Annotated in this window: 49 protein-coding genes (2 of these 49 running past the window's edge); 35 read left to right on the plus strand and 14 right to left on the minus strand. The window is 56.8% G+C overall.

What is annotated here, in order from left to right; genetic code table 11:
- The 4 genes from ftsY to rpoH all read left to right on the plus strand — a co-directional run.
- Positions 1–1,196, plus strand: the 3' portion of a protein-coding gene (gene ftsY / locus AC0IXH_RS19505) for a signal recognition particle-docking protein FtsY (RefSeq protein WP_471720877.1). 418 nt of this gene lie to the left of the window's left edge; the window shows 1,196 of its 1,614 coding nt (coding positions 419–1,614); its start codon lies off the left edge, out of view; its stop codon occupies positions 1,194–1,196.
- Between the two features lie 5 nt (positions 1,197–1,201).
- On the plus strand, positions 1,202–1,867 hold the full coding sequence (ftsE, locus tag AC0IXH_RS19510; RefSeq protein WP_013204253.1) for a cell division ATP-binding protein FtsE: 666 nt from the start codon (positions 1,202–1,204) through the stop codon (positions 1,865–1,867).
- Complete coding sequence (ftsX, locus tag AC0IXH_RS19515; protein WP_013204252.1) at positions 1,860–2,852, plus strand: permease-like cell division protein FtsX; 993 nt, start codon at positions 1,860–1,862, stop codon at positions 2,850–2,852. The genes ftsE and ftsX overlap by 8 nt, the downstream gene beginning before the upstream one ends.
- A 262-nt stretch (positions 2,853–3,114) precedes the next feature.
- Complete coding sequence (rpoH, locus tag AC0IXH_RS19520; RefSeq protein ID WP_013204251.1) at positions 3,115–3,969, plus strand: RNA polymerase sigma factor RpoH; 855 nt, start codon at positions 3,115–3,117, stop codon at positions 3,967–3,969.
- Positions 3,970–4,031: 62 nt separating this feature from the next.
- Here the strand turns inward: rpoH and panM are convergent, their stop codons facing one another.
- Positions 4,032–4,427, minus strand: coding sequence for an aspartate 1-decarboxylase autocleavage activator PanM (gene panM / locus AC0IXH_RS19525; RefSeq protein ID WP_471720878.1), 396 nt, complete (start codon positions 4,425–4,427; stop codon positions 4,032–4,034).
- A gap of 387 nt (positions 4,428–4,814) precedes the next feature.
- Between panM and AC0IXH_RS19530 the strand changes: the two genes are divergently transcribed.
- From AC0IXH_RS19530 to ugpQ, 10 genes are all read left to right on the plus strand, one after another.
- Entirely contained in the window at positions 4,815–5,930 is a 1,116-nt protein-coding gene (locus AC0IXH_RS19530; protein ID WP_105760373.1) for a branched-chain amino acid ABC transporter substrate-binding protein, read from the plus strand.
- A 159-nt stretch (positions 5,931–6,089) separates the two neighbouring features.
- Positions 6,090–7,016, plus strand: a complete 927-nt coding sequence (livH, locus tag AC0IXH_RS19535; protein WP_013204246.1) for a high-affinity branched-chain amino acid ABC transporter permease LivH — start codon at positions 6,090–6,092, stop codon at positions 7,014–7,016.
- Positions 7,013–8,287, plus strand: coding sequence for a high-affinity branched-chain amino acid ABC transporter permease LivM (locus tag AC0IXH_RS19540; RefSeq protein WP_013204245.1), 1,275 nt, complete (start codon positions 7,013–7,015; stop codon positions 8,285–8,287). The genes livH and AC0IXH_RS19540 overlap by 4 nt, the downstream gene beginning before the upstream one ends.
- Entirely contained in the window at positions 8,284–9,051 is a 768-nt protein-coding gene (livG, locus tag AC0IXH_RS19545) for a high-affinity branched-chain amino acid ABC transporter ATP-binding protein LivG (RefSeq protein ID WP_013204244.1), read from the plus strand. The genes AC0IXH_RS19540 and livG overlap by 4 nt, the downstream gene beginning before the upstream one ends.
- A 1-nt stretch (position 9,052) precedes the next feature.
- The gene (gene livF / locus AC0IXH_RS19550) at positions 9,053–9,763 is read left to right on the plus strand and encodes a high-affinity branched-chain amino acid ABC transporter ATP-binding protein LivF (protein WP_071290302.1); all 711 of its coding nucleotides are present in this window, start codon (positions 9,053–9,055) and stop codon (positions 9,761–9,763) included.
- Between the two features lie 262 nt (positions 9,764–10,025).
- Positions 10,026–11,345 carry a sn-glycerol-3-phosphate ABC transporter substrate-binding protein UgpB gene (gene ugpB / locus AC0IXH_RS19555; protein ID WP_013204242.1) on the plus strand — a complete coding sequence of 440 codons (1,320 nt, stop codon included), beginning with the start codon at positions 10,026–10,028 and terminating at the stop codon, positions 11,343–11,345.
- Between the two features lie 121 nt (positions 11,346–11,466).
- On the plus strand, positions 11,467–12,354 hold the full coding sequence (gene ugpA / locus AC0IXH_RS19560; protein WP_013204241.1) for a sn-glycerol-3-phosphate ABC transporter permease UgpA: 888 nt from the start codon (positions 11,467–11,469) through the stop codon (positions 12,352–12,354).
- Positions 12,351–13,196, plus strand: coding sequence for a sn-glycerol-3-phosphate ABC transporter permease UgpE (gene ugpE / locus AC0IXH_RS19565; protein WP_013204240.1), 846 nt, complete (start codon positions 12,351–12,353; stop codon positions 13,194–13,196). Before ugpA ends, ugpE begins: the two co-directional genes overlap by 4 nt.
- Before the next feature lie 3 nt (positions 13,197–13,199).
- On the plus strand, positions 13,200–14,270 hold the full coding sequence (locus AC0IXH_RS19570) for a sn-glycerol-3-phosphate import ATP-binding protein UgpC (protein ID WP_013204239.1): 1,071 nt from the start codon (positions 13,200–13,202) through the stop codon (positions 14,268–14,270).
- Positions 14,270–15,028: a glycerophosphodiester phosphodiesterase gene (gene ugpQ / locus AC0IXH_RS19575; protein ID WP_471721169.1), complete on the plus strand. Its 759-nt coding sequence runs from the start codon at positions 14,270–14,272 to the stop codon at positions 15,026–15,028. The genes AC0IXH_RS19570 and ugpQ overlap by 1 nt, the downstream gene beginning before the upstream one ends.
- Before the next feature lie 114 nt (positions 15,029–15,142).
- Here the strand turns inward: ugpQ and AC0IXH_RS19580 are convergent, their stop codons facing one another.
- Positions 15,143–15,436 (minus strand): DUF2756 domain-containing protein, encoded by a 294-nt coding sequence (locus AC0IXH_RS19580; RefSeq protein ID WP_265909275.1) that lies wholly within the window; start codon positions 15,434–15,436, stop codon positions 15,143–15,145.
- Positions 15,437–15,591: 155 nt separating this feature from the next.
- Between AC0IXH_RS19580 and ggt the strand changes: the two genes are divergently transcribed.
- Complete coding sequence (gene ggt, locus AC0IXH_RS19585) at positions 15,592–17,340, plus strand: gamma-glutamyltransferase (RefSeq protein WP_346596168.1); 1,749 nt, start codon at positions 15,592–15,594, stop codon at positions 17,338–17,340.
- A 55-nt stretch (positions 17,341–17,395) separates the two neighbouring features.
- Here ggt and AC0IXH_RS19590 read toward each other — a convergent pair whose 3' ends face one another.
- Positions 17,396–18,538: a phytanoyl-CoA dioxygenase family protein gene (locus AC0IXH_RS19590; RefSeq protein WP_471720879.1), complete on the minus strand. Its 1,143-nt coding sequence runs from the start codon at positions 18,536–18,538 to the stop codon at positions 17,396–17,398.
- 8 nt (positions 18,539–18,546) lie between these two features.
- Positions 18,547–19,377: an SDR family oxidoreductase gene (locus AC0IXH_RS19595; RefSeq protein ID WP_013204234.1), complete on the minus strand. Its 831-nt coding sequence runs from the start codon at positions 19,375–19,377 to the stop codon at positions 18,547–18,549.
- 115 nt (positions 19,378–19,492) lie between these two features.
- Here AC0IXH_RS19595 and AC0IXH_RS19600 point away from each other — a divergent pair, with 115 nt between their 5' ends.
- Positions 19,493–20,509 (plus strand): LacI family DNA-binding transcriptional regulator, encoded by a 1,017-nt coding sequence (locus AC0IXH_RS19600; RefSeq protein ID WP_041692148.1) that lies wholly within the window; start codon positions 19,493–19,495, stop codon positions 20,507–20,509.
- Here the strand turns inward: AC0IXH_RS19600 and AC0IXH_RS19605 are convergent.
- Positions 20,506–21,015, minus strand: a complete 510-nt coding sequence (locus tag AC0IXH_RS19605; protein ID WP_206404344.1) for a GNAT family N-acetyltransferase — start codon at positions 21,013–21,015, stop codon at positions 20,506–20,508. The two genes, AC0IXH_RS19600 and AC0IXH_RS19605, sit on opposite strands and share 4 nt — an antisense overlap.
- Before the next feature lie 365 nt (positions 21,016–21,380).
- Here AC0IXH_RS19605 and AC0IXH_RS19610 point away from each other — a divergent pair, with 365 nt between their 5' ends.
- The 4 genes from AC0IXH_RS19610 (at position 21,381) to gntU (ending at position 25,300) form a co-directional block, all read left to right on the plus strand.
- Positions 21,381–22,076: a pirin family protein gene (locus AC0IXH_RS19610; protein ID WP_013204231.1), complete on the plus strand. Its 696-nt coding sequence runs from the start codon at positions 21,381–21,383 to the stop codon at positions 22,074–22,076.
- A gap of 96 nt (positions 22,077–22,172) precedes the next feature.
- Positions 22,173–23,168 (plus strand): gluconate operon transcriptional repressor GntR, encoded by a 996-nt coding sequence (gene gntR, locus AC0IXH_RS19615; RefSeq protein ID WP_265909282.1) that lies wholly within the window; start codon positions 22,173–22,175, stop codon positions 23,166–23,168.
- 247 nt (positions 23,169–23,415) lie between these two features.
- A complete protein-coding gene (gene gntK / locus AC0IXH_RS19620; RefSeq protein WP_053141497.1) occupies positions 23,416–23,949 on the plus strand; it encodes a gluconokinase in 534 nt (177 codons plus the stop codon).
- Between the two features lie 10 nt (positions 23,950–23,959).
- Positions 23,960–25,300, plus strand: a complete 1,341-nt coding sequence (gntU, locus tag AC0IXH_RS19625; protein WP_013204228.1) for a gluconate transporter — start codon at positions 23,960–23,962, stop codon at positions 25,298–25,300.
- 46 nt (positions 25,301–25,346) lie between these two features.
- On the opposite strand, the gene AC0IXH_RS19630 is transcribed toward gntU, so the two are convergent.
- Positions 25,347–25,940 carry a YhgN family NAAT transporter gene (locus tag AC0IXH_RS19630; protein ID WP_013204227.1) on the minus strand — a complete coding sequence of 198 codons (594 nt, stop codon included), beginning with the start codon at positions 25,938–25,940 and terminating at the stop codon, positions 25,347–25,349.
- Between the two features lie 275 nt (positions 25,941–26,215).
- Between AC0IXH_RS19630 and asd the strand changes: the two genes are divergently transcribed.
- The 6 genes from asd to glgP all read left to right on the plus strand — a co-directional run bounded on the left by asd (position 26,216) and on the right by glgP (position 37,175).
- On the plus strand, positions 26,216–27,325 hold the full coding sequence (gene asd, locus AC0IXH_RS19635) for an aspartate-semialdehyde dehydrogenase (protein WP_013204226.1): 1,110 nt from the start codon (positions 26,216–26,218) through the stop codon (positions 27,323–27,325).
- Positions 27,326–27,730: 405 nt separating this feature from the next.
- The gene (gene glgB, locus AC0IXH_RS19640) at positions 27,731–29,914 is read left to right on the plus strand and encodes a 1,4-alpha-glucan branching enzyme (RefSeq protein WP_013204225.1); all 2,184 of its coding nucleotides are present in this window, start codon (positions 27,731–27,733) and stop codon (positions 29,912–29,914) included.
- Positions 29,914–31,899 (plus strand): glycogen debranching protein GlgX, encoded by a 1,986-nt coding sequence (gene glgX, locus AC0IXH_RS19645; RefSeq protein ID WP_346600148.1) that lies wholly within the window; start codon positions 29,914–29,916, stop codon positions 31,897–31,899. The genes glgB and glgX overlap by 1 nt, the downstream gene beginning before the upstream one ends.
- Positions 31,900–31,911: 12 nt before the next feature.
- Positions 31,912–33,201, plus strand: coding sequence for a glucose-1-phosphate adenylyltransferase (gene glgC / locus AC0IXH_RS19650; protein WP_013204223.1), 1,290 nt, complete (start codon positions 31,912–31,914; stop codon positions 33,199–33,201).
- A gap of 73 nt (positions 33,202–33,274) precedes the next feature.
- Complete coding sequence (glgA, locus tag AC0IXH_RS19655) at positions 33,275–34,708, plus strand: glycogen synthase GlgA (RefSeq protein ID WP_013204222.1); 1,434 nt, start codon at positions 33,275–33,277, stop codon at positions 34,706–34,708.
- Between the two features lie 19 nt (positions 34,709–34,727).
- Positions 34,728–37,175 (plus strand): glycogen phosphorylase, encoded by a 2,448-nt coding sequence (glgP, locus tag AC0IXH_RS19660; RefSeq protein WP_053141503.1) that lies wholly within the window; start codon positions 34,728–34,730, stop codon positions 37,173–37,175.
- Between the two features lie 77 nt (positions 37,176–37,252).
- Here the strand turns inward: glgP and glpD are convergent, their stop codons facing one another.
- Positions 37,253–38,761 (minus strand): glycerol-3-phosphate dehydrogenase, encoded by a 1,509-nt coding sequence (gene glpD / locus AC0IXH_RS19665; protein ID WP_013204220.1) that lies wholly within the window; start codon positions 38,759–38,761, stop codon positions 37,253–37,255.
- A 230-nt stretch (positions 38,762–38,991) separates the two neighbouring features.
- Between glpD and glpE the strand changes: the two genes are divergently transcribed.
- The 5 genes from glpE (at position 38,992) to malQ (ending at position 45,697) form a co-directional block, all read left to right on the plus strand.
- Positions 38,992–39,321, plus strand: a complete 330-nt coding sequence (gene glpE / locus AC0IXH_RS19670) for a thiosulfate sulfurtransferase GlpE (RefSeq protein WP_013204219.1) — start codon at positions 38,992–38,994, stop codon at positions 39,319–39,321.
- 69 nt (positions 39,322–39,390) lie between these two features.
- The gene (gene glpG / locus AC0IXH_RS19675; protein ID WP_041692446.1) at positions 39,391–40,212 is read left to right on the plus strand and encodes a rhomboid family intramembrane serine protease GlpG; all 822 of its coding nucleotides are present in this window, start codon (positions 39,391–39,393) and stop codon (positions 40,210–40,212) included.
- A 38-nt stretch (positions 40,213–40,250) separates the two neighbouring features.
- Positions 40,251–41,009 (plus strand): DeoR/GlpR family transcriptional regulator, encoded by a 759-nt coding sequence (locus AC0IXH_RS19680; RefSeq protein WP_013204217.1) that lies wholly within the window; start codon positions 40,251–40,253, stop codon positions 41,007–41,009.
- Positions 41,010–41,179: 170 nt separating this feature from the next.
- A complete protein-coding gene (gene malP, locus AC0IXH_RS19685; RefSeq protein WP_013204216.1) occupies positions 41,180–43,579 on the plus strand; it encodes a maltodextrin phosphorylase in 2,400 nt (799 codons plus the stop codon).
- A 9-nt stretch (positions 43,580–43,588) separates the two neighbouring features.
- The gene (malQ, locus tag AC0IXH_RS19690) at positions 43,589–45,697 is read left to right on the plus strand and encodes a 4-alpha-glucanotransferase (RefSeq protein WP_471720880.1); all 2,109 of its coding nucleotides are present in this window, start codon (positions 43,589–43,591) and stop codon (positions 45,695–45,697) included.
- 45 nt (positions 45,698–45,742) lie between these two features.
- Here malQ and nfuA read toward each other — a convergent pair whose 3' ends face one another.
- Positions 45,743–46,318, minus strand: coding sequence for a Fe-S biogenesis protein NfuA (gene nfuA / locus AC0IXH_RS19695; RefSeq protein ID WP_013204214.1), 576 nt, complete (start codon positions 46,316–46,318; stop codon positions 45,743–45,745).
- Positions 46,319–46,376: 58 nt separating this feature from the next.
- Positions 46,377–47,060: a DNA utilization protein GntX gene (gene gntX / locus AC0IXH_RS19700; RefSeq protein ID WP_041692147.1), complete on the minus strand. Its 684-nt coding sequence runs from the start codon at positions 47,058–47,060 to the stop codon at positions 46,377–46,379.
- Between the two features lie 34 nt (positions 47,061–47,094).
- Between gntX and bioH the strand changes: the two genes are divergently transcribed.
- Positions 47,095–47,871, plus strand: coding sequence for a pimeloyl-ACP methyl ester esterase BioH (bioH, locus tag AC0IXH_RS19705; protein WP_471720881.1), 777 nt, complete (start codon positions 47,095–47,097; stop codon positions 47,869–47,871).
- A gap of 167 nt (positions 47,872–48,038) precedes the next feature.
- Positions 48,039–48,308, plus strand: a complete 270-nt coding sequence (locus AC0IXH_RS19710) for a YdgH/BhsA/McbA family protein (RefSeq protein ID WP_013204211.1) — start codon at positions 48,039–48,041, stop codon at positions 48,306–48,308.
- Between the two features lie 98 nt (positions 48,309–48,406).
- Here AC0IXH_RS19710 and AC0IXH_RS19715 read toward each other — a convergent pair whose 3' ends face one another.
- From AC0IXH_RS19715 to greB, 5 genes are all read right to left on the minus strand, one after another.
- Entirely contained in the window at positions 48,407–50,095 is a 1,689-nt protein-coding gene (locus AC0IXH_RS19715; RefSeq protein ID WP_471721170.1) for a sugar phosphorylase, read from the minus strand.
- A 111-nt stretch (positions 50,096–50,206) separates the two neighbouring features.
- Entirely contained in the window at positions 50,207–52,510 is a 2,304-nt protein-coding gene (feoB, locus tag AC0IXH_RS19720) for a Fe(2+) transporter permease subunit FeoB (protein WP_041692445.1), read from the minus strand.
- Positions 52,511–52,523: 13 nt separating this feature from the next.
- The gene (gene feoA / locus AC0IXH_RS19725) at positions 52,524–52,748 is read right to left on the minus strand and encodes a ferrous iron transporter A (RefSeq protein ID WP_013204208.1); all 225 of its coding nucleotides are present in this window, start codon (positions 52,746–52,748) and stop codon (positions 52,524–52,526) included.
- A gap of 153 nt (positions 52,749–52,901) precedes the next feature.
- Positions 52,902–55,238, minus strand: coding sequence for a Tex family protein (locus tag AC0IXH_RS19730; RefSeq protein ID WP_013204207.1), 2,337 nt, complete (start codon positions 55,236–55,238; stop codon positions 52,902–52,904).
- A gap of 96 nt (positions 55,239–55,334) precedes the next feature.
- On the minus strand, positions 55,335–55,814 hold the full coding sequence (gene greB, locus AC0IXH_RS19735) for a transcription elongation factor GreB (protein ID WP_013204206.1): 480 nt from the start codon (positions 55,812–55,814) through the stop codon (positions 55,335–55,337).
- A 290-nt stretch (positions 55,815–56,104) separates the two neighbouring features.
- Between greB and ompR the strand changes: the two genes are divergently transcribed.
- Positions 56,105–56,824: an osmolarity response regulator transcription factor OmpR gene (gene ompR, locus AC0IXH_RS19740; RefSeq protein ID WP_001157751.1), complete on the plus strand. Its 720-nt coding sequence runs from the start codon at positions 56,105–56,107 to the stop codon at positions 56,822–56,824.
- Positions 56,821–57,671: the 5' portion of a two-component system sensor histidine kinase EnvZ gene (envZ, locus tag AC0IXH_RS19745; RefSeq protein ID WP_013204205.1), read on the plus strand. The gene runs 502 nt beyond the window's last position; 851 of the gene's 1,353 nt are visible here — the first part of the coding sequence; it begins with the start codon at positions 56,821–56,823; the stop codon falls past the right edge of the window. The genes ompR and envZ overlap by 4 nt, the downstream gene beginning before the upstream one ends.

The following is a 57,671-nucleotide window of genomic DNA, read 5'->3' on the forward strand; positions in this document are numbered from 1 at the left end:
AAGAGATAGCGATTGTTCATCCTGAGCGGGAAGAAGAGCGCCTGCCGGAAGAGGTAGCCGTTGTTCAGCCTGAGCCCGAAGAAGTGGCTATCATCGCGCCCGTGCCGGAAGAGATTGCTGAAATCGCACCGGACGATGAGATCCTGCCTGAAGAGCTGGAAGCGCTGGCGTTAGCGGCTGACGCAGAGCCGGAGGTGATTGAGGAAGAAGAATCCATCGCCGCCGCGTTAGCGAAAGTGGAGCAGTCAGAGCAGGCCGAGCAGCAGCGCCCGACGAAAGAAGGTTTCTTCGCCCGCCTGAAGCGCAGCCTGGTGAAAACTCGCCAGAATCTGGGCTCCGGCTTTATCGGCCTGTTCCGCGGCAAAAAGATTGATGACGATCTGTTTGAAGAGCTGGAAGAACAGCTGCTGATTGCCGACGTTGGCGTGGAAACCACCCGCCGCATTATCAAAAACCTGACGCAGCAGGCGAACCGTAAACAGCTGCGTGATGCCGAAGCGCTTTATGGCCTGTTGAAGCAGGAAATGTCAGAGATCCTGGCTAAAGTGGAAGAGCCACTGGACGTCACCGGCAAAACGCCGTTTGTGATCCTGATGGTGGGCGTCAATGGCGTCGGCAAAACCACCACCATCGGCAAACTGGCGCGCCAGTATCAGGCCGAAGGCAAATCTGTAATGCTGGCGGCGGGCGATACCTTCCGTGCCGCGGCGGTTGAGCAGCTGCAGGTGTGGGGCCAGCGTAACAATATTCCGGTGATCGCCCAGCAGACCGGGTCGGATTCAGCCTCGGTGATTTTCGATGCGATTCAGGCCGCTAAGGCGCGTAACGTTGACGTGCTGATTGCCGATACTGCCGGTCGCCTGCAGAACAAATCGCACCTGATGGAAGAGCTGAAGAAAATCACCCGCGTGATGAAAAAGCTCGACGATCAGGCGCCGCACGAAGTGATGCTGACCATCGATGCCAGCACCGGCCAGAATGCCATCAGCCAGACTAAGCTGTTCCATGAAGCGGTGGGTCTGACCGGGATTACCCTGACCAAGCTGGATGGCACCGCAAAAGGCGGCGTGATCTTCTCCGTAGCCGATCAGTTCTCCATCCCGATCCGCTATATCGGCGTGGGTGAAGGCATTGAAGATTTACGCGCGTTTAAAGCTGACGATTTTATAGAGGCACTTTTTGCCCGAGAGGACTAATTAGGATGATTCGCTTTGAAGAAGTCAGTAAGGCTTATCTCGGCGGTCGGCAAGCGCTTCAGGGGGTAGATTTCCATCTGCGTCCGGGAGAAATGGCGTTTCTGACCGGACATTCCGGGGCAGGGAAAAGTACCTTGCTGAAGCTTATTTGTGGCATCGAGCGGCCAAGCGCCGGTCAGATCTGGTTTGGCGGCCACGATATCAGCCGCCTGAAAAGCAGCGAAGTGCCGTTTTTACGCCGCCAGATTGGCATGATTTTCCAGGATCACCATCTGCTGATGGATCGATCTGTGTATGACAACGTGGCAATCCCGTTGATCATTGCCGGTGCCAGCGGCGAAGATATTCGCCGCCGCGTGTCGGCCGCGCTGGATAAAGTCGGCCTGCTGGATAAAGCCAAAAGCTATCCGATTCAGTTGTCGGGCGGTGAGCAGCAGCGTGTGGGCATCGCCCGTGCGGTGGTGAACAAACCTGCGGTGCTGCTGGCCGATGAACCGACCGGTAACCTCGACGACGCGCTGTCGGAAGACATCCTGCGTCTGTTTGAAGAATTTAACCGGGTTGGCGTCACCGTTCTGATGGCAACCCACGACCGGGCCTTGATCGCCCGCCGCAACTACCGCCTGATGAGCCTGAATCAGGGACGTTTGCACGGAGGCCAGGGTGGTTAATAAACGCAATTCCCGGGCGCCTGCGCCCAAAGCCGCGAAGCAGAAGCAGCCTTCCAAAAGCAAAGCGCTGAAGGGCGGCTGGCAGGAGCAATGGCGTTATGCGCTGCGCGGCACCTTATCTGATATGTGGCGTCAGCCGCTGGCGACGTTACTGACGGTGATGGTTATCGCCATCTCCCTGACTCTGCCAAGCGTCTGCTATATGGTGTGGAAAAACGTCAACCAGGCGGCGGCACAGTGGTATCCGGCACCGCAGCTAACGGTCTATCTCAGCAAAACGCTGGATGACGATGCCGCTGAAGGTGTTGTCAGCCAGCTGAAGAAAGAAGATGGCGTCGACAAGGTGAACTACCTGTCGCGCGAAGAAGCGATGGGCGAGTTCCGTAACTGGTCTGGCTTTGGCGGGGCAATGGATATGCTTGAGCAGAATCCGCTGCCTGCGGTGGCAATTATCACGCCGAAGCTCAACTTCCAGAATGACAACACCATGACCAACCTGCGCGACCGCGTGTCGAAAGTGCAGGGCGTGGATGAAGTGAAGATGGACGACAGTTGGTTTGCCCGTCTGGCGGCGCTGACCGGACTGGTGGGGCAGGTGGCGGCGATGATCGGCGTGCTGATGATTGTGGCGGTGTTCCTGGTGATCGGCAACAGCGTGCGGCTGAGCATCTTTGCCCGGCGCGATACCATCAACGTGCAGAAGCTGATCGGTGCAACGGATGGCTTTATCCTGCGTCCGTTCCTCTACGGCGGTGCGCTGTTAGGATTCGCCGGTGCGCTGCTGTCGCTGATCCTGTCCGAAGTGCTGGTGTTCCGTCTGGAGTCCGTTGTGACACAGGTGGCGGCGGTGTTTGGCACCACCTTCAACCTGACCGGACTGGCATGGGATGAGAGCCTGCTGTTGCTGCTGGTGTCGGCGATGATTGGCTGGATAGCCGCCTGGCTGGCGACCGTACAACATTTACGTCGTTTTACGCCGCAGTAACCCCTTTACACGTTTTTTGTTATAATCTTCCTCTGTTGCATGAGTAATGTGCTTCAGAGGAAGTCATCAGTTTGTCACTTCCTCCTGCTATACTCTTCCTGCCCAGACGGTGTGTAATTTATTCACCGACGATTGTGAACTTGTGGATAACTTTGACGTCGAAGTAGCACAGATTGCTTTTAATTCTGGCTGCCGTTCACGTACTCTTGTGGACTGTGCAGGGAATTGCGCGGCATTATTGTTAAATACAGAGAGGGTTTGAATGACCAAAGAAATGCAAACTTTAGCTATTGCTCCTTTAGGCAACCTGGATTCTTACATCCGGGCCGCCAATGTCTGGCCTATGCTGACGGCAGAAGAGGAAAAAGCGTTGGCTGAACGGCTGCATTACCAGGGCGATCTGGAAGCAGCTAAAACGCTGATCCTGTCTCACCTGCGCTTTGTTGTTCATGTCGCTCGTAACTATTCGGGCTACGGTCTGCCGCAGGCTGACCTGATTCAGGAAGGTAACATCGGCCTGATGAAAGCGGTTCGCCGCTTTAACCCGGAAGTCGGCGTGCGTCTGGTCTCCTTTGCGGTGCACTGGATTAAAGCTGAGATCCACGAATACGTCCTGCGTAACTGGCGTATCGTGAAGGTCGCCACCACTAAAGCACAGCGCAAGCTGTTCTTTAACCTGCGTAAAGCCAAGCAGCGTTTAGGCTGGTTCAACCAGGAAGAAGTGGAAATGGTTGCCCGTGAACTGGGCGTCACCAGCAAAGACGTGCTGGAGATGGAGTCGCGTATGGCGGCCCAGGACATGACCTTCGATCCGACACCGGATGATGAAGGTGAAGGCCGCTCAATGGCGCCTATGCTCTACCTGCAGGATAAGTCGTCTGACTTTGCCGATGGCATTGAGGAAGATAACTGGGAATCCCACGCGGCTGATAAACTCAGCGATGCGATGCAGGGTCTTGATGAGCGTAGCCAGAATATCATCCGTGCCCGCTGGCTGGACGATGACAACAAAACCACGCTGCAGGAGCTCGCCGATCAATACGGCGTTTCAGCAGAGCGTGTGCGTCAGCTGGAAAAGAACGCGATGAAAAAACTGCGTGTCGCTATCGAAGCGTAATCCATGCGGTAACAAAAAAAGGGCGACTTCGGTCGCCCTTTTTGTTTTTGTCAGTCCGCCCGTTATTGCGCCAGAAAGCCCCAGCCGCCGACCTGAGCAATAAAGCCGGCCTGGCGCATAAACGCAGCCATCACCTCACGATCCTCAACCTGACGGTCCGCAATCCACCACTGCACGATCCCCGGATTCTGCGCCAGCAAATCATTCAGTAAGTAACTGCCCACGCCGCGTCGGCGCGTCACCTCACGCACCATGAAATCCTTTAGCTCGCCCTGCGTGCCGGCGATGGAGGCGTGGACTGCCGCCAGCAGGCGGTCATTGAATTTGGCGGCCCAAACCTGCTGATGTTCATCCAGCGACGCTTCAAGGGCAACAAGGTCAGCCTCTGGCCAGATTTTCGCCAGATCCAGGCGATCCTGATCGGTGAAATTTTGCAATCTGATGATGGTCAGTTTCATGACGAATACCGAACGAGTACGAAAGGCATATTGTAGCGAATTTAGCCAAAGAAGGGCGCTTAACTTTTCCCCAGCGAAAACGGAGTATTCTGTTTGGTGCGACGCGTTAACCCAGCGTGAAAGCTTATCGCTGAACTATTAATCAGCATAAAAGACTGCCATTTTGCTGAAAAAGCCACCGTTGCCACCAGTGTTTTATCCTGCGGGACCTGGGTATTTCTGAATGTGTCAGTTGATTTACAGCAGAATATTCCTGTTTAATAACCTGAAAATTAAAGCCTTATTTATAAAAATCGCCGCGTATTTCGATAACTCTCTCTTTCTTCAGCGTTTTATCTGGGATCCAGCGGCAATAAAACAGCAATCACAACAGATGGGGTAGTACGGATGAAAATCAGTAAAGGTAGCGCGTTTCTGGCAGGTTGTGTGGCACTGGCGATGAGCCACGCGGCCATGGCAAAAGACATTAAAGTGGCCATTGTTGGCGCGATGTCCGGCCCGGTAGCGCAGTATGGTGATATGGAGTTCACCGGTGCCAAGCAGGCGATCGCTGACATCAATGCCAAAGGCGGCGTGAACGGTGACAAACTGGTTGGCGTGGAATATGACGATGCCTGCGATCCAAAACAGGCGGTGGCCGTTGCCAACAAAGTGATCAATGACGGTATCCGTTATGTTATTGGCCACCTCTGCTCGTCTTCTACTCAGCCTGCTTCCGACATCTATGAAGATGAAGGTGTGCTGATGATCACCCCGGCGGCAACCAACGCCGATCTGACCACCCGTGGTTACAAGATGATCATGCGTACCACCGGTCTGGATTCCGACCAGGGCCCAACTGCCGCCACCTATATCCTGAAAGAGATCAAGCCTCAGCGCATCGCGGTCATCCATGACAAGCAGCAGTACGGTGAAGGCCTGGCGCGTTCCGTGCAGGCCAGCCTGAAAAAATCAGGCGGCAACGTGGTGATGTTTGAAGGTATCACCGCGGGCGACAAAGATTTCTCCACGCTGGTGGCACGCCTGAAGAAAGAGAACGTCGACTTCGTCTACTTTGGCGGTTACTACCCGGAGATGGGCCAGATGCTGCGTCAGGCACGTGCTGCCGGCCTGAAGACCCAGTTTATGGGACCAGAAGGCGTGGGCAACTCCTCGCTGTCTAACATCGCAGGTGCTGCGTCTGAAGGCATGCTGGTGACCTTGCCGAAGCGTTACGACCAGGTGCCAGCTAACAAACCGATTGTTGATGCGCTGAAAGCGAAGAAGCTGGATTCAACCGGCCCATTCGTCTGGACCACCTACGCAGCACTGCAGGCGCTGACCACCGGGATGGAGCGCAGCAAAAGTGCTGAGCCAGCCGATATCGCTAAAAATCTGAAGGAAGGCGCAGCGGTGCCAACGGTGATGGGCGACCTGAACTGGGATGAGAAGGGCGATCTGAAAGGCTTTGAATTCGGCATCTTCAAATGGCACGCGGACGGTTCTTCTACCGCAGTGAAATAAATCAGCCATACTTTCCCGGCGGCAGGGGCTGTCCGGGGAAGGCTGACAGCGGTGAAGACGACCGAACAGGTCGTCGGTAACAGTAAACGTCTGGTGAGGGTTCCCGGGCGTTTTTTTCCATTCTCTCCGCCCGTGCGGAAAGAAGTAAGGTAGCAAGGTATGTCCGAGCAGTTTCTCTATTTCCTGCAGCAAATGTTCAACGGCGTAACGTTGGGCAGCACCTACGCGCTGATAGCCATTGGTTACACCATGGTCTACGGCATTATCGGCATGATCAACTTCGCCCATGGCGAGGTCTATATGATCGGCAGCTACGTCTCCTTTATTGTGATTGCGGCCCTGATGATGATGGGCATCGATGTCAGCTGGATGCTGATCGGTGCCGGCTTTATCGTCGCGATTGTGATTGCCAGCGCCTACGGCTGGAGCATTGAGCGCGTGGCCTATAAGCCGGTGCGATCCTCCAAGCGCCTGATCGCGCTGATCTCGGCCATCGGGATGTCGATCTTCTTACAAAACTACGTCAGCCTGACGCAAGGCTCCCGCGATCTTGCGTTGCCAAGCCTGATCACCGGGCAGTGGACGCTGGGCGAGAGCAACGGCTTCTCCGCCACTATCTCCACCATGCAGGTGGTGATCTGGGTGGTGACCTTCCTGTCGATGCTGGCGCTGACGCTGTTTATCCGCTATTCCCGCATGGGACGCGCCTGTCGCGCCTGTGCTGAAGACCTGAAAATGGCCAGCCTGCTGGGCATTAACACCGACCGTGTTATCTCGCTGACCTTTGTTATCGGCGCGGCCATGGCGGCGGTTGCCGGCGTGTTGCTCGGCCAGTTCTACGGCGTGATTAATCCGTACATTGGCTTTATGGCGGGGATGAAGGCGTTTACCGCTGCTGTCCTTGGCGGCATCGGCAGTATTCCTGGCGCGATGCTGGGCGGCCTGATCCTCGGCATCGCCGAAGCGCTGACCTCTGCTTATCTCAGCACCGAATACAAAGATGTGGTCTCTTTTGCGCTGCTGATTGTGGTGCTGCTGGTAATGCCTACCGGTATTCTCGGTCGTCCGGAGGTTGAGAAAGTATGAAACATCTCAACCTGGTTAACGCCGTTGCCTCCGCGCTGATGCTGGTGCTGCTGGCGGCCTTCTTTATGGGCATGCGCCTCGACCTCGACGGCACGCATCTGGTGGTGAATAACGCCGGTCGCGTCCGCTGGAACTGGATTGCACTGGGCGCGGCGGTGGTGTTCCTGTTCCAGCTGCTGCGTCCTTTGCTGCAAAAAAGCCTGAAAAAAATCTCCGGCCCGGCGATGGTTCTGCCGGGTATTGACGGCTCCACGCCGAAGCAAAAGCTGGTGCTGCTGGTAATGATCATTGCCGCCGTGGCCTGGCCATTTATCGTCTCACGCGGCACGGTGGATATCGCCACGCTGACGCTGATCTACGTGATGCTCGGGCTTGGCCTGAACGTGGTGGTCGGCCTTTCCGGTCTGCTGGTGCTGGGCTACGGCGGATTCTATGCCGTGGGCGCCTATACCTTTGCCTTGCTGAATCACTACTACGGTCTGAGCTTCTGGGAGTGCCTGCCGCTGGCCGGTTTGGTGGCGGCGATGTTTGGCCTGCTGCTCGGCTTCCCGGTGTTGCGGCTGCGCGGTGACTATCTGGCGATTGTGACGCTCGGTTTCGGCGAAATCGTGCGTATTCTGCTGCTGAACAACACCGAAATTACCGGTGGCCCGAACGGCATCAGCCAGATCCCAAAACCGTCGCTGTTTGGTCTGGAGTTTAACCGCAGCGTGCGCGACGGCGGATGGGACACCTTCCATAACTTCTTTGGCCTGAAGTACGATCCCAGCGACCGCATTATCTTCCTGTATATGGTGGCGTTGCTGCTGGTGATCATCACGCTGTTTGTGATTAACCGCCTGCTGCGGATGCCGCTGGGACGGGCCTGGGAAGCGCTGCGTGAAGACGAAATTGCCTGCCGCTCGCTGGGCCTGAGCCCAACGCGCATCAAGCTGACCGCCTTCACCATCAGTGCGGCCTTTGCCGGCTTTGCCGGTAGCCTGTTTGCCGCACGCCAGGGCTTTGTCAGCCCGGAATCGTTCACCTTTGCCGAGTCGGCGTTCGTGCTGGCAATTGTGGTACTGGGTGGCATGGGATCGCAGTTTGCGGTGATCCTCGCCGCGGTGCTGCTGGTGGTTTCCCGCGAGCTGATGCGTGATTTGAATGAGTACAGCATGCTGGTGCTCGGCGGTCTGATGGTGCTGATGATGATCTGGCGGCCACAGGGTCTGCTGCCGATGAAGCGTCCGCATCTGAAGTTGAAGACGGTAGAAAAAGGAGAGCAGCCATGACACAGCCTTTGTTGGCCGTAAAAGGCCTGATGATGCGCTTTGGCGGCCTGCTCGCCGTAAATAACGTTGAGCTGGAGCTGCGCCCGCAGGAGATCGTGTCATTAATCGGCCCGAACGGCGCCGGGAAAACCACCGTCTTTAACTGTCTGACCGGTTTCTACCGGCCGACGGGCGGCAGCATCATGCTGCGCGACAAGGATATCGCGGGCCAGCCGGGGCAAAAAATTGCCCGGATGGGCATTGTCCGTACTTTCCAGCACGTGCGTTTGTTCCGCGAAATGACGGTGATCGAGAACCTGTTGGTGGCGCAGCATCAGCATCTGAAAAGCGGCGTTTTTGCCGGTTTGCTGAAAACGCCGGCCTTCCGTAAAGCCGAAAGCGACGCGCTGGATCGTGCCGCCACCTGGCTGGATCGCGTGGGGCTGCTGGAAATGGCCAACCGTCAGGCGGGCAACCTGGCCTACGGTCAGCAGCGTCGTCTGGAAATCGCCCGCTGTATGGTCACCCGGCCGGAAATCCTGATGCTGGATGAGCCAGCCGCCGGCCTGAACCCGAAAGAAACCCACGAGCTTGATGAGCTGATTGCCGAACTGCGCAGCCAGCACAACGTCTCGGTACTGTTGATTGAACATGATATGAAACTGGTTATGGGCATTTCTGACCGCATTTATGTAGTGAACCAGGGCACGCCGCTGGCAAACGGCACGCCGGAACAGATCCGCAACAATCCGGACGTGATCCGTGCCTATCTGGGAGAAGCCTGATATGAATCCGATGCTCTCTCTCGATAACGTCAGCGCCCATTACGGCAAAATTCAGGCGTTGCATAACGTCAGTCTGCATATCAATCAGGGCGAGATTGTCACCCTGATTGGGGCTAACGGCGCGGGCAAAACCACCATCCTCGGCACCTTGTGTGGTGAGCCGCGCGCGACGCAGGGATCGATTACCTTCGACGGTAAAGCGATCACCGAATGGCAAACCGCGCGCATCATGCGTGAAGCCATTGCGATTGTGCCGGAAGGGCGCCGCGTGTTTTCACGGATGACGGTGGAAGAGAACCTGGCGATGGGCGGCTTTTTCGCCGAGCGTCAGCAGTATCAGACCCGCATCAAGCGCGTATATGAGCTGTTCCCACGCCTGTACGAGCGCCGCGTTCAGCGTGCCGGCACCATGTCCGGCGGTGAGCAACAGATGCTGGCGATTGGCCGGGCGTTGATGAGCCAGCCGCGCCTGCTGCTGCTGGATGAGCCCTCGTTAGGCCTGGCGCCGATCATTATCCAGCAGATATTCGACACCATCGAGCAGCTGCGTCAGGAAGGGATGACCATCTTCCTGGTGGAGCAGAACGCTAACCAGGCGCTGAAGCTGGCCGATCGCGGTTATGTGTTAGAAAACGGCCATGTGGTGCTGGAGGATACCGGCGACGCCTTGCTGGCGAACGAAGCGGTGCGCAGCGCCTATCTCGGCGGCTAATGTGTTGTAAACCCGGCGGTTGCAAGGCCGTCAGGCCCACAGCCTGCGGGCGAAGTCGGGGTGACAGGGCGGGATTTTTCCCGCCCTTTTTTGTGCCCGTCAGCGCAAAAAAGGCGGTAATTCACTCGCCTCGTGCGTCACCTGCCTGTCACCTTTCCGTCATAAACCCGTTATCTTTCCGTCATTTTCCCGTGTCATGTTACTTCCCGAACAATAAGAATGCGCGATATCGCGCGATTGACTCCGGGCACAGGATACCGATATGACATCGTTCTCATTTCGTAAAACCGCACTTTGCATGGTACTGGGACTGACCTTCAGCGGTCACGCACTGGCTGCCACCGAGATCCCTTTCTGGCACTCGATGGAAGGCGAACTGGGTGTGGAAGTAAATTCTCTGGCACAACGCTTTAATGAATCTCACCCAGATTACAAAATCGTGCCGACCTACAAAGGCAACTACGAACAGAGCCTGGCGGCCGGGATTGCCGCCGTGCGTTCAGGCAAAGCGCCGGCTATTTTGCAGGTTTACGAAGTGGGTACCGCCACCATGATGGCCTCTAAAGCGATCGTGCCGGTCTACGATGTGTTCAAAAACGCCGGCGTGGCCTTCGATGAGAAGCAGTTCGTGCCGACCGTGGCGGGCTACTACAGCGACGCCAGCGGCCACCTGATTTCTCAGCCGTTTAACAGCTCGACGCCGGTGCTGTATTACAACAAAGACGCCTTCAAAAAAGCCGGTCTGAACCCGGATCAGCCGCCGAAAACCTGGCAGGATCTGGAAAAGGACGCCGCTGCGCTGCGTAAAGCGGGCATGACCTGTGGCTACGCCAGTGGCTGGCAGGGATGGATACAGATTGAGAACTTCAGCGCCTGGCATGCACTGCCGGTCGCCACCCAAAACAACGGTTTTGACGGCACCGATACCGTGCTGGAATTCAACAAGCCGACGCAGGTTCGTCATATCCAGATGCTGGAAGATATGAACAAGAAGGGCGATTTCACCTACTTCGGCCGTAAAGATGAATCCACCGCCAAGTTCTACAACGGCGATTGTGGCATCACCACCGCGTCTTCAGGCTCGCTGGCGGATATCCGTCATTACGCCAAATTTAACTACGGCGTCGGCATGATGCCGTACGACGCCACCGTCCCTGACGCCCCGCAGAACGCCATCATCGGCGGCGCGAGCCTGTGGGTGATGAAAGGCAAAGACGCCAGCACCTACAAAGGCGTGGCCGAGTTTATGGCCTTCCTGGCACAGCCGGATATCGCCGCTGAATGGCACCAGAAAACAGGCTACCTGCCGATCACCACCGCTGCCTATGAGCTGACCCGCAAACAAGGGTTCTACGATAAAAACCCCGGCGCGGACATCGCCACGCGTCAGATGTTGAACAAGCCACCGTTAGCGTTCACCAAAGGGATGCGTCTGGGCAACATGCCGCAGATCCGTACCGTTGTCGACGAAGAGCTGGAAGGCGTCTGGACCGGTAAGAAAACGCCGCAGGCGGCGCTGGATAACGCGGTGACCCGTGGCAATCTGCTGCTGCGTCGCTTTGAGCAGACGGCTAAGCAGTAACGCTTCGCCCACAGGGGCCGCATTCAGTCCAATTCCCGGCTGGATGCGCTCCTGAACCCGTTTTCAGGGCCGCGTTGAGGGTAGTGAACGCGGCCCCTTACTCCTCATATTGGACGACGCTATGTCTTCTTCCCGTCCCGTTTTTCGCTCGCGCTGGCTGCCCTATTTACTGGTGCTGCCTCAGCTGCTGATCACCGTGATCTTCTTCCTCTGGCCCGCCGGTGAAGCCCTGTGGTATTCGGTGCAAAGCGTCGATCCGTTCGGCCTTTCCAGCACCTTTGTCGGCATGGAAAACTTCAGGCGCCTGATCGGCGACGAGTATTACCTCGACTCTTTTCTGACCACGCTGATTTTCAGCGGGCTGGTGACGGTCATCGGACTGGTGGTCTCGCTGTTTTTTGCCGCGCTGGTCGACCATGTCCTGCGCCTGAAGCGCTTCTACCAGACGCTGTTTTTACTGCCTTACGCCGTGGCGCCCGCCGTCGCCGCGGTGTTGTGGATGTTCCTGTTCAGTCCGGGTCTGGGGCTGATTACCCATTTCCTGCGTTACCTCGGCTATGACTGGAACCATGCGCAAAACAGCGGCCAGGCGATGTTCCTGGTGGTGCTGGCCTCGATCTGGCAGCAGATGAGCTACAACTTCCTGTTCTTCTTTGCCGCGCTGCAGTCCATTCCAAAATCGCTGACGGAAGCCGCCGCCATTGATGGCGCGGGTCCGGTCCGGCGCTTTTTCCAGTTATCTCTGCCGCTGATCACCCCGGTCGGCTTCTTTTTAGTGGTGGTGAATGTGGTGTATGCCTTCTTCGACACCTTCCCGGTGATTGACGCCGCCACCGGCGGTGGCCCGGTGCAGTCGACCACCACGCTGATTTATAAAATTTACCGCGAAGGTTTTGCCGGACTCGACCTCTCTTCCTCTTCCGCCCAGTCGGTGGTGCTGATGGTGCTGGTGATTATTCTGACGGTGATCCAGTTCCGCTACGTCGAGAAAAGGGTGCGCTACCAATGATAGAGAACCGACCAGGGCTGACGATGTTCAGCCATATCATGTTGGGACTGGGGATCCTCACCGTGCTGTTCCCGCTGTATGTGGCCTTTGTTGCCGCCACCCTGAGCAACAGTGAAGTGTTCCAGGTGCCGATGACGCTGATCCCCGGCCGGCATTTGCTGGATAACATTGCCAACATCTGGCAGCACGGCGTGGCGCAGAACAGCGCGCCCTTTGGCGTGATGCTGATGAACAGCGCGATCATGGCGCTGAGCATTACGCTGGGGAAAATCACCGTGTCGATCCTCTCCGCCTTTGCGCTGGTGTGGTTCCGCTTCCCGCTGCGCGGGCTGTTCTTCTGGATGATTTTTATCACCCTGATGCTGCCGGTTGAGGTGAGGATCTTCCCGACCGTCGAGGTGATTTCCAACCTGAATATGCTCGACAGCTACAGCGGGCTGACGCTGCCGCTGATGGCTTCCGCCACCGCCACCTTCCTGTTCCGCCAGTTCTTTATGACCCTGCCGGACGAGCTGATTGAAGCGGCGCGAATTGATGGTGCCAGCCCGATGCGCTTCTTCTGGGACATCGTGCTGCCGCTGTCGAAAACTAACCTGGCGGCGCTGTTTGTGATCACCTTTATCTACGGCTGGAACCAGTATATGTGGCCGCTGCTGATCATCAGCGAAGCGGACCTTGGCACCGCCGTCGCCGGTATCCGCAGCATGATTGGCAACGGTGACGGCTCGACCCAATGGAATCTGGTGATGACCGCCATGCTGCTGACCATGGTGCCGCCGATTGTGATTGTTTTAGTGATGCAGCGCGCCTTTGTTCGCGGGCTGGTTGAGAGCGAGAAATAAGTTATGGCAGGCGTAAAACTTCAGGCTGTTACCAAATCCTATGACGGCAAAAATCAGATCATTCAGCCGCTCGACGTTGAAATCCGCGACGGTGAATTTATGGTGATGGTGGGTCCCTCCGGCTGCGGAAAATCCACGCTGCTGCGCATGGTCGCCGGGCTGGAAGAGGTCACCAGCGGCGATATCTATATCGATACCCAGCGCGTCACCGATCTTGAACCGAAAGATCGGGGCATCGCCATGGTGTTCCAGAACTACGCGCTCTATCCGCATATGAGCGTTGAGCAGAACATGGCGTATGGCCTGAAGATTCGCGGCATGGGCAAAGAGCATGTGCGGCAGAAAGTGCTGGAAGCCGCCAAAAGCCTGGAGCTGGAAGCCTTGCTGCATCGCCGCCCGCGTGAGCTCTCTGGCGGCCAGCGGCAGCGCGTGGCGATGGGCAGAGCGATTGTACGTGAGCCGGCGGTATTCCTGTTCGATGAACCCTTATCCAACCTCGATGCCCGCCTGCGCGTGCAGATGCGCCTTGAGCTGCAGCTGCTGCACCGCCGCCTGAACACCACCAGCTTGTATGTTACCCACGATCAGGTGGAAGCGATGACGCTGGCGCAGCGGGTAATGGTGATGAACAAAGGGGTGCTGGAGCAGTTGGGTACGCCGGTGGAGGTGTATGAACGTCCGGCGACGCGCTTTGTCGCCAGCTTTATTGGCGCGCCGTCGATGAACCTGATGGATGGCCAGTTAAATGATGATGGCAGCCGGCTGACGTTGTCCGATTGCTTTACGATCCCGTTGCCGCAAGCGAAAGCGCGTTGGGCGGGCCGCCCGTTGACGCTGGGTATTCGCCCGGAGCATATTAAACTCGCGTCGCCGCAGGACGGCTTGCCGCTGGTGGTTGAAACGCTGGAAATGCTGGGCGCGGATAATCTGGCGCACGGCAAGTGGGGCGGGCAGTCGCTGGTGGTACGCCTGCCGCATATCGAGCGTCCGGCGATTGGCAGCACATTGTGGCTGCATCTGCCGACAGACTCGCTACACTTCTTTGAACCCTCTACTGGACAACGGCTCGAATGATGAACAAAGCCTGGCCTTACCCCCCGATTGTGGCCCATCGCGGCGGCGGTAAACTCGCCCCGGAAAACACCCTCGCCAGCATTGATGTTGGCGCGAAACTGGGCCACAAGATGATCGAATTTGACGTGAAGCTGTCGCAGGATGGCGAAATCTTCCTGCTGCACGACGACACGCTGGACAGGACCAGCAATGGCTGGGGAATTGCCGGGCAGCTTCCCTGGGAAAAGCTGGTGCAGCTGGATGTCGGCGGCTGGTACGGCAAGGATTTCGCCGATCAGCGCCTGCCGTTGCTGTCGCAGGTGGCGAAGCGCTGTGCCGAGCACCAGATGATGGCCAATATCGAAATCAAACCCACCACCGGTCTGGAAGCCGAAACCGGACGGGTGGTGGCGCTGGCCGCGCGGGATCTCTGGCATATGCAACCCGCAGCACCGCTGCTCTCGTCGTTTTCAACGGTGGCACTGGCCGCGGCGAAAGAGGCGGCACCGGAGCTGCCACGGGGTTTGCTGCTGCATGAATGGCACGATAACTGGCAGGAAATGACCGATGCACTGCAGTGCGTGTCGATTCACTTCAATCACAAGGTGTTGAGCGAGAAGCGCGTGGCTGAGCTGAAAAAATCCGGCTTACGTATTCTGGTGTACACGGTGAACGATGCCGACAGGGCTGCACAGTTGTTGAAGTGGGGTGTCGATGCGATCTGTACCGATGCCATCGATACCCTTGGCCCCGACTTTGCCTCTCAACTGCATCGCTGAGGCGGCAACCGCGTGAGCTGACCAGATGAACCCCGGCCACTGACTGATGTCAGCGTCGGGGTTCTCAGTGCTTGCCGCTTTATTGTCGCGCCAGCACTGTGGGTAAGGTGGGGATTAATTGTTGTTTTGCTGCACCGGCGGCAGGGTGTTGGTTCCCGGCTGTGACTGGATCACGCGCTGGGAAGCACTGTTCCGCTGCTCCTGAACTTTCCGCTGTGTGTCCTGGCTTTGACGTTGCTGATCCTGCTGCAACTTCAGTTTCTGCTGGGACTGTTGCGTCTGCATCTGGCTCTGCATCCGTTGAGTGCTGGGATTATAGCCCGGCTGGTTTGGCTGATTGTTGTTCAACATGTTGGCCATGCCGCTCAACGGTGCCAGTGCGGCAACAAAAATAACTAACCATTTCATAAACTGCCTCCGTGTTAGATTACTCAAGTGTATGCCAGGGCCACCAAACTGCCTCCAGGAGTCAACTGAATTTCAGTCCCGCCTCGCCTTTTCTCTTATTTCGTACACACTTATCAGCAGTAAACAAACGTAAATAAGACTAACAAGAGGTGAAGATGACAGGACAGGGTAAGTTAACGCGGCTTGCGGGACCGCTAATGATCGGGCTGTTACTGTGGCAGGGTGCCAGTGCTGCGCCCACCGCACCGGCAGTTTCTTACGGGGTGGATGCCGATACCTTCCATCCGGTGAAAGAGCAACATGGGATGGTGTCGTCAGTGGATGCGACAGCAACTCAGGTTGGCGTGGATATCCTTAAGCAGGGTGGCAACGCGGTGGATGCGGCGATTGCCGTCGGTTATGCGCTGGCGGTGACCCATCCGCAGGCCGGCAACCTCGGCGGCGGCGGCTTTATGATGCTGCGCACCGCCTCAGGCCGTACCACCGCCATCGACTTCCGCGAAATGGCCCCAACCCGCGCCAGTCGCGATATGTTCCTCGATGCGCAGGGCAATGCCGACAGCAAAAAATCCCTCACCTCTCACCTGGCGTCCGGCGTACCTGGCACGGTAGCGGGCTTTGCGCTGGCGAATAAAGAGTACGGCACTATGCCGCTCAGCCGTCTGATCCAGCCGGCGATCAAACTGGCCAGCAAAGGCATCGTGGTCAATCAGGCGCTGGCTGACGATCTGAAGGTCTATGGCAAAGAAGTGCTGATTAACCATCCCAACAGCAAAGCGATTTTCTACAAGGCGGATGGTCAGCCTTATGCCCGCGGCGAGACGCTGGTGCAGCGCAATCTGGCCCACAGCCTGACGCTGATTGCCAGCCAGGGACCGGACGCCTTCTACAAGGGCGCTATCGCCACGCAGATTGACGAGGAAATGGCGGCGCACGGCGGCTTAATCAGCAAAGTGGACCTGGCGAAATACCAGGCGATTGAGCGTAAGCCAATCAGCGGTACCTATCGCGGCTATGAAGTCTTCTCTATGCCACCGCCCTCTTCCGGCGGGATCCATATCGTGCAGATCCTGAATATCCTGGAAAACTTCGATCTGGCGAAAATGGGCTTCGGCAGCGCCGATGCCATGCAGGTGATGGCGGAAGCGGAAAAATATGCCTATGCCGACCGCTCGGAATATCTCGGCGATCCGGACTTTGTGAAGGTGCCGTGGCAGGCGCTGACCAGCAAAGCCTATGCGAAATCGCTGGCGCAGCAGATTGATGTGAATAAGGCGCGGCCGTCTTCGGAGATCAAACCGGGCAAGCTGGCACCGTATGAAAGTAACCAGACCACCCATTTCTCGGTGGTGGATAAGCAGGGCAATGCGGTGGCGGTGACCTACACGCTGAACACCTATTTTGGCAGCGGTATCGTGGCGGGTAACAGTGGCATCCTGATGAACAATGAAATGGATGACTTCTCTGCCAAGCCGGGCACGCCGAACGTCTATGGCCTGGTGGGCGGCGAAGCCAATGCGGTGGGGCCGTATAAGCGACCGTTGTCATCAATGTCGCCGACTATCGTGGCGAAAGATGGCAAAACCTGGCTGGTGACCGGCAGCCCTGGCGGCAGCCGCATAATCACCACCGTGCTGCAAATGGTGGTCAACAGCATCGATTACGGGATGAATATCGCTGAAGCGACCAACGCACCACGCTTCCATCACCAGTGGTTGCCGGATCAGCTGCGGGTTGAAAAGGGCTTCAGCCCGGACAGCCTGAAACTGCTGGAAGCCAAAGGTCAGCATGTGAAGGTGATGCCGGCGATGGGCAGCACGCAGAGCATTATGATTGGGCCGGACGGCATGCTGTATGGCGCATCCGATCCGCGCACCATTGATGATTTAACGGCGGGTTACTGACCGGCTGAGAACCCCCGGCGGTCGGGGGTTCTGCACGTTCCTTCCTGAGAGGCGCTTACGCCTCTCTTTTTCGTTCATGTGCGGCGAGCAGCTGATTAAACGCCCCGCCTGAACAGCCCTGTTGCAACGCCTCCAGAATCAACTGCTGCTGAGTCTTCGGCACCAGCCCACCCAATGGCGGATCGGTATCCAGATTGGTGGGGAAGGAATAGCCTTCACCACTCGCGGCCACCACCGCGTGCAGCTGTGCGTCGCTCAGGGTTTTGCTCAGCAAGGCCGGATAGATCGCCTCCAGCACCTTGACGTGATTCACTTTTTCCATCGTTTTGCCAAAGGCCGACGAGACCTGCAGCAAATTGGCGGTGCGAATATGATCCGCAGTGACGTTGTTGCCGGCGGCATGGAACAGCGCCGGATTGAAGAACAGCCCATCGCCTTTTTTCAGCGGCAGCTGAATGGCGTACTGTTGGAAGAAGGCGATAAAGCGCGGATCGCGCCAGGCCAGATAGCCTTCGGCATACTGTTGTGACCACGGCAGAAGCTGCGTGGGGCCAGATTCCAACGGCATGTCGCTGTGGGCGACCGCACCCTGCAGCGTCAGATATTGCGACAGGATCTGCAACGGCAGCGGGAAGCGGGCGACAACCTCATTAACCTGAAAACCCAGATGGTAATCGCGGTGCGGCTGCTGCGCTTTGCCACCCGGACGCACCTGATTCACCTGCGCCGTCATTTCATAACCAGGCCCCACCCAGGCTTCGCAAATCAGCGCCAGTAAGGGGTTGCTGTAGTAATCGATAAACGCATCGGCATCGCGCTCCGCCACCTTTTGCAGGGCATTCCAGATACGGCCATTGCTGCCGGCTTTGGCAAAGTGATCGCCACCGCCGCCGCTGGCGGCTTCACTGGCGAGAATTTCCTCAAACAGCGTGCTGCTGCGATCCACGGCGGAAAGGTCTTCATACAAACCCTGCACCACAAACACGCCGGGCCCACTGGATAATGCGCGATGCAGCTCGGCCAGCAGCTTCTGGCGGTCGGTTTCTGCGGCTTTCAGCAGATCGTCACGGTGGTAAATCAGCACGTTTTTTTCGGCGGAGCGGGCCAGCGGGAAGTCGCCCTTCGGCAAGGTCTGCGCACAGAGGGTAGCGAAATCATCCAGCGAAATCTGGCTGTCATTAATATAAATCTGAGTCATTGGGCACCTCACAGCGTCAACGCATGGGATGGCTGGAAGCCACCGTTATCACCACAGCCAACCACCGACTGATCGAAGTCGATCACCGCGCCGGTCATCATTCCTGACTCTTCGGAGAGCAGGAAAGCCACGCCACGGGCAACTTCAGTCGGTTTCAGCAGGCGGCCAAAGGGCTGCTGCTGCTCCGCTTTTTCCAGCCAGCCGTCTTCTGCCTGATGGTATTGCCGCTGGATATCGTCCTCATGTGGCGTATCCATCCAGCCGATGTTGAGGCCATTGACCCGGATGCGGTTACGCATGGCGCTGAAGGCAACGTTTTTGGTCAGCGTCACCAGCGCGCCCTTTGACGCGGCATAGGCGCTAAGAAAGCTCTGGCCGCCGTGTGAAGTCATGGTGATGATATTGACGATGCTGCCCTCAACGCCTTTGGCGATCATCAGCTTGATCGCCGCCTGCATCAGGAAGAAGGGCGCCCGCACGTTGACCGCCATAATGGCGTCGAACAGTTGCGGCGAGGTGTCGAGGATGGTGCCGCGATCGGACATGCCCGCGCAGTTAACCAACCCGTGCAGCGTGCCAAAACAGGACTCTGCCGCGGCGACCACCTTTTCGCAGGCGGCCGGTGAGCTGATGTCGGCTTCGACGAAGATCGCTTCACAGCCGGAGTGGCTCAGGGTTTCGACCTGCTGGCGTCCGGCGTCGGTATTGCGTCCGCAGATCACGATGCCGCGCGCGCCACGCTTCGCCAGCAGCTGGGCCACCGCCGCGCCCAGTCCCTGGGTGCCACCGGTGACCACGAACACCTTATTGTTGAAGATAGTGCTTTCAGTCAGGCTCATTATTTGTCCTTTCTTTTTGTCGGGGGAGGTAAGGTCTGTTCACTTGCTGACCCTGACCTTAGCAATTACATTTGATTAACAATACGTCGGCATAACCTCAAAAAGACCTCAATTTATGGCTAACCCGTTTTCACTTAAGCAAATCGCGGCCCAGTCGGGCGTCAGTAAAGCCACGGTCGATCGGGCGCTGCACCAGCGGGGCAGCGTGCATCCGCGCACCGCACGGCGGATTGCGCAGGCCATCCGCGATCTGGAGTTGCAGCAGCGCGCCAGCCTGGCCAGCGGCCGTACCTTGCCGATCGATTTAGTGATGCATGCGCCTGAGCGCTTCAGCTCGCTGACGCTGGCGGCGCTGCTCAGCCAGATAAAAAGCTTTGCGCCGTTCCGGCTGACTCTGCGCTGCCATATTGTTGAGGAAACCACGCCAGAAGAGCTGGTGCGTGAACTGCGCCGCTGTGGCAATGACAGCTACGGCGTGCTGCTAAAGGCCAGTGACCATCCGTTGCTGGAAAGCGCGGTTGCCGAACTGGCCGCGCTGCGCGTCCCGGTGGTAACCCTGGTCACCGACCTGCCGCACAGCGAGCGCATTCGTTATGTCGGCATGGACAATGAAGGGGCAGGGCGAACGGCGGCCTGGCTGATGTCGCGCTGGCTGCCGGCTGAGGCACAAACGGTGGCTGTGGCGCTAAGCAGCGCGGGATTTCGCGGCGAAGAGCAGCGTATGGAAGGGTTTATGGCGACGCTACAACAACGCGCGCCCTGGCTGAATACCGTCGCGGTCAGCGAAGGCTATGGCATCGATCAGCTGACCTTTACCCAGATGTGCGCAGCGCTGGAACAGGACAGCACCATCCAGTCCGTTTACAGCGTTGGCGGCGGCAACAGCGCCATCCTGCGGGCCTTTGCGGCGATGGATCGTGAGGTGAAAGTCTTTATTGGCCACGATCTGGATGAGGAGAACCGCCAGTTACTGACGGCGGAGAAGCTGGACGCGGTAATTGACCACGATCTGCGGGAGGATGCGCGCACGGCGTTCAGTGCCATCCTGCGTTTTCATGGTTTCCTGCCGGCGGAAGAAGCGCAGCAAACGGCGTTTTCACGGGTGATCGTGGCCACGCCGTTCAATGTTTAGACCGGCGATGGCGCATTTTTAAGACGCGCCATAAACAGCGCATCCACCTGCTGACCCTCGCGGACCGCAAAACGGCGGGCAACGCCTTCGGTAACAAAGCCGAAGCGCTGATAGAGGGCAATCGCCGTGGCATTATCAGCGAACACCGTCAGCTCAATGCGTTCGATGCTCAGCCAGTTATCGCAAAGGACGATCATCTCTTTCATCAGCGCTGAAGCCACGCCTTTGCCGCGATGATGAACATCGACGCAGATGCCAAACGATGCGGTGTGACGACGACGTAACCGGGTGTTCACTTCCAGCGTCAGATCGCCCACCACCTGGCCATCAATGCAGGCGACAAACCGCTGCTGACCCTCTTTCGGCGAGTCCAGCCGCTGCTGCCACATTTGCTGCGAGGGATGCGGAAGCTGGAGCGTATCGCGATAGGTTTCGGGCTGACTGAGGATGCGAAAAAGCGCCTCAGCATCAGTCGGTTCGGCATGACGTATAACGATCTCACTCATTTCCCTGCTCCTTGTTTTCCGCTAATCCTCTTTAAGATCATGGCCTTTAGCCGATAAATCAAGCAAAAAAATGCTTTACAAGTGCGAATGATAATGATTATTATTGTCATGCGTTCCCGGCATAGGCTTCACGGACCATCGGGAAAGCACGACATTGCTCACATTGCTTCCAAGTATTATTTAGCCAGCTCGGGTGCTGGCTTTTTTTTTGCCTGCCGTTTACCTCCGCCGCAATCCAGCGACAAATTGTCTGTTTAACTGCTCTCAATTCCATCGAATAATTTGAACAGAGGAGACAATTTTATCCGCTATCATCCCCTCCAGAACAGGTCCAGACTATGTGAAAACGTTGAGGAGGATTGAACATGATTTATCTACGCAAAGCACAAGATCGCGGTCACGCTAACCACGGTTGGCTGGACAGCTACCACACATTTTCTTTCGCAAGCTATCATGACGCCAACTTTATGGGCTTCTCGGCGCTGCGGGTGATTAACGAAGATGTGATCGACGGTGGACAGGGTTTTGGTACCCATCCGCATAAAGACATGGAAATCCTGACTTACGTGCTGTCCGGTACGGTTGAGCACGAAGACAGCATGGGCAACAAAGAGCAGATCCCGGCGGGTGAGTTCCAGATTATGAGCGCCGGTACCGGTGTGCGTCACTCTGAGTACAACGCCAGCAAAGAGGTGCCGCTGCACCTGTATCAGATCTGGATTATCCCGGAAAAAACCGGCATCGAGCCGCGCTATGCTCAGCGCCGCTTCGATGACGTGCAGGGCCGCCAGCTGGTGCTGTCTCCCGATGCTCGTGACGGTTCGCTGAAAGTGTTCCAGGATATGACGCTCTCGCGTTGGGCGTTGAAGCAGGGCGAACAGGGCGCTGTGGAAATTGAAGCCGGACGCCGTATCTGGATCCAGGTGGTGAAAGGGGATGTCACCGTCAACGGTGAAAAAGCCTCCACCAGCGATGCGTTTGCGGTCTGGGACGAAGCGGCTCTGGCGATTGAAGCCGGTAGCGATGCCGAAATCCTGCTGTTCGATCTGCCTGCTGTTTAAGTCCGTCACACTTTGGGTGCGGTTTACCGCACCCTTCACCGTTTCCCTTTCAATTTTGTTACACTCTCTTCATCTCTCCCCTGACCCTTTACAATAATGAAGAAGAAAAGACCGGTATTACAGGATGTTGCCGATCGTGTGGGCATCACCAAAATGACCGTCAGCCGCTATCTGCGTAATCCCGATCAGGTTTCTGTTGCCTTACAGAGCCGGATTGCCGAGGCGCTGGATGAGCTGGGTTACATCCCCAATAAAGCCCCCGATATTTTGTCTAATTCCACCAGTCGCGCCATTGGCGTGCTGCTTCCCTCGCTGACCAACCAGGTGTTCGCCGATGTGCTGCGCGGCATTGAAGCGGTAACCGATGCCGCGGGCTACCAGACCATGCTGGGCCACTTCGGCTACAGTGCGGAAAAAGAAGAGCTGCAAATCCGCTCGTTGCTGGCCTGGAACATTGATGGCCTGATCCTCACCGAACGCACCCACACCGCCGCCAGCCTGCGGATGCTGGAAACCGCCGGTATCCCGGTGCTGGAAATGATGGATTCGGTGTCGCCTTGCCTGGATATGGCGGTCGGCTTCGATAACGTCGAAGCCGCGCGGCAAATGACCCATGCCATTCTGCAGAAAGGCCATCGCCGTACGGTGTACCTTGGCGCCCGCCTGGATGAGCGTACCTTGCTTAAGCAGCAGGGCTACGAGAAGGCGATGCGGGAAGCCGGCCTGGAGCCGCGCAGCATCATGATGGAAGAGGCGTCCTCTTTCTCGATGGGCGCAACCCTGCTGAAGGAAGCCCAGCGCCGCTATCCCGACACCGACAGCCTGTTTTGTACCAACGATGACCTGGCGGTCGGCGCGATGTTCGAATGCCAGCGTCAGGGATTGCGGGTGCCCCAGGAAATGGCGATTGCCGGTTTTCACGGCCATGATATTACTCAGGTGGTAACACCTGAACTGGCAACGGTGGTGACACCGCGTGAAAAAATGGGTCGTGAATCTGCCGCACTGCTGCTGTCCAGCATCCGCGGTGAGTCGCGCGACGCCAAACAGGTGAATGTCGGCTTTACCATTTCGGAAGGTGGCAGTATCTGACGGCAGGGCGGATTTATCCACTGCGTGTGGGCAAGAGGGTTTGCTGCCCGCGCGCTGTGGATGAAAGTTGTCCCTTTGTGCCGCCATCACTCTGAAACTGTCATTTTTTTGAGCTACTTCACATTTACCAGCTTTTTCCTCCCCAGCTGTTGCCTTAGCGGACGGCCGTCCAGACAATGTTACCGATAACAAATTGGGCTGACCCAGAACGGCCATCTCCATAGACTTCTCTGCCGGAGCATAAATAATGAAAACATCCCCTTCGTCCAATCACGTGTTCGTGTTGATGGGCGTATCCGGAAGCGGCAAATCAGCTGTTGCCAACGCCGTTGCACACCAGTTGAAGGCGGCGTTCCTTGACGGGGATTTTCTTCATCCTCGCGCCAACATCGAGAAAATGTCTGAAGGCCATCCGCTCAATGATGATGACCGTAAACCCTGGCTGGAAGCGATCAACGATGCGGCGTTCGCCATGCAGCGCACCAACGACATCTCGCTGATTGTCTGCTCGGCGCTGAAAAAGAGTTACCGCGACATCCTGCGCAAAGGCAACGACAACCTGTCCTTCGTCTATCTGCAGGGCGATTTCGACACCATTGAATCCCGTCTGCGCGCGCGCAAAGGGCACTTCTTCAAGCCGCAAATGCTGGTCACCCAGTTTTCCACGCTGGAAGAGCCGGGCACTGATGAGCGCGATGTGCTGGTCGTGGACATTAATCAGACGCTGGATGAGGTTGTGGCTGCGACCATTACCACTATCGAAGGCGCGATAAAAAAATAAGTTGGATGTAATGGCTACTGCAACACTGGTTTTGACCGCAGCGGGTTCTGTTTTACTGCTGCTGTTCCTGGTGATGAAAGCGCGTATGCACGCCTTTGTCGCTCTGATGTTAGTTTCTGTCGGGGCCGGGATCTTCTCCGGTATGCCGCTCGATAAAATTGCGGACACCATGCAGAAAGGCATGGGTGGCACGCTGGGATTCCTCGCGATTGTGGTTGCGCTGGGGGCAATGTTCGGCAAAATTCTGCATGAAACGGGCGCGGTCGATCAGATCGCCATCAAGATGCTGAAGACCTTTGGCCAGAGCCGCGCGCACTATGCGATGGGCGTGGCCGGTTTAATCTGCGCGCTGCCGCTGTTCTTTGAAGTGGCGATCGTGCTGCTGATAAGCATTGCCTTTGCCGTGGCGCGTCGGACCAACGACAACCTGGTGAAGCTGGTTATTCCGCTGTTTGCCGGCGTGGCGGCGTCCGCGGCCTTCCTGATCCCCGGCCCTGCGCCGATGCTGCTGGCCTCGCAGATGCACGTCGACTTTGGCTGGATGATCCTGCTGGGCGTGTGCGCGGCGATCCCAAGCATGCTGATTGCCGGTCCGCTGTTCGGTAACTTTATCAGCCGTCACGTGACCTTCACGCTGCCCACCGAAACCACCCATCCGGATTTTGATGAGAGCAAGCTACCCTCGTTTGGCTTCAGCCTGTCGCTGATCCTGTTCCCGCTGGTGCTGGTGGGACTGAAAACCATTGGTGCCCGCTTTACCGATCCCGGCACGCGTCTGTACGAGTGGCTGGAGTTCATTGGCCACCCGTTTATCGCCATTCTGCTGGCGTGCCTGGTGGCGATTTATGGCCTGGCGTACCGTCAGGGGATGGATAAAGAGCGGGTGATGCAGATTTGCGGCAGCGCGCTGCAACCTGCCGGGATTATCCTGCTGGTGATTGGTGCCGGTGGCGTGTTCAAGCAGGTGCTGGTGGATTCGGGCGTTGGTCCGGCACTGGGTAACGCGCTGACCGGCGCGGGTCTGCCGGTGGCGCTGGCGTGCTTTATTCTGGCCGGTGCGGTGCGCATCATTCAGGGTTCAGCAACGGTTGCCTGCCTGACCACGGTTGGCCTGATTATGCCGGTGATTGAGCCGCTGCATTATTCAGGCGCGCAGATGGCAGCGCTGTCGATCTGTATCGCCGGGGGTTCGATTATCTTCAGCCACGTTAACGACGCCGGTTTCTGGTTGTTCGGCCGCTTTACCGGCGCAACGGAAGCCCAGACGCTGAAAACCTGGACGATGATGGAAACCATTCTGGGGACCGTCGGCGCTATCGTCGGCATGATTGCCTTCGAGCTGCTGTCCTGATGGGCAGCTGAATAGCAGAAGGGCGCTCAATGAGCGCCCTTTTTGTTTAAATCTTCAGATAGGCCCGGATACCATCGAGGAACATCTGGGTCGCCAGCATAATCAGAATCAAGCCCATCAGCCTTTCCAGCGCGTTAACGCCTTTCTCCCCCAGCAGCCGTAAAAATACGCCGGACATCAGCAGGATAAATACCGTTGCGCCCCAGGCAATCATCAGTGCGCCGACCAAATGCGTCATCTGATCGGGATACTGATGCGACAGCAGCATCAGGGTGGCCAGCAGCGACGGGCCTGCCACCAGCGGAATGGCCAGCGGCACCAGGAAGGGTTCTTCGCCGGCAGGCAATCCGCTGCTGCTACTTTCATGCGAAGGGAAGATCATTTTAATGGCGATCAGAAAAAGAATGATGCCGCCGGAAATCGACACGGTTTCCGTGCGCAGATTCAGGAAGGCGAGGATTTTCTCGCCGGCAAACAGAAACAGCAGCATGATCACCAGCGCGATCAGCATTTCGCGAATCAACACCACCCGTCGACGTTTAGGCTCCAGATGCTTCAAAACCGACATAAAAATCGGCAAATTGCCCAGCGGATCCATAATAAGCAACAATAATATCGTTGCTGAGATCATTTCAGTCATCGTATCCATCTCTGTTAAGCGCCGTTAGCGGCCAATACCCTGCATTTTCCAGCCGACAGGTCTGGCGCTATCCGCCTGCCCGTTTGCTGAATTATTACGGGTATATTAGCGATATTGCTAAAAATTTGCCGATAATCGATTTAATTCACTTGCCACTTTTGCAGCATTTTGTAAGGTGTTAACCATACTTCTTTCTTATAACTTTAACAGGTCAGGTCTACTCTCCCCCCGCCATTGACTGGCCGGGCAAGCCAGTGGTCTGCAGCAGGTGCATCATGAAATCAGTAGGACTTATCGGTTGGCGTGGCATGGTTGGATCCGTTCTTATGCAGCGCATGGTAGAAGAACGTGACTTCGACGTGATCCGCCCGGTCTTTTTCTCGACTTCTCAGCACGGCCAGCCGGCCCCTGAGTTTGGCGGGCAGTCTGCCGGAACCTTGCAGGATGCCTTCAATATCGAGGCGCTGAAAGCGCTGGATATTATTATTACCTGTCAGGGTGGCGACTATACCACTGAAATCTATCCAAAACTGCGTGCTGCCGGCTGGCAGGGTTACTGGATTGATGCCGCTTCAACCCTGCGTATGAACGACGATGCGCTGATTATCCTCGATCCGGTCAACCATAACGTTATCCATCAGGGCCTGGACAAAGGCATCAAAACCTTCGCCGGCGGTAACTGTACCGTCAGCCTGATGCTGATGTCGCTGGGTGGCCTGTTTGCTAACAACCTGGTGGAGTGGGCTTCAGTGGCCACCTATCAGGCGGCCTCCGGCGGCGGCGCACGTCACATGCGTGAACTGCTGACGCAGATGGGCATGCTGCATAACCACGTGGCGAAAGAGCTGCAGAACCCGGCCTCTGCGATCCTCGACATCGAGCGTAAAGTGACCGAGATGGGCCGCAGCGGCGTGCTGCCGACCGATAACTTCGGCGTGCCCCTGGCTGGCAGCCTGATCCCGTGGATCGACAAGCAGCTGGAAAATGGTCAGAGCCGCGAAGAGTGGAAGGGCCAGGCCGAAACCAACAAAATACTGCAGCCAGCCAGCGTGATCCCGGTCGATGGACTGTGCGTTCGCGTTGGGGCGCTGCGCTGCCACAGCCAGGCCTTCACGCTGAAGCTGAAAAAAGACGTGCCGCTGCAAGAAGTGGAGCAGCTGCTGGCTTCCCATAACGACTGGGTCCACGTGGTGCCAAACGACCGCGAGCTGACCATGCGTGAGCTGACGCCTGCTGCGGTGACCGGTACGCTGAAAACGCCGGTAGGGCGTCTGCGTAAGCTGAATATGGGGCCGGAATATCTGTCTGCCTTCACCGTCGGCGATCAGCTGCTATGGGGTGCCGCTGAGCCGCTGCGTCGCATGCTGCGTCTGCTGGTTGGCTAAACCTTAAACGCCGCGTTACCCACACCCCGTTCGCCTCTGGCAGCGGGGTGTTTTATTTGCCATCCGCCTCCTGCTGCGCTTTCCCTCCCGCGTTTTCCGACTTGTCCGTCACCAATCTCCGAAAGTTTGATCTGAAAGGCATATTTTTATGTTTTCGGTGCTGGCTTTAGCCGCGCCCTGGCTATGCTTAAAAATATCATTGAAACATAACGGGCCGGGACTGCTTGCGGGACACGGCCCGAAACGCTTTACCTTATCTGATGAAGTTGTCGCACGCTGCGGCGGTTTTCGCACTGGATGGCTACCTTTCCGGTCAGCGTGCTTTTGGTTCAATAAAGAGCAGAGCATTCGTTGCCTTTTTGGGGTAACAAGAGATTGCCTGCCAACCATCAAGGGAAGAAAGTCATGTCCGAGCTTACGGATCGTCGGCTTATTAATGAATTAATTTCCGGCCACTATGCAGACCCATTTTCGTTCCTTGGTATGCATCAGACCGAGAGCGGCCTCGAAGTACGGGCAATGCTGCCTGATGCAACCGAAGTCTGGGTGATTGAAACCAATACCGGGCGCAAATGCGCTCAGCTTGAATGCCTGGACTCCCGTGGTTTTTTCCACGGCGTGGTTCCACGACGTAAAAACCCCTTCCGCTACCAGCTGGCCGTCACCTGGCATGGTCAGCAAAACCTGATTGATGATGCCTACCGCTTTGGTCCACTGCTGGCGGAAATGGACAGCTGGCTGTTGGCTGAAGGCACGCACCTTCGCCCGTACGAAACTATGGGCGCCCATGCGGACGTGATTGATGGCGTTATCGGCACGCGCTTCTCCGTCTGGGCGCCGAATGCCCAGCGCGTCTCGGTTGTGGGTGATTTCAACTTCTGGGATGGCCGTCGCCATCCGATGCGTTTTCGCCAGGAGATTGGCGTCTGGGAGCTGTTTGTTCCCGGCGCGATCCACGGGCAGCTGTATAAATTCGAAATTATCGATCTGCACGGTCAGCTGCGGCTGAAGGCCGATCCCTATGCATTTGAAGCGCAGATGCGGCCGGACAGTGCCTCGATGATTTGTGGGATACCCCCGAAAACCGAGATGCCGGAGGCCCGTCGTCGCGCCAATGATTTTGACCAACCGATCTCGATTTATGAGGTGCATCTGGGGTCATGGCGTCGGCACACCGATAACAATTTCTGGCTGAGCTACAAAGAGCTGGCCGAACAGCTGGTGCCCTATGCCAAAGAGATGGGCTTCACCCACCTTGAGCTGATGCCGATTAACGAACATCCGTTCGATGGCAGTTGGGGCTATCAGCCGACCGGCATGTACGCGCCAACCCGGCGTTTTGGTACCCGTGATGACTTCCGTAACTTCGTTGCCGCGGCGCATGAAGCCGGGCTGAACGTGCTGCTCGACTGGGTGCCGGGCCATTTCCCTTCCGATGACTTTGCCCTGGCAAAGTTTGATGGCACCGAGCTGTACGAGCACGGCGATCCGCGCGAAGGCTACCATCAGGACTGGAACACGCTGATTTACAACTTCGGCCGCCGCGAGGTCAGCAATTATCTGGCGGGCAACGCCCTGTACTGGATTGAGCGCTTCGGCATTGACGGGCTGCGCGTCGATGCGGTGGCGTCAATGATCTACCGCGATTACAGCCGTGCCGAAGGGGAATGGGTGCCTAACCACCTGGGCGGCAGAGAGAATCTGGAAGCTATCGCCTTCCTGCGCTACACCAACCGCACGCTGGGCTCCGCCGCACCGGGCTCGGTAACGGTAGCCGAAGAGTCGACCGATTTCCCTGGCGTCTCACGTCCGCCGGAAATGGGCGGTCTGGGCTTCTGGTACAAGTGGAATCTCGGCTGGATGCACGACACGCTGGATTATATGAAGCTGGATCCGGTGCATCGCAAGCATCACCACAACAACCTGACCTTTGGCATGCTCTATAACTCCACCGAAAACTTTGTGCTGCCGCTGTCGCACGATGAGGTGGTTCACGGCAAGAAATCGATTCTGGACCGCATGCCGGGCGATGCCTGGCAAAAATTCGCCAACCTGCGTGCTTACTACGGCTGGATGTTCGGCTTCCCCGGCAAAAAGCTTCTGTTTATGGGCAACGAGTTTGCGCAGGGCAAAGAGTGGAACCATGACGTCAGCCTCGACTGGCATCTGCTGGAAGGGCACGACAACTGGCATAACGGCGTGCAGCGGCTGGTACGCGATTTAAACCACACCTACCGTGCCCATCCCGCGCTCTATCAGCTCGACTTCGACCCGATGGGCTTCGAATGGCTGGTGGTGGACGATTTCGAAAATTCGGTGTTTGTCTTTGTGCGCCGCGATCGCGAGGGCAACGAGCTGATGGTTGTCAGCAACTTTACGCCGGTCACCCGTGAGAACTACCGCTTTGGCGTCACCGGCGCGGGCAGCTGGCGGGAAGTGCTCAACACCGACTCCAGCCATTATCACGGCAGCAATGCCGGTAATCAGGGCGCAATCCACAGCGATCCGCAGCCCAGCCACAATCGTGAACACTCGGTGAGCATGACCTTGCCGCCGCTGTCCACCGTCTGGCTGGCGAGGGAGGCGTGATGAGCCCCGTGCTTCCTGGCAAAGCCACGCCTTCCGGCGCTGATTACGACGGCAAAGGCGTGAACTTTACGCTGTTCTCACAGCATGCAGAGCGCGTGGTGCTCTGTCTGTTTGACGAGCAGGGCCAGGAAACACGCGTGGATTTACCGGGGCATACCGGCGATATCTGGCATGGCTATCTGCCGGCGATAAAACCCGGCCAGCGCTATGGCTACCGGGTGTATGGCCCGTGGCAGCCCGATGCCGGACACCGCTTCAATCCCAATAAATTACTGGTCGATCCCTGCGCCCGCGAAGTGGAAGGCGAAGTCACCGACGATCCGCGTTTCCAGTGCGGTGAAACGGAGATGAATTGCGAAGACAGCGCGGCAGTGGCACCGAAAAGCGTGGTGCTGGCCAATGATTTTGACTGGGAAGATGACCAGCCACCGCGCGTGCCCTGGGGCTCGACCGTGATCTATGAAGCGCACGTTCGTGGGCTGACCAAGCGCCATCCGGGCATTCCTGCGGAGATCCAGGGTACCTATGCGGCGCTGGGCCATCCGGTGATGATCAGCTATTTCAAACGCCTCGGCATCACCAGTCTGGAGCTGTTACCGGTGGCGTATTTTGCTCACGAGCCGCGTTTGCTGCGCCTTGGGCTGACCAATTATTGGGGCTACAACCCGCTGGCGCCTTATGCACTGGATGCGCGTTATGCCTCCGGCGTTAACGGGGTGCATCCGCGCGATGAGTTCCAGCAGGCGGTGAAGGCGCTGCATGCGGCGGGCATCGAAGTGATCCTCGACGTGGTGTTTAACCACACCGCCGAGCTGGAAGAGACCGGCCCGACGCTGTCCAAACGCGGTGTCGACAATAAAAGCTATTACTGGCTCGACGATCAGGGTGGCTATCAGAACTGGACCGGCTGCGGCAACACGCTGAACATCAGCCATCCGAAAGTGATGACCTGGACGCTGGACTGCCTGCGTTACTGGGTGGAGGAGTGCCACGTCGATGGCTTCCGCTTCGATCTCGCCACCATCTTAGGCCGTACGCCGGAATACCAGCGCGATGCGGAGATGTTCCAGGCAATCCAGGCCGATCCCCTGTTATCGGCCTGCAAGCTGATTGCTGAGCCCTGGGATATCGGGCCAGGCGGTTACCAGGTGGGGAACTTCCCGCCGCCGTTTGCCGAATGGAATGACCATTTCCGCGACGTTGTGCGCCGGTACTGGCTGTATGGCGACATCTCCAATGGCGAGTTGGTGAAGCGTTTTGCTGCGTCCAGCGACGTGTTCCAACAGCCTGGGCGATTGCCGTCGGCCAGCATCAATCTGATCACCGCCCATGACGGTTTCACCCTGTGCGATGTGGTTTGCTACAACGACAAACATAACGAAGCCAACGGTGAAGATAACCGCGATGGCAACAACAGCAATTTCAGCCACAACCACGGTGTGGAAGGGCTGAACGCGCCGTTGCTGGTGGCTGAACATCGCCGCCGCAGCGTGCACGCCATGCTGACCACGCTGTTACTGGCGCAGGGCACACCGATGCTGTTAGCGGGTGACGAGCACAGCCACAGCCAGCACGGCAACAATAACGCCTACTGTCAGGATAACGAGTTGACCTGGCTTAACTGGGAAAACAATGACAGCGGGCTGTTTAACTTCACTGCCGCCTTAATCCATCTGCGCAGCAAGATCCCTGCGCTGCAGAGCGATAGCTGGTGGCAGGAAGGGGATGGAAACGTTGAGTGGCTGGGACCCACGGGTCAGCCGTTGAGCGTTGAGGAGTGGCGAAACGGGGCGCATCGTCTGCAAATTCGCCTGTCTCAGAACTGGTTAATTACGTTTAACGCCACCGAAGAAGTGTGCGATTTACAACTGCCTCAAGGGGAATGGCATGCCATTCCACCCTTCGCCGGGGATGATAACCCGATCCTTATAACTGTCTGGCATGGACCAGCCCACGGTGTGTGCGTGTTCCAAAAGCAATCATAACAGGAGTCAGACATGATCAAATTAGAGAAGAACGATCCCCTGATGCTGGCAAGACAATTGCCGACACAAACTGTAGCCCTCATCCTTGCCGGTGGACGTGGTACCCGGTTGAAAGATCTCACCGCGAAACGTGCAAAACCTGCTGTCCACTTCGGCGGCAAATTTCGCATTATCGACTTTGCGCTGTCGAACTGCCTGAACTCCGGGATCCGGCGGATCGCGGTGATCACCCAGTATCAATCCCACACGCTGGTGCAGCATATCCAGCGTGGCTGGTCTTTCCTCAACGAGGAGATGAACGAGTTTGTCGACCTGCTGCCTGCGCAGCAACGTCAGGCAACGGAACACTGGTATCGCGGGACGGCGGATGCGGTCACGCAGAATCTCGATATTATTCGTCGTTATCAGGCGAAGTACATCGTGATCCTCGCGGGTGACCATATCTACAAAATGGATTACTCGCGGATGTTGCTGGACCATGTGGAAAATGACGCCAAATGCACCATCGCCTGTCTGCCTGTGCCGATCGAAGAAGCCAGCGCGTTCGGCGTCATGGCGGTTAACGATGAAAGCCGCGTAGTGGAATTCCTCGAAAAACCGGCCGATCCGCCGCATATGCCGGGCGATAAAACGCAGGCGCTGGCCAGCATGGGGATCTATGCGTTTACCGCAGACTATCTCTATGAGTTGCTGGAAGAAGACCTTAAAAATCCCGAATCCAACCATGACTTTGGTAAAGACATTCTGCCGCAGATTGTCTCCACCGGTGAGGCGCTGGCGCACTCCTTCAGCATCTCCTGCGTGCAAAGTGATGAGACCGCGCCGCCTTACTGGCGCGATGTGGGAACTCTGGAAGCTTACTGGAAAGCCAACCTCGATCTGGCCTCGGTGACGCCAGAGTTAGATATGTATGACCGCGATTGGCCGATCCGCACCCATATGGAGCCGCTTCCCCCGGCGAAATTTGTGCAGGATCGCTCAGGCAGTCACGGTATGACCATGAATTCGCTGGTGTCGGGCGGGTGCATTATTTCCGGCTCGGTGGTGGTGAATTCGGTGCTGTTCTCCCGCGTTCGAATCAACTCTTTCTGCAATATCGAATCCTCAGTTCTCTCGCCGGATGTGGTCGTGGGGCGATCCTGTCGCCTGCGCCGCTGTGTGATTGACCGAGCCTGCGAGCTGCCGGAGGGTACGGTAATCGGTGAAAATCCCGATGACGATGCGCGGCGTTTTTACCGTTCCGAAGAGGGGATCGTACTGGTGACGCGATCCATGCTGGCCAAATTGGGCTGGCGCAGTTAACTAAGAAGCAGTTCAGTCTGGGCAAGGTTTTTGATGCGGAGGACCGCGTCAGCACACCGTAAAGGAGCCGATAATGCAGGTTTTACATGTCTGTTCAGAAATTTTCCCGCTGCTTAAAACCGGCGGGCTTGCTGATGTTGTTGGGGCATTACCGGCGGCGCAAATTGCAGAAGGCATTGATACCAGAGTCCTGCTTCCAGGCTTCCCTGATTTAAAGAAAGGGATCCCGGACACAGAGGTCGTGGCAAGGCTGCAAACGTTCGCGGGCTACGTGGAGCTGCTCTATGGGCAGTTTGATGGCGTAGGGATTTACCTGATAGATGCGCCGGGTTTGTATGACAGACCCGGCAGCCCTTATCACGACGAGTCACAGTTCGCGTATACGGATAACTATCTCCGCTTTGCGCTGCTGGGCTGGATTGGCTGTGAACTGGCCTGTGGGCTGGATCCTTACTGGCGACCTGAGGTGGTCCATGCGCATGACTGGCATGCCGGGCTAACCTGCGCCTATCTGGCGGCTCGTGGCCGTCCAGCAAAATCGGTATTTACTGTCCATAATCTGGCATATCAGGGATTGTTTGCCGCCAAGCATATGGATGACATCCAGTTACCCTGGTCATTCTTCAACATGTTCGGGCTGGAGTTCTTCGGGCAGATTTCTTACCTGAAGGCCGGCCTGTTTTATGCTGACCATATTACCGCCGTCAGTCCTACTTACGCCCGGGAGATCACCCTGCCGGAGTATGGTTACGGCATGGAAGATCTGCTGAAGCAGCGACAGCTTGAGGGCCGGCTGACCGGGATCCTCAACGGGGTCGATCCGGCCATCTGGGACCCGGCGCAAGACCTGCTGCTTAACGCGCGCTATAACCGCGATGTGCTGGATGCCAAGGTCGAGAACAAACGCCAGCTGCAGATCACCATGGGCCTGAAGATTGATGACAAGGTCCCGGTCTTTGCGGTGGTCAGCCGGCTGACCAAACAGAAAGGATTGGATCTGGTGCTGGAAGCCTTGCCTGGCCTGCTGGAGCAGGGCGGACAGCTGGTATTACTGGGCGCCGGAGATGCCGTACTGCAACAAGGATTTCTTGCGGCGGCGGCCGAATATCCGGGCCAGGTGGGTGTACAGATTGGCTATCATGAAGCATTCTCCCACCGCATTATGGGCGGTGCCGACGTGATTATGGTCCCGAGCCGTTTTGAACCCTGTGGACTGACCCAGCTGTACGGCCTGAAATACGGCACCTTACCGCTGGTCAGGCGCACCGGTGGACTGGCGGATACGGTCAATGACAGTTCGCTGGAAAACCTCGCCGATGGCATGGCCAGCGGATTTGTTTTTGAGGACAGCAATGCCTGGTCTTTACTGAGGGCTATCCGCCGTGCTTTTGTACTGTGGTCCCGTCCTTCACTTTGGCGCTACGTGCAGCGTCAGGCGATGGGGATGGATTTTAGCTGGCAGGTGGCCGCTGTGGCCTACCGCGATCTCTATCAACGACTGTTGTAATGGCTATGGGAATTTTGATATGAACGCACCTTTCACCTATACCGCTCCCACGCTCAGCGTCGATGCGCTGAAGCACTCGATTGCCTATAAATTGATGTTTACCATCGGTAAAGATCCCTCGATTGCCAACAAGCATGAATGGCTGAATGCCACGCTGCTGGCGGTCAGGGATCGGATGGTTGAGCGTTGGCTGCGTTCCAACCGCGCGCAGCTTTCCCAGGATGTGCGGCAGGTGTATTACCTGTCGATGGAGTTTCTGGTAGGCAGAACCCTTTCCAACGCGCTGCTGGCGATGGGCATGTACGATGATGCTCAGGCCGCGCTGGAGGAGATGGGCTTCAATCTGGAAGACCTGATTGAAGAAGAGAGCGATCCGGGTTTGGGGAACGGTGGTTTAGGCCGACTGGCTGCGTGCTTCCTGGATTCCCTTGCCACGTTAGGATTGCCTGGCCGCGGCTATGGCATTCGCTACGACTACGGCATGTTCAAACAAAATATCATTGATGGTCGCCAGGCCGAGTCCCCGGACTACTGGCTGGAATACGGTAATCCCTGGGAGTTTCAGCGCTTTAATACCCGCTACAAAGTGCGCTTCGGCGGACGTATCCAGCTGGAAGGCAGCCGATCGCGCTGGCTGGAAACTGAAGAAGTGCAGGCGATGGCCTACGACCAGATCATCCCGGGCTATGACACCGATGCCACTAACACCCTGCGCCTGTGGTCAGCGCAGGCCAGTAATGAAATCAATCTGGGGAAATTCAACCAGGGCGATTACTTTGCGGCGGTGGAAGATAAGAACCATTCGGAAAACGTGTCCCGCGTGCTCTATCCCGATGACTCGACCTATTCTGGCCGGGAACTGCGGCTGCGTCAGGAGTATTTCCTTGTCTCGGCCACGGTGCAGGATATCCTCAGCCGCCACTGGCGGATGCATCAAACCTTCGATAACCTCGCCGACAAGATTGCCATTCACCTGAATGACACTCACCCGGTGCTGGCGATCCCGGAACTGATGCGCCTGCTGATCGATGAGCATAAGTTCAGCTGGGATGATGCGTTTGAAGTCACCTGTCAGGTGTTCTCCTATACCAACCACACGCTGATGACCGAAGCGCTGGAAACCTGGCCGGTCGATATGATCGGCAAGATCCTGCCGCGCCATCTGCAAATCATCTTTGATATTAACGATTACTTCCTGAAAACCATTCAGGATTACTACCCGGACGACTGGGATCTGCAGTCACGCATTTCGATCATTGATGAGAACAACGGCCGAAAAATTCGTATGGCCTGGCTGGCGGTTGTGGTCAGCCACAAGGTGAACGGCGTTTCTGAGCTGCACTCCAATCTGATGGTGCAGTCGCTGTTTGCGGATTTTGCCGCGCTGTTCCCTGGCCGTTTCTGCAATAAAACCAACGGCGTGACCCCGCGTCGCTGGCTGGCGCTGGCGAATCCTGAACTCTCCGGGGTGCTGGATGAGGCGATTGGCCGCACCTGGCGTACCGAGCTGAGCCAGTTGGATGAGCTGAAGCAGCATATCGATTACCCCAGCTTCCTGGCGCAGATCAGCGATGCCAAGCTGCACAACAAAAAGCGGCTGGCCGACTATATTGCGCAGAAAATGGGGGTGGTTATCGATCCTCACGCGCTGTTTGACGTGCAGATCAAGCGCATCCACGAATATAAGCGTCAGCTGCTGAACGTGCTGCATGTGATCACCCGCTATAACCGCATCAAAGAGGATCCTGATGCTGACTGGGTGCCGCGCGTTAATATCTTTGCCGGTAAGGCCGCCTCGGCTTACTACACCGCGAAGCATATCATCCACCTGATCAACGATGTGGCGAAGGTCATTAACAACGATCCGCTGGTGAGAAACCGGCTGAAGGTGGTTTTTGTGCCTAACTACAGCGTCAGTCTGGCGCAGATCATCATTCCGGCGGCAGATCTCTCGGAACAGATTTCACTGGCGGGGACCGAAGCGTCCGGCACCAGTAATATGAAATTTGCGCTGAACGGCGCGCTGACCATCGGCACGCTGGATGGTGCCAATGTCGAGATGCTGGAGCACGTGGGCGAGGAGAATATGTTTATCTTCGGTAACACCACGCCGCAGGTCGAAGCGCTGCGCAAGAATGGCTATAGCGCGCACAAGATTTACGAGCAGGATGCGGAACTGCATCAGGCGCTGACGCAAATCGCCACCGGCACCTTCAGTCCTCAGGAACCGGGCCGCTACCGTAATCTGTTCGATTCGCTGGTCAATCTGGGCGACCATTACCAGCTGCTGGCCGACTATCGCAGCTATGTTGATACCCAGGATAAGGTGGATACGCTTTATCGTCACCCGGATGAGTGGACCCGCAAGGCGCTGCTGAACATCGCCAATATGGGCTACTTCTCCTCGGACCGGACGATTCAGGAATACGCTGATGAGATTTGGGGGATTAAACCGGTACGGTTGTAATCCCGCGCGTTAAAAGCAGAAATGCAAAAGGGGCAGAATAATCATTCTGCCCCTTTTCTTTACCTCGACGGGATGAATCAGGAAGCCAGTGACAGCGCCGGTTTCTTCGCGTGCTGAGCCAGCCATTCGCCAACGCGGGCGCGTTGCTCATCGTTCAGCCACATACCGATTTTGGTCCTGCGCCACAGGGCATCATCCTGCTCACGCACCCACTCGTTTTCCACCAGATAACGCAGTTCGGCTTCATAGAAGTGGTGACCAAACAGCTCGCCCAACTCTTCCAGGCTGGTCGCGCCGCTTAACAGCTTCTCGGTATTGCTACCGTAAGTCCGGGCGTAGTGACGGGCCATCCCTTCAGTAATGAACGGATAACGGCGACGCAGGCTGGCGGCGTAATCTTCACGCGTACCGGCAATATCTCCGCCTGGCAGCACGCAGGTTTTGGTCCAGGCCGGGCCCGCTTTCGGATAGTACTTCGACAATTTCTCCATCGCGTGCTCAGCCAGCTTACGGTAAGTGGTGAGCTTGCCGCCAAAGACGGAGAGCAACGGTGCCTGGCCGTTATCATCGCGCACGTCGAGCGTGTAATCGCGGGTGATCGCCTGCGGTGAATCAGATTCGTCATCGCACAGTGGACGCACGCCGGAGTAAGACCAGACGATATCCTCTTTGCTCAGCGACTTCTTAAAGTGGCCGTTGAACACTTTCAGCAGGTATTCGGTCTCGTTGTCGTCGATATGGACGTTTTTCGGATCGCCTTTGTATTCCACGTCGGTGGTGCCGATGATCGAGAATTCGTCCATCCACGGGATCACAAACACGATACGGTTATCTTCGTTCTGCAGAATGTAAGCCTGTTTCTGCGTATGCACGCGTGGCACCACGATGTGGCTGCCCTTAATCAGGCGAATACCGTATGGCGATTTCAGCTTCAGGCCATCATCAAACAGCTGCTTAACCCATGGGCCAGCGGCATTGACCAGACCTTTGGCACGCCAGGTGAAGGTTTTGCCGCTGTCGATATCTTCGGCTTCAACCATCCACAGGCCATTTTCACGCCATGCGCGGGTCACTTTGGTGCGGGTGCGGACTTCGCCACCGCGCTTCTCAACTTCCTGTGCATTCAGCACAACCAGGCGCGCATCGTCCACCCAGCAGTCGGAATATTCGAAACCGCGCACGATTTCAGGCTTCAGTACCGAATCTGAGCCAAAACGCAAACTTTTGCTGCCCGGCAGGCTGGTGCGTTTGCCCAGATGGTCATACATAAACAGACCGATGCGGATCATCCACGCCGGACGCAGATGCGGACGGTGCGGCAGACGGAAACGCATTGGGAAAGCGATGTGCGGTGCCATCTTCAACAGCACTTCACGTTCTGCCAGCGCTTCGCTGACCAGACGGAATTCGTAATGCTCCAGGTAGCGCAGGCCACCGTGGATAAGTTTGGAGCTGGCGGAAGAGGTCGCGCAGGCCAAATCTTGCGCTTCCAGCATCAGCACAGACAGGCCGCGTCCTGCAGCATCAGCCGCAATGCCAGCGCCGTTGATGCCGCCGCCGATTACGATCAAATCTTTGGTTTCCACGTCATCTTCCCCCGATGTTCGGAATAGTTCTTAAATGTTCGTTTTCGAGCATTATAATAATCGTATTCGCACATTGATGCCAGCGTTAACCGAATAAAAACATTTATGCGTGATGCAGGTAACATAATTGAGCAAAGAAAAGCCGCTTAACCCTGCAACATATCGGGTTATTCCAGGCAACCTTCGCGTTACAATAAGGCTGATTTGTCTGACTTTGACGAGAACCCACCATGGAACAATTTGAGTGCATCAGCGTGCAGCAGGCACAGGCACAGATGACCGACAACAACGCGCTGCTGGTTGATATCCGCGATCCGCAGAGTTATGCCGCCGCGCATGCCAGCGGGGCCTTTCATCTGACCAATGAGTCGCTGCCCGGTTTTATCGCGCAGTCGGATGTCGACACGCCGGTGCTGGTGATGTGCTATCACGGCATCAGCAGTAAAAGTGCCGCGCAGTATCTGTTGAACCAGGGATTTAATCAGGTGTTCAGCGTTGATGGGGGTTTTGAAGCCTGGCGTGTGGTGTTCCCGCAGCAGGTGGAAGCCGTTGCGCTTTAACTGACCCTCTTCAAACAGTGCGGTATACTGTTCTTTCGTTTTAATTAACAGGGACTTTCGACGGCGATGATGCGCATCACTGAATTCTCCAACCCCCGCATGGCGCAAGCCTTTGTGGACTATATGGCAACCCGTGGCATCCAGCTGCGTGTGGAGCACGATAACCATTATACGGTTTGGCTGGATGATGATTCGAAAGTCAATCTGGTCGAAAACGAACTTAGCCAGTTTATTCGCGACCCGAACCACCCGCGCTATCAGGCGGCGAGCTGGCATTCAGGCAGCACCTCGTCCGGCATTCATTATCAGGGCTCCTCACTGTTGGCCAATATCCGTGAGCGCGCCGGACCGCTAACGCTGTCCGTGATGGTGATGTGCATCGTGGTCTTTGTGCTGATGCAGATTTTTGGCGACCAGACGGTCATGAGCCTGCTGGCCTGGCCTGATGCAGACCAGCACTTTGAGTTGTGGCGCTGGTTCACCCATGCGCTGCTGCACTTCTCGATCCTGCACATCACCTTTAACCTGATGTGGTGGTGGTATCTGGGCGGCGCGGTGGAAAAAAGGCTGGGCAGCGGCAAGCTGTTTGTCATCCTGCTGATCTCGGCGCTGCTCAGTGGCTGGATGCAGTCCAAATACAGTGGGGTGATGTTTGGTGGCCTGTCTGGCGCCGTCTATGCCCTGATGGGCTACGCGTGGCTGAGAGGCGAGCGCGACCCGCAAAGTGGCATCTACCTTGAACGTGGGCTGATGGCCTTCGCGGTCGTCTGGCTGGTGGTGGGCTACATGGGCTGGTTTGGCTTGTCTATTGCCAACGCCGCGCACGTTACCGGCCTGTTGGTCGGTCTGGCCATGGCATTTGTTGATACCCGACACGTTAAAAGATCCTAAAGCATTCATCAGCAGGGACGCCTGGACAGGAGAGTTTTGTGAAGCAAACGCAACGTCATGACGCCATTATCGAATTAGTGCGTCGTCAGGGATATGTCAGTACGGAAGAGCTGGTGGATCATTTTGCCGTCAGCCCACAAACCATCCGTCGCGACCTGAACGACCTGGCAGAACAGAATAAAATTCAACGTCATCACGGCGGGGCTGCCCTGCCATCCAGTTCGGAAAATACCGCCTGGCAGGATCGTAAGATGATGTGGTCGGCCGAAAAAGCGCGTATTGCTCAGCGCGTTGCCAGCCAGATCCCTGACGGCGCGTCGCTGTTCATTGATATCGGCACCACGCCGGAAGCGGTGGCGCACGCGTTGCTGAATCACAGCAATCTGCGGGTGGTGACCAACAACCTGAATGTCGCGATGCTGCTGATGTCGAAACCCGATTTCAGTCTGATCGTTGCCGGTGGCGAAGTGCGTACCCGTGATGGCGGCATTATGGGTGAGGCGACGCTCGACTATATCTCTCAGTTCCGCCTGGACTTCGGCATTCTGGGGATCAGCGGCATCGATATGGACGGTTCTCTGCTGGACTTCGACTATCACGAAGTGCGCACCAAGCGGGCGATTATTGAAAACTCTCGCTGCGTCATGCTGGTCGCTGACCACTCCAAGTTTGGCCGCAACGCGATGGTCAATCTGGGAAATATGAGCCTGATCGACTACCTGTTTACCGATGAGACGCCGCCACCGAGCGTGATGCAGACCATCGAGCAGCACGAAGTGCATCTGGAGCTGTGCTAACGCCCGGGCTCTGCACACTGTGGCAAGGATGCCGCGCGCTTTTCTCCTTTCTTCTTTTGTATCAAGTTTATCTTTCCCTCAACGAGCAATTTATTCTGTTCCGGTCTTAACTGTAAGAGTCGTAAGCCGGTTTGCACTTTGCCATTTTTCCCTTTTAATAAGGAAGCGGTATGTCGCAGCAGAAATTCAATCAGGCGCGTTTTGACGCGGCCCTTACCCGTCAGTGGCAACATCTTGGTTTAGCTTCAGCCAGTGAAATGACGCAGCATCAATGGTGGCAGGCCCTTAGCGGCGCACTGGCCGAGATGCTGGCGGCCTTGCCGGTGGCCAGACCGACCAGGAAACAGCGCCACGTTAACTACATTTCAATGGAATTCTTAATCGGCAGGCTGACCGGCAATAACCTGCTGAATCTCGGTTGGTATGATGAGGTCAAAGCCAGCCTGGCTAAGCACCAGTGCGATTTGAGCGAGCTGCTGGAAGAAGAGGTCGATCCGGCATTAGGCAACGGGGGGCTGGGGCGACTGGCGGCCTGCTATCTCGATTCGATGGCGACGGTGGGACAACCGGCAATCGGCTACGGGCTGAACTATCAGTACGGCTTGTTCCGCCAGTCCTTTGTTGACGGCCAGCAGTTTGAAGCGCCGGACGACTGGCAGCGCAACAGCTATCCGTGGTTCCGCCATAACGCGGCGCTGGATGTGAACGTTGGACTGGGCGGTAAAGTGGTTAAACAGGGCGGTATCTCCCGCTGGGAACCGGCGTTTACGCTGCGGGGTGAGGCCTGGGATCTGCCCGTCACCGGCTATCGCAACGGCATCACTCAGCCACTGCGACTGTGGCAGGCCACGCATGCGCATCCCTTTGATCTGACGTTATTTAATGACGGCAAGTTCCTCAAGGCTGAACAGCAGGGGATTGACGCAGCGAAGCTGACCAAAGTGCTGTATCCGAATGATAACCATCAGGAAGGCAAGCAGCTGCGCCTGATGCAGCAGTATTTCCAGTGTGCCTGCTCGGTGGCCGACATTCTGCGCCGCCATCATCTGGCCGGGCGCCATATCGCCGAGCTGCCGGATTATGAAGTGATCCAGCTAAACGATACCCATCCCACCATCGCCATTCCTGAAATGCTGCGCGTCTTGCTCGATGATCATCAGATGAGCTGGGACGACGCCTGGGCCATCACCAGCAGAACCTTCGCTTACACCAACCATACCTTGATGCCGGAGGCGCTGGAGCGCTGGGATCAACGACTGTTCCGCACGCTGTTGCCACGCCATTTTATGATCGTCAACGAGATCAACAAACGCTTCAAAAAGGTCGTGGAGCAGCACTGGCCTGGCGAAGAGGCGGTGTGGGAGAAGCTGGCGGTGCTCTACGACCATCAGCTGCGGATGGCGAACCTCTGCGTGGTCGGTGGCTTTGCGGTTAACGGCGTGGCGGCACTGCATTCTGAGCTGGTGGTGAAAGATCTGTTCCCCGAGTATCACCAGCTGTGGCCGAACAAATTCCACAATGTCACCAACGGCATCACCCCGCGCCGCTGGCTAAAACAGTGTAACCCGGCGCTGGCCGGGCTGATCGACGAGACGTTGAAGGTCGAATGGGCCAATCAGCTGGATGTGCTGAAAGGGCTAGAACCCTTTGCCGATAATAAAGCCTTCCGTAAGCGTTATCGCCAGATCAAACACGATAACAAGGTGCGGCTGGCCGACTATATCAAGCGGGTGACCGGCATTGTGGTCAGCCCGGATGCGCTGTTCGATGTGCAAATCAAACGCCTGCACGAGTACAAACGCCAGCATCTGGGTCTGTTGCACATCCTGCATTGCTACAAAGCGCTGCGCGAAAACCCTGAGAAAGACGTTGTTCCGCGCGTATTCCTGTTTGGTGCCAAAGCGGCACCGGGCTACTACCTCGCCAAAAATATTATCTACGCCATCAATAAAGTGGCGGAGAAAATCAACAACGATCCGCTGGTAGGCGACAAGCTGAAAGTGGTGTTTATCCCTGACTACCGGATTACGGCGGCGGAATTGATGATCCCGGCGGCGGACCTTTCCGAACAGATCTCCACTGCCGGTTATGAAGCGTCCGGTACCGGCAATATGAAACTGGCGCTGAACGGCGCGTTAACTATCGGCACGCTGGATGGGGCAAACGTTGAGATTGCCGAACAGGTCGGTGAAGAGAATATCTTTATCTTCGGTAACTCGGTGTATGAAGTGAAGGCGCTGAAAGCGGGCGGCTATTCACCGAAAAAGCTGCGTAAGAAGGATAAGCATCTTGATGGCCTGCTGAAGGAGCTGGAAAAAGGCTTCTTCAGCGATGGTGATAAACATGCCTTCGACCTGATGCTGCACAGCCTGGATAAGGGCGGCGATCCCTGGCTGGTGCTGGCGGATTTCAACAGCTATATCGAGGCGCAAAAGCGGGTGGAAACCCTGTGGCGCGATCGGGAAGCCTGGACCCGCGCCACCATCCTGAACACTGCCCGTACCGGGATGTTCAGTTCCGATCGCTCAATCCGCGATTATCAGCAGCGTATCTGGCAGGCGAAGCGCTAAGGAGCCGCAATGGACAAAAAGAAATTTGAACAGGAAGCCGCCGCCGCCGGGATCGCCACAAAATACATCAACGCCCGTGGTGAGGCGGAAGAGGTCAGCGTGGCCATCCGTCAGCGTCTGCTGGCGGCGATGTCGGGGAAGCACAAAGAAAAACCCGGGCCGGTACCGGCCTGCAAAGTGTTTATTCGTAAGCGTTTGCTGCAACTGCCGGTCGGTGGAAAGGGCGAATATCAGTGGCAGCTGATGATGGAGAACGGGCGGGAACACAGCGGAACGGTGAACGGTGGGGAAGCGATCCGGCTGCCGGCCAATCTGGCCTTCGGCTACCATCAGCTGCATCTTCAGCAGGCTGGAAAGCAGTGGCAGTGCCGGATCATTGTGGCCCCTAAGCGCTGCTATGAACCTGAGCCGTTGCTGCAGGGCAAAAAACTGTGGGGATCCTGCGTTCAGCTGTATACCGTGCGTTCTGAACAGAACTGGGGAATGGGAGATTTCGGCGATTTAAAACGCCTGCTGGCGGAAGTGGCCGATCGGGGTGGCGCGTTTATCGGCCTGAATCCGATCCATTCGCTGTATCCCGCGAACCCGGAAAGCGCCAGCCCGTACAGTCCCTCGTCCCGGCGCTGGCTGAACGTGCTGTATATCGCTGTGGCTGAGGTGCCGGATTTCCAGCAGGGCAAAGCGGCGCAACGCTGGTGGCAACAAAAAGGCACGCAAAAGCAGCTGGCCAAAGCCCGTGAAAGTGACTGGGTGGATTATGCACGGGTTGGCGAGCTGAAAATCAGCGGGCTGCGTCATGCGTGGCAGCATTTTACCCAGCGCAAAAATAGCGATCCCGACGTGGTGCAATTTGAGGATTTTATCGCCGAAGGCGGTAGCAGCCTCTACTGGCAGGCGGCCTATGATGCGCTGCATGGCATTATGCTGGCGGACAACCCCGATCGTTGGGGCTGGCCCGTGTGGCCGAAGACCTTGCAGCAGGCCCACTCGAAAGAAGTGCAGCAGTTTTGCCAGCAGCAGGAGAGTGAAATCCGCTTCTGGCTGTGGTTACAGTGGCTGGCAAACCGGCAGTTTGATGCCTGCTGGCAGCTGAGCCAGCAGCGCAAGATGCCGATCGGCTTATACCGTGACCTGGCGGTTGGCGTGGCCGAAGGCGGTTCGGAAACCTGGTGCGATCCGGAGCTGTATTGCCTCGGCGCTTCCGTTGGGGCGCCGCCGGATATTCTGGGGCCGCTGGGGCAAAACTGGGGGCTGCCACCGATGGATCCACACGTTATGGCAGCCAGAGGCTATCAGCCATTTATCGACCTGGTTCGGGCGAATATGGCCAGCTGCGGTGCGCTGCGCATCGATCATGTGATGTCGATGCTGCGGCTATGGTGGATCCCCTACGGTGAAACCGCCAACTTCGGTGCCTATGTTTACTATCCGGTGGAAGAATTGCTGGCAATCCTCGCACTGGAGAGCCAGCGCAATCAGTGCATGGTGATTGGCGAAGATTTGGGCACGGTGCCGAAGGAGATCGTCTCACTGCTGCGAGATGGCGGTATCTACTCCTGGAAGGTGCTGTACTTCGAGCAGCAGAATATGGACCAGTACCATTCACCCGCCGCCTGGCCCCGTCAGTCGATGGCGAGTGCCACTACCCACGACTTGCCAACGCTGCGCGGCTTCTGGAATGCCGGCGATCTGGTATTAGGGGAGCGGCTTGGGCTCTACCCGGACAAAGTGGTGCTGCACCGGCTGTATCAGGATCGCGCCAGACAGAAGCAGGCTCTGCTGACGGCCTTGCATCAATATGGCTGCCTGTCTAAAAGCAACGGCAAGAAAGCCAGCGTGATGAAAATGACTCCGGAGTTGAATCGCGGGATGCAGCGATTTATTGCCGACAGCAACAGTGCGCTTCTGGGTCTGCAACCGGAGGACTGGCTGGATATGGATAAGCCGGTCAACGTGCCCGGAACCACCGATCAATACCCAAACTGGCGCAGAAAGCTCAGCATGACGCTGGAAGAGATGTTTGCCGATGTGCGGGTTAACCGGCTGATTAAGGATATTAATCGCAGGCGCAAGGCGGGTGGGCTAAGCGGGAAATCCGTTAAGAAAGCGGGGGAGTAAAACCGGAAATGAAAACGGGCGGAAGGATCCGCCCGTTAATGCCACTCAGTAGAAAGAGTGCTCGCCGCGCTGGTGTTCAGTCAGATCGCGTACGCCTTTCAGCTCAGGGAAAGCCACCAGCAGTTCTTTTTCGATGCCTTCCTTCAGGGTCACATCGACCATAGAACAACCGTTACAGCCGCCACCAAATTGCAGGATAGCGTAACCGTCATCGGTGATTTCCATCAGCGAGACTTTACCGCCGTGGCTGGCCAGCTGTGGGTTGATGGTCGCCTGGAGCTGGTACTCAACGCGTTCAATCAGCGGGGCATTATCGTCCACCTTACGCATTTTGGCGTTAGGCGCTTTCAGCGTCAGCTGAGAACCGAGGTTATCGGTAACGAAATCGATTTCCGCCTCTTCCAGATAAGGGGCGCTGAGTTCATCAATATAGGCCGACAGCTTTTCAAACTTCAGTTCGGTGTCGGTGGCTTCTACTGCATCGGGTGGGCAGTAAGAGACGCCGCATTCGGCTGTTGGCGTACCTGGATTGATTACGAATACACGGATTTGTGTGCCATCTTCCTGTTTCGACAGCAGTTTTGCGAAGTGCTCTTGCGCAGAATCAGTAATTAGGATCATGGCGATTGCTCAATAGTTTATACAATTAATTAACGATATTACGCCCATCGCCGACGCTCTACAAGGTTCGGCACAGGCTCCATACCTGCACGCTGGCCGCGCCTGCGGCCAACAAAATGCGGCTAATCTCTCCCACGGTGCTGCCGGTGGTGACCACATCATCTGTTAATGCGATATGCAGGCCTTTCACCGCAATTTCAACCCTGAACGCCCCACGCAGATTTCGTCTTCGGGCGGTGGCCAGCAGCTGGTGCTGGATCCGCGTTTTCCTGTGCCGGGAAATTCCCGCCAGGGCATAACGGCATTTAAGCCAACGGGCGAGATGGCGGGTCACGTCATCCATCTGATTATAGCCCCGTCGCCAGGCGCGTGATGGGTGTAAGGGTACACAGAGCAGCAGGTCAGGTCTGCGCAGCTTGTGCTTCCGGCGCGCATCTAACCAGCTTAGCAAAAGCAGCCTCGCCAGCATGGCTGAGAGTGCGGTGGCCTGGTAAAATTTTAACCGCTTCACCCAGTCACTGAGCGGTGGTCGCCAGTCGCTGACCATAATCATCTGGTGCCAGTAAGGGGGTTTCAGCAGGCAGGCGCCGCATTCCTTTCTGGCGCTGGCAGACGGCAGGCCACAGCGCGGACAGCAGGTGGGCAACGGCGGAAGGTGGCGCAGACAAACGCTGCAAATGCCGTGATGGGCAAACGTCAGCGGCATCTGGCATAGCCAACATGTGGTGGGCATTGGTAGCATAGCGGCCTCCATGGCAAAAACAGGACAATAACGGATGACACAGCTTTACTGGCAGACAATCGGCACCGGCGATCGCAATCTTGTGATGCTGCACGGATGGGGGCTGAATGCCGATGTCTGGCAAAACGTGGTTGAGCGACTGAGTCCGCATTTTTGTCTGCACCTGGTCGACCTGCCGGGCTACGGTCGCAGCAGGGATTTTGCGCCAATGAGCGTGGAGCAGATGGTCGCCACCCTGTTGCCGCAGGCGCCGGAAAAAGCGCTGTGGCTGGGCTGGTCGTTAGGCGGGCTGGTCGCCAGCAAGCTGGCCTTATTGCATCCTGAACGCGTCAGCGGATTGATCACCGTCGCCTCCTCGCCGGCGTTTTCTGCCGCAGATGGCTGGCCGGGCATCAAACCTGAGACGCTGGCGGGTTTCCAGCAGCAGCTCAGTGAAAACTTTCAGCGCACCGTCGAGCGTTTCCTTGCCTTGCAAACGCTGGGCACCGAAAGCGCCAGGCAGGATGCCCGCTTGCTGAAAAGCGTGGTGCTGGATCTGCCGGCTCCCGACAGTGCCGTGCTGGATGCCGGACTGGAGATATTACGCACGGTCGACCTGCGTGAAGAGATGAAAGCGCTGACGGTACCGCTGTTACGTATCTATGGCGCGCTGGATGGATTGGTGCCGCGTAAAATTGTGCCGTTGCTCGATGCCGCGTGGCCTGCCAGCCAGTCCACGATTGTGGAAAAAGCCGCGCACGCGCCGTTTATTTCCCATCCTGAGGTTTTCTGCCAGCAACTGATTGATTTCGGCTCGAAAAATAGCGCATAAACTTTGGCCAAAAACTGGCGAATTATTTATTACGGGTAATAATTACCTCTGTAAGCAGGATCGCTTACTGATTACCTCTGAGCTGTCAGGGAGTTGGCTCATTTTTCCCTCCCTGAATTCTCATCAAGCGATTGCTTATTCCTAACAACTATACAGGAGTGTCTTTGATGAAAATCTTTAAAACTGTTGCGATTAGCCTGCTGGTGGGCTCGGTTTCTTTTACGGCCATGGCGGCTAAAGAAGTGACCAAAGAAGAAGTTAAAACAATGAATCTCGAAAAAATTGGTACTGTGACCACTACCGCGGAAGCGACTTCTCCGATGGATGCTAAAAAAGATCTGTCTCAAAAAGCGGATGAAAAAGGTGGGAAATACTATCTGGTGATCGCCGGACGTGAGCACGGTAAATTCAGTGCTGCTGCCGACGTGTATAAGTAATTACCGGTATTAAAGGCCGCTGTAGCAGGGTTTAACAGGGGTCTGAATTTCTCTCTACAGGCAGGGTTTCCCTGCCTGTTGTTATTTCCGCATTCCCATCAGCTCTTCAGCCACATATAAGAGAGCGGCGTTAACGTCAGTGGTTTCTCACCGTCGAAAATCCGGTCGGTAATAATATCGCGATAGCGTCGGGCATCCGGCAGCGTATATGCGATCTCCCGGTTGCTGAGGTTATATATGCACAGCAACGTCTGATGATCTTTCTCGGACCAGCGATACATAACGAATAGCGCGTTATCACCTTCCAGTACCTGCATGGGATTATCCGGATGAAAGGCGGTTTGCCGGGTTCTGAGTTGCACCAGGCTGGCGAGTGCGTGATAAACCCGATAGCGCAGCGAATGGGTATCGCTTAATTCCGCTTCAATCTGGCTGAGGCTGTACTTCTGCCGGTTAATCGCCCGGTTATGTCCGGCGGCTTTCACCCCGTCCATATCGTTGCGCGAGCCCAGTATGCTCTGGATATAGAGCGCAGGCACGCCAGGAAACGCCAGCAACAGGGCGTGGGCCAACATAAATCGTTGCAGTCGGGTGCTGTCGTCATCGTCTTTTTTGTTCAGGGCATCCATATACGTGACGTTGATTTCGTAAGGGCTGGTGCTGCCATCCGGATTGTTTTTATACGAAACCAACGCCCCTTCCATCGCCAAATCCCTGACCAGCGAGACGATTTCGGTTTCCGGCAAAATGCCCCTTAGCGGATTCAGGCCGATGCCATCGTGGGACGCGAGGAAATTAAACCAGGTCGTCGTGCCGCCGGAGCCATCAAGTGAGGCTGCCCACTGCTTCAGTGCGCGTGCCGATCCGTTGTGAATGGCGTGTAGCACCAGCGGCGGCAGTGAAAACTGATACACCATCTGCGCTTCATCCTGGCCGTTGCCTAAATAGCTGATGTTGTCTTTGTGCGGCACGTTGGTTTCGGTGATGATCACCGTGCCTGGCGCCACGGCATTGGCGATGGCGCGAAACAGTTTGACCAGCAGGTGGGTCTTTTCCAGATGGATGCAGGAGGTTCCGGGCGTTTTCCACATATAGCCAACGGCATCCAGCCGGACATAATCGGCCCCTTTTGCCAGATAATCCAGCAGCACGTTGACCATGCTCAGCAGCACTTCAGGATTGGCAAAATTGAGATCGATCTGGTCGGCGCTGAAAGTGGTCCAGATAAAGCGGGTGTCACCGTCTGCCATCTGAAACGGCGTCAGTAACGGCGAGGTTCTTGGACGCGTGACCGCACTCAAATCGGTGGACGGTGGCATGCTGATAAAGAAATCATCCCAGCCCGGCTCCTGCGCCAGAAAATGCCTGAACCATCCGCTGTGGGCGGACATATGGTTGCAGACAAAATCAAACATCAATCGCGTCTGGCCGTGCAGTTCGGCGATATCTGACCAGTCCCCGCAAATCCCGTTGACCTGATGGTAATCAATCACCGAAAAGCCATCATCCGATGAATAAGGGAAAAAGGGCAGCAGGTGAACCAACGTAAAGCTGGACTGCAAATGTTGCTGATAGAAGCGTGAGAGGGTACGCAACGTGGGCGTATCGGCCTCGCGGAACTGATCGGCGTAGGTGATCAGCACCACGTCTTTTTCATCCCAATGCGCTTTACGCTGATGATTCAGTTCGTTGCGGGTGCGCAGAATAGCATCCGCCAGCTTTTCCCTGCAGACGAGGGGAAAGGTGCCGTCGTAAATTTTGTCGAGTAAGGGAGTAATGTTATCCATTGAGATGCAGTGAGCCGCCGCATTTATCCACAGCACGATAGTTTTCACTGTAGACCGTTGAAGCAGAATCGCAACTTCAACGGCCAGACGCTCAGCGTCTCGTCAGGGAAATCAGTGGCAGCGCCCACTTTTGGTACAGCCCGCACACGGTGAGTGGCTGACGACGCTCAATGACAGACGTTCCGGCGGTAAGGTCAGGGTTTTCAGCCGCAGCCACAGCAGCAGATTGAAAGCGGCAACGGCCAGTAAAATCAGGCTGCTGGATTGAGGATGATCGCTAAAGGTGGCCAACTGATAAAACGCGGTTGCCAGCGAGTAAGCCAGATTCAGCCCCCAGCCAATCGAGAAAAACATCCAGCGGCGACTGCTTTCCCGCGCAATGGCACCCATCACGGACACACAGGGCACGTAAAGCAGCACGAAGATCAGATAGCTGTAAGCGGCGGCGGCACTGCCGAATTTGCTGTGCATCACCCCCATCGCGCCGGTCGCCATTTCGCCGTCGCCCTTACTGGCTTCAACCGGATTCAGCAGCACGCTCAGGCTGAAGGTCTCTTTAACCCCGTCCCAGGTTTCTGTCAGCGCGTCTTTCAGCTCACTGGTCAGGCTGAAGCTGGCAGCGTCAAACGGCTGCTCGTGCAGGGCTTCAGCGGTGTACAGCGTGTTCAGCGTCCCGACCACCACTTCTTTCGCCATCGCGCCGGTTACCAGGCCGACCGTGGCCTGCCAGTTATCCGGCTGCACACCCATCGGCGACAGCAGTGGCGTCAGGGTGCGGCTGACGGTAGCCAGCGCCGAATCGTTGATGCTGTCCACCGGCTGACCACTGAACGAGAAACTGTTCAGCGCACCAATCAGCACGCTAACCACCACGATGACTTTGCCGGCCCGCAGCACAAAACTTTGCAGCCGCTGCCAGGTTTGCAGCAGCAGACTTTTCAGATGGGGCACGTGCCAGGTCGGCAGCTCCATCACAAACGGCGACGCTTCCCCACGCAGTAAGGTTTTTTTCAACAGCAGCCCGGTCACAATGGCAGCGACAATGCCCAACAGATAAAGACTGAACACCACCAGCGAGCCGCTTTTGCCGAAGAAGGCGGCAGCAAATACGGCGAAGATCGCCAGCCTGGCACCGCAGGACATAAACGGTGCCATCAGCACGGTCATCAGGCGCTCGCGCGGCGCATCCAGCGTGCGGGCGCCCATCACCGACGGCACATTGCAGCCAAAACCGACAATCAATGGCACGAAGGATTTGCCGGGCAGACCCAGCGCCTGCATCAGACGATCCATCACAAACGCCGCGCGCGCCATATAGCCGGAGTCTTCCATCAGCGAGAGGAACAGATACATCAGGCCGATTTGCGGCACCAGCGGCATCACGGTATTGATACCGCCGCCAATGCCCTGTGCCAGGAACAACGTGAGCGGCAGCGGGAAGTGCGCCATGGCCCCAAGCCACTGCGTGCCGTGAATAAATATCGCTGCCGATCCGATCTCAAACAGCGGTTGCAGCGCGCCGCCAAGGTTGATGGCAAAGAAGAACATCAGGTACATGACGCCAAAGAAAATCGGCAGGCCGAGCCAGCGGTTGAGAACCAGGCTGTCGAGCCGGGTTGAAAGCCGGTGCGCGGTTGCCCGATGCGGCACGGTCACCGCGTCACACACCGCATCAATGGCCTGATAGCGGGCTGCCGCAATTTTCAGCGGCGCTTCCGCCAGGTCAGGGAACGTTTGCAGCAAGGCTGCGGCGTCGCTGGCCTGGGAGCGGCTGTAGATATCGCCTTCAAGCAGCTGTAACGCCAGCCATCGGCGTTGTACCGGCGATCGCTCGCCGTGCATGGCGTCACTCAGCGTGGCCACCTGCGCGAGGATCCCGGCGGGATAGCTGACCGCAAACTGCCCGGCACGCCGTGAATGGTCATCAATTGCCTGCTTAAGCTGTTCAATGCCCTGCGCGCGAGTGGAAACAAGCGGAATAACCGGGCAGCCGAGCTGCTTTTCAAGGGAAGGAATATCAATATCAATCTGCTGGCTGGCGGCGATATCCAGCATATTCAGAGCGATGATGCAGGGCACGCCCAATGCCTGCAGCTGCTGAGTCAGCCATAGGTTACGGGCCAGATTGCTGGCGTCGACCACGTTGATCACCAGATCGGCTTCGCCGCTTAACATGTAGTGACAGGCAATCTGCTCGTCAAGTGAGCTGTCGGCAGAAAGGGTGGTGAGGGAATAGGTACCGGGCAGATCGACCAGTTGCACAGCATAGCGTTGCGTCGCGAACTGCCCCTGTTTGCGCTCGACCGTCACCCCAGCCCAGTTGCCTACTCGCTGCCGCGCGCCGGTTAACTGATTAAACAGGGTGGTTTTACCCGAGTTCGGGTTGCCAATCAGGCCAATGGTGCAGGTTTTCATCTTCATCGTCCCCTCAGCGCTGAGGCTCCAGTTGCAGGAAAGCCAGGTCTTTTTTCCGCAGCATCAGGCTGACGCGGCGAACTTCGATCTGCACCGGATCGCCCAGCGGGGCAATGCGCTTGACCTGAAAATGGGCGCCGGGCAACAGCCCAAGCGCCAGCAGTTTCTGTCGGAACGCGGCGCTGACGGAGGGAGAGAAGCTGACGATTTTATAGTACTGCTGCGGGACGATCTGCATAGTTCCACCTGGCGGCGGGAGGCGCCGTGATATTCAACGGTGGCAATTATAATGAGAACGATTCACGCTCTTATTGATGCAGAACAAGCTTGAGGGGAGCGAAACTAAACACAGGTGAAATGACGCGCGGACCGGCAGATCCGCGCGTGTTGCTTAGCGTTTCTTGCCGAACGCCGCGGCCAGCGCATCACCCATCGCGCTGTTGTTGCTGACTGCGGGCTGAGCCGCCTGCCGTGGACGCGGTTTGCCCTGAGCGGGTTTCGCGTTGTCACGGCCGGCATTGCCGCCGCCGCCACGGCGAGCGTTGCCTTCGCCTGGCTGCTCATCAAGACGCATAGTCAGCGCAACGCGCTTACGCTGCAAATCGACTTCCATCACCTTCACCTTAACGATATCACCCGCCTTGACCACCTTGTGTGGGTCATCGATGAACTTATCTGACAGCGAAGAGATATGCACCAGACCATCCTGATGCACGCCGATATCGACGAAGGCGCCAAAGCCGGTGACGTTCGTGACCGCGCCTTCCAGCACCATGCCGGGCAGCAGATCGTTCATGGTCTCGATACCTTCTGCGAACTGGGCCGTTTTAAACTCAGGACGCGGATCGCGGCCCGGTTTTTCCAGTTCTTTGATGATATCGGTGACGGTCGGCACACCGAACTTCTCATCGGTAAAGTCGACGGCACGCAGGTTGCGCAGCTCGGTAGGGTTGCCCATCACGTCATTCAACGCCTGCTGAGTGGCGGCCAGAATGCGCTGCACCACCGGGTAGGCTTCCGGGTGAACCGTTGAGGCATCCAGCGGGTTATCGCCCTGGTTAATGCGCAGGAAGCCCGCGCACTGCTCAAAGGCTTTCGGTCCCAGACGGCTGACTTTCAGCAGCTGCTGACGATCCTGGAAACGGCCGTTCTCGTCGCGCCAGCTGACAATGTTCTGCGCCATCATCTTGCTCAGGCCCGCCACGCGGGTCAGCAGTGGCACGGAAGCGGTGTTCAAATCAACGCCAACGCCGTTCACGCAGTCTTCGACCACCGCATCCAGCTTCTTCGCCAACTGGCTCTGGCTGACGTCGTGCTGATACTGGCCAACCCCGATGGATTTCGGGTCGATTTTCACCAGCTCAGACAGCGGATCCTGCAAGCGGCGGGCAATCGACACCGCACCACGGATGGACACGTCGAGGTCAGGGAATTCCAGCGCGGCCAGTTCAGAGGCGGAATAGACCGATGCGCCGGCTTCACTGACGATCACTTTCTGCGCCTTGACCTGCGGATACTGCTGTTGAATATCCAGGTAGAAGCGCTCGGTTTCACGGGACGCGGTGCCGTTGCCGATGGCAACCAGCTCAACGTTGTGTTTTGTGCACAGCGCCGCCACGGCCGCCGCGGCTTTTGCCGTCTGGCCGGTATGCGGATAAATGGTATCGGTCGCGACCAGCTTGCCGGTGGCATCAACGATCGCCACCTTCACGCCGGTACGCAGACCCGGATCGAGGCCCATGGTGGCGCGCATGCCTGCCGGTGCCGCCATCAGCAAATCGTGCAGGTTACGGGCAAAGACGTTGATCGCTTCATCTTCGGCGCGTTCGCGCACGGTGCCCATCAGCTCGGTTTCGAGGTGCAGCAGCACCTTGATGCGCCAGGTCCAGCTGACCACCGCTTTACGCCAGCCATCAGCCGGTGCGTTGTTCAGGCGCAGCTGCAGGTGATCGATAATGATCTGCTCGCCGTGGCTTTCACGCGGCGGCTCATCGAACTGCGGATCGGGATTCAGTGACAGCTGCAGGATGCCTTCATTGCGGCCGCGAAACATCGCCAGCGCACGGTGGGATGGCGCGGTGGCCAGCGCTTCGTGGTGATCGAAGTAGTCGCGGAACTTCGCGCCTTCCTCCTGTTTGCCGTCGACGACGCGCGACACCAGGTGGGCATGTTTCCACAGGTAGTCACGCACTTTGGCCAGCAACGAGGCGTCTTCAGCGAAGCGTTCCATCAGGATATAGCGCGCGCCATCAAGGGCGGCTTTGGTGTCCGCAACGCCTTTATCGGCATCGACAAAGGTCGCGGCCAGTTGCTCAGGGTCGTGTGAAGGATCTTGCCACAGCGTGTCGGCCAGCGGTTCCAGACCGGCTTCAAGCGCAATCATTCCGCGCGTGCGGCGCTTTTGCTTATAAGGCAGGTAAAGGTCTTCGAGTTCGGTTTTGCTCAGGGTGTTGCTGATGGCGGTGCTCAGCTCATCGGTTAACTTGCCCTGGTCGCCGATGGATTTCAGAATCGACTGGCGTCGCTCTTCCAGCTCCCTGAGGTAGCTCAGGCGGGTTTCCAGCATACGCAGCTGGGTATCATCCAGCCCGCCGGTCACTTCCTTACGATAACGTGCGATAAACGGCACGGTATTCCCTTCATCCAACAGACGGACAGCGGCATCAACCTGTTCTGCTCGCGCCTGCAGCTCACTTGCAATAATGCGGCTCAGCGAATCTTTCATCATCGGTTACTTTATGGCTTATAGACAGCGGACAGTTATACGGATTGCAGGCGGAAATTGCCAGTCGCCGGGCGACACTCAGCGCCCACATCCGTGTGATTAGGATTGTTTAACGTAGTCGATCGCCACTACATACCAGTGCGCATCGCCAACCGGCGTAGGCACCACCGCTAAATCGCCGACCTCTTTCTTCAGCAGCGCGCGGGCCATCGGTGAATCGATTGAGATGTAGTCATTGCGGCCAAAAATCTCGTCGTAGCCGGCGATGCGAAAACGCTTCACGTCGCCCGCGTCGTTTTCAATCTCGACCCAGGCGCCAAAGAACACTTTGCCATCCTGCTGCGGCGAGTATTCCACGATGCGCAGCTGCTCGAGGCATTTGGTGAGATAGCGCACGCGGCGGTCAATCTCGCGCAGCCGTTTCTTGTTGTACTGGTAATCGGCATTTTCACTGCGGTCACCGAGGCTGGCCGCCCAGGTCACCTTTTTGGTCACTTCAGGCCGATCTTCCCGCCAGAGAAAGTCGAGTTCCTGCTTCAGCTTGTCGTAACCTTCGCGGGTAATCAGTTGGGTTTTCATCGTAATCCATTTCTTTCACGGGAATGCTGCGACTATTTTGTTGTGCGGCGCGCACTGATGCAAATCCCTTCTGCATTTTTCTGCCCGCGCTTACTGTTTGTTTGTTCTGACTATTCGGCATTGAAAAGCTGTGCATTAGCGCAGGTTTTTCAGCCAAAATTAAAGATAAGCTGCTGTTTAATATGCTTTGTAACAATTTCGGCTAGAATATAAACCATTATTGACTGTTACATTCAGGCATCTTTTTTGAAAATAATAGCTCGGGCAATTGCGCCTTTGGGAGTATCGACATGCAAGAGAACTACAAAATTCTGGTCGTGGATGACGACATGCGTTTACGTGCGTTGCTGGAACGCTATCTGACCGAACAGGGTTTCCAGGTGCGTAGCGTGGCGAACGCTGAGCAGATGGATCGTCTGCTGACGCGTGAATCCTTCCACCTGATGGTGCTGGACCTGATGCTGCCTGGCGAAGATGGCCTGTCTATCTGCCGCCGTCTGCGCAGCCAGAGCAACCCAATGCCGATCATCATGGTGACGGCGAAAGGCGAAGAAGTGGATCGTATCGTTGGCCTGGAAATCGGCGCTGATGACTACATTCCAAAACCGTTTAACCCGCGTGAGCTGTTGGCCCGTATCCGTGCCGTTCTGCGTCGTCAGGCGAATGAACTGCCGGGCGCACCGTCGCAGGAAGAAGCGGTAATCGCTTTCGGCAAGTTCAAGCTGAACCTCGGCACGCGTGAAATGTTCCGTGAAGACGAGCCTATGCCACTCACCAGCGGCGAGTTCGCCGTGTTGAAGGCACTGGTCAGCCACCCGCGTGAACCGCTGTCCCGCGATAAGCTGATGAACCTGGCGCGTGGCCGTGAATACAGTGCGATGGAACGTTCGATTGACGTGCAGATCTCCCGCCTGCGTCGCATGGTGGAAGAAGATCCGGCGCACCCACGCTATATCCAGACCGTTTGGGGCCTGGGCTACGTCTTCGTGCCGGACGGCAGTAAGGCATGAGGCGGATCCGCTTCTCTCCCCGCAGTTCCTTTGCCCGTACGCTGCTGTTGATCGTGACCCTGCTGTTTGTCAGTCTGGTCACGACCTATCTGGTGGTGCTGAACTTTGCCATCCTGCCAAGCCTGCAGCAGTTCAACAAAGTGCTGGCGTATGAAGTGCGAATGCTGATGACCGATCGGTTACAGCTGGAGGATGGCACGCAGCTTGAGGTGCCACCTGCATTCCGCCGTGAGATATACCGCGAGTTAGGCATTTCGCTGTATACCAATGCGGCGGCGGAAGAGAGCGGATTGCGCTGGGCGCAGCATTACGAATTCCTCAGCCAACAGATGGCGCAGCAACTGGGTGGGCCGACCGACGTTCGCGTCGAGGTGAATAAAAACTCCCCGGTGGTGTGGCTGAAAACCTGGCTGTCGCCGGATATCTGGGTCAGGGTGCCGCTGACGGAAATTCATCAGGGGGACTTCTCGCCGCTGTTCCGCTACACGCTGGCGATCATGCTGTTAGCGATTGGCGGTGCCTGGCTGTTTATCCGCATCCAGAATCGACCCCTTGTGGAGCTGGAGCACGCCGCAATCCAGGTGGGTAAAGGCATTATTCCGCCGCCGCTGAGAGAGTACGGAGCGTCAGAAGTGCGCTCGGTTACCCGGGCGTTTAATCAGATGGCGTCTGGCGTTAAACAGCTGGCCGATGACCGCACGCTGTTAATGGCGGGTGTCAGTCATGACCTGCGAACGCCGCTGACGCGTATCCGTCTGGCAACCGAGATGATGTCTCAGGAAGATGGCTATCTTGCTGAGTCGATCAATAAAGACATCGAAGAGTGCAACGCCATCATCGAGCAGTT

This window comes from Erwinia sp. AC075, assembly GCF_979253995.1.

Bases quoted from the DNA above. Each gene is read 5' to 3' on its own strand.
- ftsE (WP_013204253.1), top strand. From the start codon at position 1,202: ATGATTCGCTTTGAAGAAGTCAGTAAGGCTTATCTCGGCGGTCGGCAA.
- rpoH (WP_013204251.1), top strand. From the start codon at position 3,115: ATGACCAAAGAAATGCAAACTTTAGCTATTGCTCCTTTAGGCAACCTG.
- panM (WP_471720878.1), bottom strand. From the start codon at position 4,427: ATGAAACTGACCATCATCAGATTGCAAAATTTCACCGATCAGGATCGC.
- AC0IXH_RS19530 (WP_105760373.1), top strand. From the start codon at position 4,815: ATGAAAATCAGTAAAGGTAGCGCGTTTCTGGCAGGTTGTGTGGCACTG.
- livH (WP_013204246.1), top strand. From the start codon at position 6,090: ATGTCCGAGCAGTTTCTCTATTTCCTGCAGCAAATGTTCAACGGCGTA.
- AC0IXH_RS19540 (WP_013204245.1), top strand. From the start codon at position 7,013: ATGAAACATCTCAACCTGGTTAACGCCGTTGCCTCCGCGCTGATGCTG.
- livG (WP_013204244.1), top strand. From the start codon at position 8,284: ATGACACAGCCTTTGTTGGCCGTAAAAGGCCTGATGATGCGCTTTGGC.
- livF (WP_071290302.1), top strand. From the start codon at position 9,053: ATGAATCCGATGCTCTCTCTCGATAACGTCAGCGCCCATTACGGCAAA.
- ugpB (WP_013204242.1), top strand. From the start codon at position 10,026: ATGACATCGTTCTCATTTCGTAAAACCGCACTTTGCATGGTACTGGGA.
- ugpA (WP_013204241.1), top strand. From the start codon at position 11,467: ATGTCTTCTTCCCGTCCCGTTTTTCGCTCGCGCTGGCTGCCCTATTTA.
- ugpE (WP_013204240.1), top strand. From the start codon at position 12,351: ATGATAGAGAACCGACCAGGGCTGACGATGTTCAGCCATATCATGTTG.
- AC0IXH_RS19570 (WP_013204239.1), top strand. From the start codon at position 13,200: ATGGCAGGCGTAAAACTTCAGGCTGTTACCAAATCCTATGACGGCAAA.
- ugpQ (WP_471721169.1), top strand. From the start codon at position 14,270: ATGAACAAAGCCTGGCCTTACCCCCCGATTGTGGCCCATCGCGGCGGC.
- AC0IXH_RS19580 (WP_265909275.1), bottom strand. From the start codon at position 15,436: ATGAAATGGTTAGTTATTTTTGTTGCCGCACTGGCACCGTTGAGCGGC.
- ggt (WP_346596168.1), top strand. From the start codon at position 15,592: ATGACAGGACAGGGTAAGTTAACGCGGCTTGCGGGACCGCTAATGATC.
- AC0IXH_RS19590 (WP_471720879.1), bottom strand. From the start codon at position 18,538: ATGACTCAGATTTATATTAATGACAGCCAGATTTCGCTGGATGATTTC.
- AC0IXH_RS19595 (WP_013204234.1), bottom strand. From the start codon at position 19,377: ATGAGCCTGACTGAAAGCACTATCTTCAACAATAAGGTGTTCGTGGTC.
- AC0IXH_RS19600 (WP_041692148.1), top strand. From the start codon at position 19,493: ATGGCTAACCCGTTTTCACTTAAGCAAATCGCGGCCCAGTCGGGCGTC.
- AC0IXH_RS19605 (WP_206404344.1), bottom strand. From the start codon at position 21,015: ATGAGTGAGATCGTTATACGTCATGCCGAACCGACTGATGCTGAGGCG.
- AC0IXH_RS19610 (WP_013204231.1), top strand. From the start codon at position 21,381: ATGATTTATCTACGCAAAGCACAAGATCGCGGTCACGCTAACCACGGT.
- gntR (WP_265909282.1), top strand. From the start codon at position 22,173: ATGAAGAAGAAAAGACCGGTATTACAGGATGTTGCCGATCGTGTGGGC.
- gntK (WP_053141497.1), top strand. From the start codon at position 23,416: ATGAAAACATCCCCTTCGTCCAATCACGTGTTCGTGTTGATGGGCGTA.
- gntU (WP_013204228.1), top strand. From the start codon at position 23,960: ATGGCTACTGCAACACTGGTTTTGACCGCAGCGGGTTCTGTTTTACTG.
- AC0IXH_RS19630 (WP_013204227.1), bottom strand. From the start codon at position 25,940: ATGACTGAAATGATCTCAGCAACGATATTATTGTTGCTTATTATGGAT.
- asd (WP_013204226.1), top strand. From the start codon at position 26,216: ATGAAATCAGTAGGACTTATCGGTTGGCGTGGCATGGTTGGATCCGTT.
- glgB (WP_013204225.1), top strand. From the start codon at position 27,731: ATGTCCGAGCTTACGGATCGTCGGCTTATTAATGAATTAATTTCCGGC.
- glgX (WP_346600148.1), top strand. From the start codon at position 29,914: ATGAGCCCCGTGCTTCCTGGCAAAGCCACGCCTTCCGGCGCTGATTAC.
- glgC (WP_013204223.1), top strand. From the start codon at position 31,912: ATGATCAAATTAGAGAAGAACGATCCCCTGATGCTGGCAAGACAATTG.
- glgA (WP_013204222.1), top strand. From the start codon at position 33,275: ATGCAGGTTTTACATGTCTGTTCAGAAATTTTCCCGCTGCTTAAAACC.
- glgP (WP_053141503.1), top strand. From the start codon at position 34,728: ATGAACGCACCTTTCACCTATACCGCTCCCACGCTCAGCGTCGATGCG.
- glpE (WP_013204219.1), top strand. From the start codon at position 38,992: ATGGAACAATTTGAGTGCATCAGCGTGCAGCAGGCACAGGCACAGATG.
- glpG (WP_041692446.1), top strand. From the start codon at position 39,391: ATGCGCATCACTGAATTCTCCAACCCCCGCATGGCGCAAGCCTTTGTG.
- malP (WP_013204216.1), top strand. From the start codon at position 41,180: ATGTCGCAGCAGAAATTCAATCAGGCGCGTTTTGACGCGGCCCTTACC.
- malQ (WP_471720880.1), top strand. From the start codon at position 43,589: ATGGACAAAAAGAAATTTGAACAGGAAGCCGCCGCCGCCGGGATCGCC.
- nfuA (WP_013204214.1), bottom strand. From the start codon at position 46,318: ATGATCCTAATTACTGATTCTGCGCAAGAGCACTTCGCAAAACTGCTG.
- gntX (WP_041692147.1), bottom strand. From the start codon at position 47,060: ATGCTACCAATGCCCACCACATGTTGGCTATGCCAGATGCCGCTGACG.
- bioH (WP_471720881.1), top strand. From the start codon at position 47,095: ATGACACAGCTTTACTGGCAGACAATCGGCACCGGCGATCGCAATCTT.
- AC0IXH_RS19710 (WP_013204211.1), top strand. From the start codon at position 48,039: ATGAAAATCTTTAAAACTGTTGCGATTAGCCTGCTGGTGGGCTCGGTT.
- AC0IXH_RS19715 (WP_471721170.1), bottom strand. From the start codon at position 50,095: ATGGATAACATTACTCCCTTACTCGACAAAATTTACGACGGCACCTTT.
- feoB (WP_041692445.1), bottom strand. From the start codon at position 52,510: ATGAAAACCTGCACCATTGGCCTGATTGGCAACCCGAACTCGGGTAAA.
- feoA (WP_013204208.1), bottom strand. From the start codon at position 52,748: ATGCAGATCGTCCCGCAGCAGTACTATAAAATCGTCAGCTTCTCTCCC.
- AC0IXH_RS19730 (WP_013204207.1), bottom strand. From the start codon at position 55,238: ATGATGAAAGATTCGCTGAGCCGCATTATTGCAAGTGAGCTGCAGGCG.
- greB (WP_013204206.1), bottom strand. From the start codon at position 55,814: ATGAAAACCCAACTGATTACCCGCGAAGGTTACGACAAGCTGAAGCAG.
- ompR (WP_001157751.1), top strand. From the start codon at position 56,105: ATGCAAGAGAACTACAAAATTCTGGTCGTGGATGACGACATGCGTTTA.